A 57671-nucleotide genomic window follows, 5' to 3' on the forward strand; every position below is an offset into this window, starting at 1 on the left:
CCGGCGCCGTCCTCGAACCCGCCGTCAAATACCAGCGCATCGCCCAGACCAAGGGTCTGCCCAGGGATAACCATTAGTCACCAGTACAGAGTTTAGGGAGGCCGGCATGGCCAAGGTTTTCGGACGCGCCATGCTGGCCGCGACCCTCGCGCTGGTCGCGGGGACGGGCTTAGCTCAGGCCCAGGTCTGGCGCTCGGACGCCGGCGACGGGACCTATCGCAACCCGCCGCTCAACGCCGACTATCCCGACCCCGACATCATCCGGGTCGGCGAGGATTTCTACTTCGCCTCGACCACCTTCGTGAACGCGCCGGGGCTCACCATCCTGCATTCGAAGGACCTGGTGAACTGGGACATCGCCAGCCACGTGATGCCCAGGCTGACGGGCAATCCCAAGTACGACCTCGCCGACGGCGGCGACTATCGTCACGGCGTCTACGCGCCGAGCCTGCGCTATCACAAGGGGCGCTTCTACGTCGCGGTCACGCCGGTGGGACGTCCGACGCGCATCTATTCGGCCGCCGACGTGCGCGGGCCGTGGGCGATGCACGAGCTCGACCGCGAAGCGTTCGATCCGGCCCTGTTCATCGACGACGACGGCCAAGCCTATATGGCCACCTCGATCGGTTCCGACGGAACGATCACCCTGCTGACGCTCAACGCCGACCTGACGGCCGTCACCAGCGCCCAGAAGATCCACTACATCAAGGGCGCCGAGGGCTCGAAGCTGATCAAGCGCGAGGGCTGGTATTACATCTTCAATTCCATTCCGCGACGCCTTGGGATGACGGTTTCGCGGGCGCGATCCCTGACGGGCCCGTGGGAGACCCGCGACCAGATCGACGACAAGACCGGCGGCCACCAGGGCGCCCTGGTCGATCTGCCCGGCGGCGGCTGGTACGGCTTCGTCATGCTGGATGCGGGCGCGATCGGCCGGGTGACCAATATCAGCCCGATCTTCTGGCAAGACGATTGGCCGGTCTGGGGAACGCCGGAGGCGCCGGGCCGTGTCCCCGCGACCGCCGCCAAGCCGATCCTGGGCAAGCCGTTCGTCGAGCCGCCCAGTTCCGACGATTTCGGCAAGCCGACGCTGGGCCGCCAATGGCAGTGGAACCATAATCCCGACGACCGCCGCTGGTCGCTCAGGGAGCGTCCCGGCTATCTGCGGCTCAAGACGACCCGGGCGATGGAATTCTGGAGCGCGCGCAACACGCTGGTTCAGAAGGGGCAGGGGCCCAAGAGCCGCGCCGTGGTCAAGGTCGACGCGCGCGGCCTCGCCGCCGGCGACGCCTGCGGCCTGGGCACGTTCGGCAAGTTCTCCAGCCAGATCGTGCTGACTCGAAACGCCGCGGGGCAGGGGGAGCTCACCGCCCGACTGATCGAGAGCACCCAGGCCGGCCCCGTCACGACGCCGCGCGGCGCTTCGGTCAAGGTCCCGCTGAAGGACCTGTGGCTGTCGGTCGAGATGGACTTCACCACCGACAAGTCGGCCCTGGCCTACAGCCTAGACGGCAAGGCCTGGATCGCGTTGCCGGGGGATTTCCCACTGGCCTACGACTGGCGCACCGGCACCTTCCAGGGCGAGCAATACGGCCTGTTCTGCTACAACCCCAAGGGTGGGGAAGGGCGGCTGGACGTGGACAGCTTCACGCTATCGAAGCCGTAAGGCTCACATCGCCGAGCGGGTGTCCTCGAGCGCCAGCTCGACCAGAGTCCGCATCGCCGCGCTGGCGGCTTCGGGGTCGCCGGCGGCGATGGCGTCGCAGACCTTGGCGTGATCGGGCACCGGATCGCGGGGCAGGGCGCGCGAGCGCTGCTTGAACTCCGTGGTCCAGCTGACCGCGGCGCTGATGCTGGCGCTGAGGGCGATCATCGCGTCGTTGTGGGTGGCGCGCAGCAGGGCGTCGTGAAACGCCTTGTCGGCCGCTCGCCCCGCCTCGGTCGCCAGGGTATGACGACGCATGCCCGCCAGGGCGTCCTTCATCGCCTTGATATCGTCCTTGTCGCGGCGCTCGGCGGCGAAGCGCGCGGCGGCGGGCTCGACCACCGACCGCAGCTCGAAGAGATCCCGCACAAAGGTGACGTCCGGCTCGCTGGCCGAGAAGGCCCAGGCCAGGACGGTCGGATCCAGGATGTTCCAGCGGCTGCGCGGCAGCACGCGGGTGCCGGCCTTGGGGCGGCTTTCGACCAGGCCCTTGGCGGTCAGCACCTGAACGGCTTCGCGATAGGCGCTGCGCGACACGTCGAGCGCCTCGGCGTTGGCGATCTCGCCGGTGAGCTTCTCGCCGGGCGCGATCTGGCCCGAGACGATCGCCGTGCCGAGGTAGTGGGCCACCGCGCCGCGCAGACGCCGACCGGAGCCTCTCGTCGACTTGGGGATCGACTTGGTCTCAGGCTCTTCGGTCGGCATGCGTCAGACTCCTGGCGGCGTTCGGGTTCTATAAGCGCAACCGTGTTACCCTTGGCAAGTTACGAGCCCTTTACGGCTGGAGCTGGACGACGACCACCGACTTGGCGGGGATGTCTAGATCGAGACCCTTGGCGCCGGCCTTGGCGGAGTACGGCTTGGGAACGACCACGCCCGGGGCGTCGAAGGTGTTGACCGCATCCACGCGGGCCGCAGTCAGGACCTGACCTTTCGCAGAGCCGCTTTTGCTTCCAGCCACATTCGCGGAAATCTTCGCGGGCCGCGAAGGATCGAGATTGGTGACCGCCAGCCACAGCTTGCCCTGGGTGTCGCGGGCGGCGATGGCGTCGACGCGGGGCAGGGTGATATCGCCCTGCGTATAGACGCCCTTGTCCAGGCTGACCGGCACGAAGGTCGCGTCCTGGAAGGGCAGGTACATCTTGTAGACGTGATAGGTCGGGGTCAGGACCATCTTGTCCTTGTCCGTCAGGATCATGGCCTGCAGGACATTGACCATCTGGGCGATGTTGGTCATCCGCACGCGATCGGCGTGGCGGGCGAAGATATTCAGGTTCAGGGCTGCGACGATCGCATCGCGCAGCGAGTTCTGCTGGACCAGGAAGCCGGGATTGGTGCCTTCCAGCGGCGCCAGCCAGACGCCCCACTCGTCGACGACCAGCGGCACCTTCTTCTCGGGATCGTACTTGTCCATGATCGCCGAGTGCTTGGCGACTAGATCGTCCATGCCCAGCGTCTCCTTCAGGAGCTTGGCGTAGGCGGTCTCGTCGAACTTGGTGCTCGAATACGACGGCGGCCAGCCGCCGGTCGTGTAGGAGTGCAGGGACAGGCCCTCGATGTTCCAGGCCCAGTCATGCGATTTCTGGGCCGCCATCACCGCCTCGGTGTAGGCCGGATCGGCCTGGTTTGGACCGACCGCGATGCGCTGCATCGCCTCGGCGCCGGTCTGCTTGGGGTTATAGTTGCGGACGAAACGGGCGTAGCGCTTCATCTCGTCGGCATAGTACTCGGCGCGCATCGCGCCGCCGCAGCTCCAGCTCTCGTTGCCGATGCCGAGGAACTTGACCTTGTAAGGCTCTACGTGACCGTTGGCGGCGCGTTCCTTGCCCGCGGTCGTGGCGGGATCGGCGGTCATGTACTCGACCCATTCGGCCGCCTCCTGGACCGTGCCGGAGCCGACATTGACCGAGACATAGGCCTCGCTGCCGATCTGGCTGACGAAGTCCATGAACTCGTCGGTGCCGAAGGTGTTGGGCTCGACCGCGCCGCCCCAGTTGGAATTGATCGTCTTGCGACGCGCCTCGACGGGACCGATGCCGTGGCGCCAGTGATACTCGTCGGCGAAGCAGCCGCCCGGCCAGCGGACGTTTGGCACCTTGATAGCCCGCAGCGCTTCCACCACGTCCTGGCGGATGCCACGAACATTGGGAATCGAGGAGTCCTTGCCCACCCAGACGCCGCCGTAGATCCCGGTTCCGAGGTGCTCGGCGAATTGCCCGAAGATGTTCCGATCGATCTTGGCGCCGGGCGATCCGGCCTCGATGCGCAGCGGGATCGGCGCGTCGGCCCTAGACTGAGCCAGGGCGGGCGTCGCGGCCAAGGTCAGGGCGATGGCGGAGGCGGCCAGCGGGCCGGCAAATCGGAACATGTCATCTCCCTCTGGCGGCGGCGCTCAAAAGCCACCCCTAACGGCGTCGCCTTGCGTACGGCGCGTGAATGCGCGTCATGGCGCTGCCGCGATAATAGTCAGACAAATAGACGGATCAAGCGAGTCCGGATCCTTCGACAGGCTCGCTGGCGCGGCGCGTCTGGACACGCGCCGCGCCAGCGAGGTCATCAGAACTTGAAGCGCACGCCGGCGCGGTACATCCGGCCGACGATGTCGTAGAGCGCCGGATTGGCGTAGTTCGGAGACTTGGCCGGATCGCGATCGAACAGGTTGTCGACCTTGAAGTAGGCGGTCACGTCGTCGCGGATCTTATAGGTCCCGCCGACGTCCATGTAGAACGCGCCAGGCATGAAGTTCTTGTCGATCGTCGGCGCGTTCGCCGTCGAGACCGGGCAGGTTCCCGGAGCGCACACGACGTACTGGTTGCCGTAGTTGCCGTCGGTGAACCAACGCTCCTGCAACGTCACGCTGAAGCGGTCGGTCTCGTAGCTCTGGATCGCTAGCCACTTCCAGTGAGGGGTGTTGCCCTGGTTCACGCCCGCGGAATCGACCGGAACGGTGCCGGGCAGGCCCGAGTCGGTCCAGAACTCGCGGATATGGGTGGCCAGGGCGCGCAGGGTGAAGTTGCCCGGCAGGCCCAGCGGTTGGCGCCAGCGATAGCTGGCCTCGATGTCGAACCCGCTGGTCTTGATCGACGCCAGATTGAAGGACTGGACGTTGATGTAGTTGCGGGCGTTAGGCTCGAGATTGAGGTTATAGGCGCCGCAGGTCTGCGGCAGGATCTTGCGGAAGCAGTAGTCGACGATCTGGGCCGCTCCCAGGCTGGAAATGACGTCGTCGACCTTGATCTTGTAGTAGTCGAATGACGCGCTGAAGCCTGGCAGCCAGGACGGGTTGGCCAGCACGACGCCGATCTGGGTGTTGCGGGCGATTTCCGGCGTCAGGTTTGGATTGCCGATGGCGTTCTGGATCGCCACCACGTTCCGGTTTCTCTCCGGGTCGAAGAAGTTCGGCAGGGTGGTGGTGACCGGGGCGGCGAACAGCTCCGACAGGTTCGGGGCGCGGACGTCCCGCGAGGTCACGCCACGGAAGCGCAGGCCGTCGAAGGGCGTGTCCCAGGTCCCGCCGGCCTTCCAGGTCCAGATCGTGCCCGACGTGCTGTAGTCGGTGACCCGCGCGGCGGCGTTGAAGTTGGCGCGACCGGCCTTGTCGTTGTCGAACAGGGGCAGGTCAATTTCCAGGAAGGCTTCCTTGACGTTGTAGACGCCGTCGCCGTTCTTGTAGTTGCCGGCGTGCCAGTTGTTGCCCAGCGACGACATCAGCGGATCGGCCGGATAGGCGCCGCCATTGGGGCTGCGATCGGCGATCCCGGCGCCGTAGGGGTCGGCCCGGACAGTATAGAACTCCCGGCGATACTCGGCGCCGAACGCCACCGACAACGGACCGGCCCACAAGTCGACCGGCGCGCCCGAGAAGCTCAGGCTGGCGACATCCTGGGTCATGCGCAGCCGCTGGAACGGCCCGGCGGCGGGCTGGACATACTCAAGCGCCGCGGCCGAGGGCGGCTTTCCGCCGAAGATGTTCAGCGGCTGGCAGCCATTGGCGCGCGCCACAGGATCGGCGCAGACGATCGCGCCGTTCAAGGTGATGGCCTGGATCGCCTGGTTGAAGTGCGGCGTCAGCAGGATGTGGTCGACGTCGACGGCGGCCTTGTTGACGCCATGCTCGTAATAGGCGTCATACGACCAGTCGGAGCCCATCGCGGCGAACTTGCCCTTCAGGCCGGCGACGACGCGGTACATGCGGCGATCGGTGTGGACCTTGGTGTTAGGCAGCAGCGCGTTGCTGGTGCCGAACTGGAAGCTGGTGATCCCGGCGGTCGCGCAGGCGTCGCGCACCGAGGCCGGCAGATACGGGTTGGCGCACTGCAGCGTCAGGCCGGTCCGGTTCATGCCGTTGACCGGCTGGTTGCTGGTCTTGACCTGGCCCAGGTTGAACGAGACGTAGGCCTCGTTGTTCTCGGCGAAGTCGTAGCCGATGCGGCCGTAGCCGACCTTGCGTTCGATCGCCGACTGCAGCGTGCGGCCGCTATCGACATTGCCCGACAGATCGCCGCCGACACAGAAGCCCGGCAGACAGCCCAGAACGGCGCCGCCGGCGGTCTTGGACGGCACGCCGCCCGAACCGTACTGGAACTGGAACGGTTGGCCGCTCTGGTCGAAAGCGATGCCCTGCAGGGGCCCGGCCGTGATCAGGCCGTACTTGGTGTAGGCGTACGGCTGGGCGTTGTCGCGCATCAGATACTGCGGCGACTTATCGTCGACGACGTTGCGATTGATCATCGTCGTCTGGGTGAACCAGTGGCGGTCACCGGCCAAGTCGAGGCCGAAATCGCCCGGGCCGACGCCGTCTTCCTTGGCCCACTCGACGCTCCCGACGACGTGCACACGGTCGCCGGCGAAGCTGCGGCCGCCCGCCAACTGCACCATGCCCTGCTCGTTGTCGTCGTACTTCGAGATGCCGGCCTGGATATTGCCCTTCAGGCCTTCGAAGCGGGTGTCGGTGATGAAGTTGACGACGCCGCCCACGGCGTCGGAGCCGTACGAGGCCGAGGCGCCGCCGTTCACCACGTCCACGCGCTGAATCAGCAGTTGTGGGAACAGGCTGACGTCCGTGACGCCGGTGTAGTAGGCGCCGACCACGCGCTGGCCGTCCAGCAGGGTCAGGGTGCGGATGGTGCCCAGGCCGCGCAGCGAGAACGAGCTCAGGCCCTGCTGGCCGCTGGACGTGCTGAAGGTGTTGGTAGCCGAGCCGCTGGACCCCTGCAGCGACGGCAGCTGCACGATCGTCGCGAAGACGTTGGGTTGGGCGTTGTTCTGAATCTGGTCTTCGCCGATCACCGAGGTCGGGGTCGGGGCGGTAAAGCCAGTGGTTTGGATCCGCGTGCCGGTGACCACGATTTCGCTGACCACGGAGTCGTCGCTGGCGGAGGAGGGGGGCTTGGGCGTCGGCGCCGATTGCGCCAGGGTCGGTCCGACGACCAGCATCGACATCAGCGCGGCCGCGCCCGCGGACATCAGCGCCTGTCCCCGCAGCCTACCTGGCGCGCCTCCAACGGCGAATTCGTCTGCGCCGGTTCGCGCCGACGGCAGCGGCGCGCGTGAATGGTTCATGCCCGTGGCACGCATTTTCGATTTCCCTCCCAATGCGCGCGACGTCGTTGCGTTCGCGCGTTTCTTTTTCACGTCGTCGCCCCCTTCTTGGTGGGAACGGTAACGTTACCATACCGGTGGTATGCTGATGCGGGGAGGGAGTCAATACTCCGACATAATAGTCATTGCGGACGGGGCTGGAGGCTCCGGGGCGTCGGTTTCAGGCAAGCGACGGCGGCGCCGTGGACTGGCGCGCGACGATCTCGTGTTCGAGAACGTGCTCGCGCGGGGCTTGGCGGTCTTGTGCGGTCCTGGCGATCTCGGCTGTCAGTAGGCCCAGCGCTTCGGCGGCCAGCTTGCGGACCGGCTGATGGACGGTGGTCAACGGCGGCCACAGAGTCACTGCGGCGGGCGTATCGTCGAAACCGACCACAGTCAGTTCGCGCGGCACGTCCAGATGGCGGCGATGCGCTACGGAGACGGCCGCGGCCGCCATGTCATCATTGCTGGCGAAGATCGCCGTCGGCGGCGGCGTCGCTTCCAGCAGCTGTTCGGCGGCGGCCAGCCCGGAAGCAAAGCTGAAATCGCCGCGGGCGACCACCGTCGTGACGCCCGGAGCCTCGCGCACGGCGTCCTGGAAGCCCGCCAGGCGTTGGCCGCTGGCGGCCTGATCGGGGTTGCCGAGGATAAAGCCTAGATGGCTATGCCCAAGGCCGATCAGTTCGCGGGTCATCTCATAGGCGGCGCGACGGTCGTCGATCCGCACGCTGATCGCATCCTCGACGCCATAAGCGCCGACGGCGGCCATCGGCAGGCCGGCCTTGCTGAGCGCGCGCAGGACGACGGGCGACTCGCCCAGCGGCGGAGCCAGGATCACGCCGCGGATGCCAGACGCCACCAGCGCCTTCAGGTCCGCTGCGCCAGGGGGACGTCCGCCTTCGCCGCCTTTGAGGAGAATGAGGCGAGCGCCGCGAATGGACGCTTCCTCAAAGACGCCTGTCAGGAAGTCGCTCATGAAGGCGGCGCTGGGATTGGAATAGACCACGCCGATCCGCAGCTCGGTCGAGGTCACCAGGCTGCGCGCGGCGACGTTCGGCGTGTAGCCGAGGGCGCGAATGGCTTCATTGACCGCTTGGCGGGTCTCGGGGCCAACGCCCGGGCGATCGTTGATCACGCGCGACACCGTCATGGGCGACACGCCGGCCTGGGCCGCGACGTCGATGATGGTGGGACCGCGAATGGCTCCAGAATTCTTCGCCAATCTCGCTCGTCTCCCAAAATCGCGCGACGGCTGGCGCGAAACATCGATCGGCCCGTCGAATGCTGTTTTGTAGCTCGCTGGCTTGGCGTCAAGCCTTCGCCATAGCGGAACAATGATTATTTCCGATAATATATCTTAGACGAATAAGCCACGAGAAGCTGCTTCTTGCTGAGCAGCCATTTCCTGCCCTGATCTTCGCGTCCCGAAACTCAGAAGACGCATCCACTAAACGCGCCGACCGCTGTCACTGACTCCTAATTCTGCGAGTCGCAGCTGCGCCGTTACGAGTTGCCACGTCGTTCCGCGTTTTCGCGATTTTCTGACTCCAACCCTGCGACTGGGCGACTCCAATTGTTCGACTGGTGCCCGTCGGCAAATCGCGCCAGCGCTAGCACTGTACCGGCTTGCTCACCAACACCCTTGGCGGATCGTCCATTGCGCTGTTCAAGCGGGCGGAGATGGTCGCCTTCGGGTATTGGTCTCGAATGGCCGTGTGACCGGAGCGTGCGATGTCCCAACCATCCGAACATCGTTTCCACCACCAGAACGACTCCGCTGGCGTTCCCAACGGCGGACCGGCGCTCGATCCGGTCCGCAAGGGCGTGATCTACACTTGTCCCATGCATCCGGAGATCCGCCGTTCCGAACCTGGGGCTTGCCCGATCTGCGGCATGGCGCTGGAGCCGCTGACGGCAAGCCCCGACCTTGGGCCCAACCCTGAGCTGAAGAGCATGACGCTGCGGTTCTGGGTCGGGCTTGGGCTCGCAGCGCCGGTCTTCGCTCTGGAAATGGGCGGCCACGTTGGCTTGATGGGCTCTCACCTCCCGCCTCATCTCTCCAACTGGATCCAGTTCATTCTCGCCACGCCCGTGGTGCTCGGCTGCGGTTGGCCATTCCTGGAGCGCGGCGCCCGCTCGGTGGCCACGCGCCAGCTCAACATGTTCACCCTGATCGCGATGGGCGTCGGCGTGGCCTGGGCATATAGCGTCGTGGCGACCCTGGCTCCGGACATCTTCCCACCCGCGTTCCGCAACCCCGATGGCTCGGCGCCGATCTATTTCGAAGCCGCCGCCGTCATCACGGTCCTGGTTCTTTTGGGCCAGGTGCTCGAGCTTAGGGCGCGCGAAAACACCTCGGGAGCGATCAAGGCCTTGCTGGGCCTCTCGCCCAAGACCGCCCGCCGCGTCGTCAACGGCGATGACGTCGAGGTCGCCGTCGACGCGATCGAGGTCGGGTTCGAACTGCGTGTACGTCCCGGCGAGAAGATTCCGGTCGACGGCCGGCTTGTTTCGGGCGAGGCGTTCGTCGATGAGGCTCTCGTGACCGGAGAGTCGATGCCGGTCCACAAGTCGCCCGGCGACAAGGTGATCGGCGGCGCGCTCAACAAGACCGGCTCGTTCGTGATGCGGGCCGACAAGGTTGGGGCCGATACCCTGCTCGCCCAGATCGTGGCGATGGTCGCAGAGGCGCAGCGCAGCCGCGCGCCGATCCAGCGCATGGCCGACCGGGTCGCCGGCTGGTTCGTTCCGGCGGTGATTCTCGTCGCCCTCCTCGCCTTCGCCGGCTGGGCGGTGTTTGGGCCGCCGCCCCGCATGACCTTCGCCCTGGTGACGGCGGTGTCGGTGCTGATCATCGCCTGCCCGTGCGCGCTGGGTCTCGCCACCCCGCTTTCGATCATGGTCGGCGTCGGCCGGGGCGCCCGCGCGGGTGTTCTGATCAAGAACGCCGAGGCGCTGGAGCGCTTCGAGAACATCGACACCCTGGTCGTCGACAAGACGGGCACCCTCACCGAGGGGCGGCCGACGGTGACCGCCATTCGCGTCTCGCCCGGCTACGCCGAGGACGAGATTCTGCGGCTGGCCGCGAGCCTGGAGCGGGCCAGCGAGCATCCCCTGGCGGAAGCGATCGTGCGGGCGGCCGCCGGCCGAGGTCTGTCCATGCTGCCTGCCCAGGATTTCGACTCCCCTGTCGGCAAGGGCGTGGTGGGCAAGGTCGATGGCCGGTCCCTCGCGATCGGCTCCGCCCGGTTCCTGGCCGAGCTTGGCCTGTCGACAGAGGTCCTCGCCGCCCAGGCCGACGACCTGCGGCGCCAAGGCGCGACGGCTATATTCGTGGCCGTGGACGGAGCGGTGGCGGCGGCGCTGGCCATCGCCGATCCGGTCAAGCCGACCACCAAGGCCGCCGTCGTGGCCTTGCGCGCTCAGGGCGTGCGGATCGTCATGCTCACGGGCGACAACAGGACCACTGCGGAAGCCGTGGCGCGAGGCCTAGGCATTGACGAGGTCGAGGCCGATGTCCTGCCCGCCGAGAAGGCGGCCGTGGTCAAGAAGCTGCGCGGGGACGGCCGCAGGGTCGCCATGGCCGGCGATGGGGTCAATGACGCGCCAGCCCTGGCGGCGGCGGAAGTCGGCGTGGCGATGGGCGCGGGCTCGGACGTCGCGATCGAAAGCGCTGGGGTGACCCTGCTGCGCGGCGACCTCCAAGGCCTGGTGATGGCGCGCCGCCTGTCCCAGGCGGTGATGGACAACATCCGCCAGAACCTATTCTTCGCCTTCGCCTACAACGTCGCCGGCGTTCCAATCGCCGCAGGCGCGCTCTATCCAATGTTCGGCTGGCGACTGTCGCCGGCGATCGCCGCCGGCGCCATGGCGCTATCGTCGGTCAGCGTCGTCGCCAACGCCCTGCGCCTGCGCGGCGTCCGGCTTGAGGGGCGTGACGGAGAAGACACGAGGAAACGCCGAGCCGCGTCTTAAAAGGCGTTATGCAACGCCCCTCGCCAGGCTAGGCCGAAGATTAGTCGCGCATTTTGGAGTCTGATCACTCGATATTGGAGTCAGTCGTGGCTTATCGAGTCAGGCATCACAGCGAACTAGCGCCGCCGCGTCTCTAGGTTGACGACGGAGGGGCCTCCATGGCGTCCATTCGCGGGACGCCCTCCTCTCTCGGGCGCCGGGACCGGGCGACGAAATAGAGGCCGGCGAGAACGGTGCAGGCGGCGCCAAAAAGGCTCGTTGCGTAGATGCTAGCGACGAAGAAGTGCAGCCAGTCGAGGTCGATCATGGCGAAGTTGCGCCAGATCAGCAGCGCGACGCTGCCGAGATAGCCCGACGCATCGGCGACATAGATGAGGAAGCCCGCCGTCCCGACCTGGCCGCTGAAAGCGACCATGCGGTCGAAAAGCATCGCGTTGAAGGGCGTATAGGCCAGATAGACGCCCGCCCCGGTGAGGACCATCCAGGCGAGCGGCGACAGCATGTGCGCCTGGAAGGCCAGGGTCGAGACGCCGAGCAGGACGAAGCCCGTGAAGATCACGCCATGCATCACGAGCAGCGCGCGCAGATTGTCCTTCACCAGCATCACCGCGCCCAGAACGCCCAGGGCGATGACGGCGACAGGCAGCTCGCTTGCGGTGAAGACGTCCGAGGCCTTGCCAAAGCCCAGCGCGGCCCAGATCTCGGCGGCGAAGTTGTCGCGGAAGTCGCGGAGCGCGGTCAGCAGAACATAGGAAAGCACCAGCAGAACGATGCCGGGGGCATAGGTCGCCAGGAACGCCCGGCGCTGGGCGCCGTCCATCGGCTGGCGGCGCACCCGAGCGGCCTCGTCGGCGGCGTTCGGCGGCGGAAGTTGGCTCAGCGCCCAGACCGAGACCGCCAGCAACGGCATGAACACCGCGCCGGTGGCGGCCGGCATCCAGAACGGAGAGACGTGGAAGTCGCTCATCAGCCATTTGCCGACCGACTTCACGACGCCCGAGGAGAGGATGAAGCTGGCGCAGAGGATGGCCCCTAGGACCTCGGAGGTCCGACGCCCTTCCATGTAGCCGAACACCAGCCCCCAGATCATGCCCAGCGGCAGGCCGTTCAGGAACAGGGCCGCGACATTCCAGGGCGCGGGAACCAGGGCGAAGCCCAGGAGAGCCACCCAAGAGGCGCCGATCAAGCCAAGGATGGCCGCGCCTCGACGGGCGGGATCGATCTCCGAGATGACCTTGACGCCGATGAACTTGGACAAGGCGTAGCCCAGCACCTGAGCCAGGACGAGGGCGATCTTGTAGTCGACCACGAAGGTCCAGCCTTCGACAGCGCCGAAGGTCGCCGCGGCGAACGGCTTGCGGAAGGCGTACATCGAGAAATAGGCGCAGAACCCAGCCAATCCCGCGAACAACGCGAAGGCCAGCGGATTGGCGCGCTCAAGCCAGCGCCGAGGACCGAATGTCATGAATACGCCCTTCGATAAACTGACTTGGTCTAGACCACGGACATGTCGGCTCGATGACGGCGATCTCGCTAACGGACCCGAATGTCGACGCTGACGGTCAAGGCGTCATGTCGCCAGTATTCGCGATCGAACTCGACGACATTTCCTTGAGCGTCATAGCAGGTCCGCACGAGACTGAGGCCCGGCAGGCCGGACTTCACGCGCAGCGCTTCGGCCTCGTCGCGCGTCAGGGCGCAGGGTCGCATGTCGACCTTGTTGCGCGCCACGCCGATGCCATAGACTGTCTTCAGGACGCTGGTCAGCGAACCATTCAGGTCGTGTTCGATCAGACCCGGAGCGCGGGCGCCATCGACGATGATGCTCTCGATCAGCACGGCGCGGCCGTCGATCGAACGGCGCCGACGGATCCAGTACATCGGCGCGCCGATCGGACGCGAGAAGATCTGGGCCAGAATGCCATCGCAGGTGATCTCGACCTTGCTCAGCGTTTCGGTTTCGGGGCGCCGTCCCTGCGCCTCGACGTAGGACATGAAGCCCTCCCAGCGCGTCGGATCGTAGACCACGGGCGGTGGTGAAACGTACCAGCCGCTGCGGTCCTTCCGGTAGATGATCCCCTCGGCTTCGAGCTGGAACAAGGCCTCTCGCACGGTGCCCCGCGCCACGCCCCCGCCGATCTGCAGCTGACGCTCGGAAGGCAGCCGCTCGCCGGGCTTGAATTCGCCGGCCGTGATGCGGGCGGCGATGTCGTCACGCACGCCGAGATACTGAAGACTTTCGGGCTGTTGCATCGAACGACCTGGCCAGCGGTCGAATCCCGCCGTCCGTGAGGATGGGAGGGGGGCTTGCCGGGGTCAAGGAACCCGATCGGGTTCGACGCGCCCCGCCCCAAAATGTCACGAAACCTTCGCGTCAATCTGGTCTATACCAAATTGCATTGTGGGAGACAGATCATGGTCACCGATCGACGCTCGCTTCTGCGCGCCGCCGCGGCCGGCGCCGCCGCGGGCATGCTGCCGGCGACCATCGCGCGCGCCTTGGCGATCCCCGCGCGCAATCGAACCGGCACGATCATGGACGTCGAGCACGTCGTGATCTTCATGCAGGAGAACCGGGCGTTCGATCACTACTTCGGGACACTCAACGGGGTCCGAGGTTTCGGCGACCCTCGGCCGCAGCGTCTGCCGGGCGGAGCGTCAGTCTGGCGCCAGCCGAGCCGCGAGCATCCGGACGGCTTTGTCGCGCCCTTCCATGGCGACGCCTCGGCCACCAACGCCTACACGGTGGACGGCTCCGATCAGGGCCATCAGGCGGCCATCACCATCGTCAACGGCGGGCGCTATGACCAATGGGGGCATAGCGGCGAACTGCACAAGCGGATGGTCTATTACAAGGCCTCCGACCTGCCCTTCTACCATGCGCTGGCCAGCGCCTTCACCGTCTGCGACGCCTATCACTGCTCGACCCTGACCCAGACCTATCCCAATCGCCTGCACCTCTGGACGGGCTGTAACGGCGGGGGGAAGGTCGGCGGCGACCCAGAGATGAGCAACTACGGCGAGGACGAGACGCCCAGCGCCGATATGGCCACGGACAAGCCGATGGCCAAGGGCCCGTACGATTGGACGACCTATGCCGAACGGCTGCAGGCGGCCGGGATCAGCTGGAAGGTCTATCAGGAATACGACAACTTCGGCGACAACATCCTGTCGGTGTTCAAGCCGTTCCGCCCGTGCGCCAAGGACTCGCTGCTCTATGAGCGAGGGCGCTCATGGGTGTCGGAGCATAAGACCGGCGCCGACCGCACCCGGTCGGATGGCGAACAGTTGGTCGAGGCCTTCCGCGCCGATGTCGCCGCCGATCGCCTGCCTCAGGTTTCTTGGATCGTCACCGCCGCGGACCTGTCCGAACACCCCCAGGCCGAGCCTTCGAAGGGCGAGCACGTCTGCGCCGAACTGGTCAAGGCGCTGGTCGATCACCCCGAGGTGTTCGCTAAGACCGTCTTCATCATCAACTACGACGAAGCGGGCGGCTTCTACGACCATATGCAGCCGCCGATGCCGCCGTTGACCGCCGACCAAGGGTGGAGCTCGGTCTCGGTCGCCGGCGAGAGCAAGGACTACGGTCAGGCCGACGTCGAGAACAAGGGCGCTCACCCGCTGGGCCTGGGCATTCGTGTGCCGGCCATCATCGTCTCGCCGTGGACGCGCGGCGGCTTCGTCTGCTCCGAGGTGTTTGACCACACCTCGACCCTGCGGTTCCTGGAGCGCCGCTTTGGGGTGCGCGAGGAGAACATCAGCGATTGGCGTCGGACGGTCTGCGGCGACCTGACATCGGCCTTCGACTTCGCCGCGCCGAACAAGGACTGGTCAGCCCTGACCCTGCCGGCGACGACGGACTACATCCAGCGCGTGGCCCGCTCCAAGGCCGCGCCCAGCCTGCGCATCCCGGCGGTGCAGACCGCGTCGGCGCAGGACGGCCCGCAGCGCGGAGCCCGCGCCCTGCCCTACCTGCTGTCGGCCGACTTGCGCGTAAAGAATGGCAAGGTCTGGATCGACCTGGTCAACGCCGGACGCGCGGGCGCGGTGTTCCAGGTGTTCGACAACACTGACCGCGACGGTCCCTGGCGCTTCACCCTGGCGGCGGGGCGAGCCTATGCGGCGGGGCATTGGAACCGCGCGGGCCAGGCGCCTGGGCCCTATGACTTGACCGTCCATGGGCCCAACGGTTTCTACCGCCGCTTCGCGGGCGACGCGTCGAGGACACAGCCCTCCATCAAGGTCCTGCCCGACGCGCGGTCGCGCCTGCTCGTCAAGCTGAAGGCCGAAAAGGCCGGCGTCGTGATCGCCCAGATGGACGAGGCCTATCCCCTGTCCGACGGCGAGGCGCGTCAGAGCATCAGCCTGAGGGCCGGCGAAACCACCCAGGCCGTCTGGGATCTTCGCGGCAGCGACCATTGGTACGATTTGACCCTCACCCACGCGGATGATCCCAGCTTCATTCAGCGGCTGGCCGGGCATCTTGAGACCGGGCGGGCCAGCCGCACCGATCCCGGCATCGGGCGCATGCGCCTGTAAGCCCTCAAAACCTACGGATACAGCATGACTTCGAGTTTCGCGGCCGACACGTTCCTGGCCGAAATCACCGACCTCTTCACCCGGTTGGGCGACCTGCACTACGGCGAGGACGTCACCCAGATGGAGCACGCCCTTCAGGCGGCGCATCACGCCAAGCTGGACGGCGCGTCCCCCAGCCTCGTCGCCGCGGCCCTGCTGCACGACATCGGCCATCTGATGCAGAAGATCGGCGAGGACGCCGCCGACCGCGGCATCGACACCCGCCACGAACAGATCGGCGCCGGCTATCTGGCGCGCGGCTTCGGTCCCGAGGTGAGCGAACCGATCCGGCTGCACGTGGCGGCCAAGCGCTATCGCGTCGCTGTGGACCCGACCTATGCCGGCCGCCTCAGCTACGCCTCACAGCAGAGCCTGGCGCTGCAGGGCGGCCCGATGAATCCCGACGAGATCAAGGTCTTCCTGGCCGATCCCCATGCGGGCGCGGCGCAGAAGCTGCGCGGCTATGACGAGGCGGGAAAGGACATGGAGGCGGAGGTCGCCGGCTTTGAGGCTTACGCCGATCTCCTACGCGACCTGGTCCGCGAGGCCGGCAAGCTCTAGACCGGTCGCTCGCCCCGCACGATCCGCGCCTCGATCTCGGCCAGCGCCGAACCCAAATCGGCGACCGTCTCGACGACATAGTGCGCCCCGGCGTCTCGCAAGGCCTTTGCGGACGCCGCGACGCGCGAGGCGCGCTCTTCGGCCGGCAGTCCAGCTAGCGCCTCCAGGCTCAGGCCCACGCCGTTGCCGGACGCGGAAAGGCCCACCGTCCAGGCGCCGGCCTCGAGCCCTTCGGTGACTCCGACAACGGCGTCGTCGACCTTGACGCAGGCTCTCGCCGGCCATGCGCCGAGCGCCACCAGCGTCTTCCACATCATCAGGGGCGATGGGCGCCCTTCCGCGGTTTCGCCGGCGCACACCACGACGTCTGGCGCGTAGCCTTGCTCGGCGGCCAGGGGAAGGATGTCGCTCATCATCGGGCGCGTGTAGCCGGTCGTCGAACCGATCTTCACGCCCCGCGCGCGCAGGTCCGCGACCAGAGACGCCGCGCCCGAGATCAAGGCCGAGCAGTCCCGCGCGGCCTCACGCATTTTCGGTTCGACGGCGTCGTGCAGACGATCGACATCCCGCTCATCGCTGGCTTGATCGTACCGCGCCCGCCAAGCCTCGGCGACCCTTGGCAGGGCCAGCAGAGCGCGGACGTGATCACGCTTGGCGCGGCCCATGTCCGCTCGCGCCTCGGCTTCCGTGATCTCGACCCCGGCCTCGGCGAATACCTCTCGGAGCGCCAGGACGGGCGCGCGGCAACCGAAATCGATCATCGTGCCGGCCCAGTCGAAGATGATGGCCTGGATAGGACTGTGGCTCACGCGAAGGCTCCTTGGGGCAAGTCCAGCAAATCGGCGATGACGGTCTCGGCCAGGCCGAACGCGGTCGACGCGCCGGTGCCGCCCGTCACCACGGCCAGACGCACTCCCGGCGCGGGCGTCTCGACCAGGCTATGTCCCGAGGCCGATGCGTAGGTGCCGATCCAGCGCTCGATCACGGGGGGCGGCGCCTCGCCGAACACTTGCGCGAACTCGTCCAGGATCAGGGCGTCGACATCGTCGCGGCCGAAAGGATCGGGCGTCGGCGCGTAGTGATGGCTGTCACCGACCACCAGCGATCCATCGGCGCTCTGCACGACGATCAGGTGGACGCCATGCTCCAGATGCGTGGGCTGTTCCGCTTCGAGCCGCGCGCGCAAGGCCTCCGCCTCCGGCAAGGCGGCGTAGCCGAGATAGCGGACCAGGCCGAGGTCGGACATGACCGGCGCCGGCAGCCGCCAGCCCGGATCGGCCAGGCGCAACATCTGTAGTTTGCATCGGGTCACGCCGGCGCGAGCAAAGCTGTCCGGAAACAGCGTCGCGAGATCATCACCCGGGCAGACCACGATGGCGTCGGCCGTGACAATACCCGCGGAGGTCTCCAGCCGCCCGGTCTCGACGCCGCGGACCGACACGCCCCGCAGGAAGGTGACGCCTTGCGCGGCCTCGAGCCAGGCCGCCAGGCGCGGGATGGCGGTGCGCGACTCCACGCGCAGGTCGACGCTGCTGGCTAGCCCGCCCATCACTTGGCCTCGCGTCGGGAGGCGATCGCCCAGCGCGTCGACGTCGCGCCAGGCGCAGCCCTCGGCCATCTCGGTTTCCAGGAAGGCTTTGAGCACAGCCTCTGCCTCGGGGCGGCGGGCGATCATCGTCAGGCCGCGCTGGAGAACATCGACGCCCGCCGCTTCGGCAACCTCGCGCCACACCTCCGCCGAGCGACGCGCATGGCTCCAGACCGCGCCTCGCTCCTGGCCCGTGACGGTGACGAAACCGAAGTTGCGAACCGAGGCGCCGTTGGCCTGGGCGTCGCGGTCGACGACAATGACGCTCTTGCCCAGTCGTGCGGCGGCCAGGGCGTGGGCCAGGCCGACAATGCCCGCGCCCACCACGGCCAGGTCAAAACCCTGCTTCAAAACGAACCTTCCCTCACCGTGCAGCGTCCTCGGCGACGAGATGCTGCAGCACACGCTTCTCCAGCACCAGCAGCGCGGCGGCGCCGTTGGTGCGCATCACCAAACCCTCCGCCAAGGGACGCACAGCCTCGCCAAGCGCTCCGGCGAGATGCCGGAAAGCCGGAGCCGCCTCGCCGCCCACGCCGTGCAGCGCGCACAGTTGACGCCAATCGAACGCGAAGCTTTCCAGAACCTGGATGAACCGCCCTGCCCGCGCACGCGCTTCGGGACTGTCGATCGTCACGGTCAACTCGCTCCGCAGGTCGTCCAGCAGCCACTGGACCTCGGCCGCAGGCATGATCGGCGAGCGCTGGTTCAGCTCGGTCAGCAGCGGATGATCGTCGCTCGGATCCCAGTTCACCGAGCGCCATTGGTCTCGCGACGTCGCCGGCGCATGCACGAACCGCCAGAACGCCGCCGTGCCGGTCGTGTCGGCGACCAGATGGATCCGTTCCCCGGCGGCGTTGTTCTCGACGTGGTGGCGCCGCCAGTTGTCGAACACCCAGGCCTCGCCCGCGCCCATGTGCACGGCTTCGCCATCACAGTGAAAGCGCACCTGCGGCCACGTGAGCACCGGAATGTGCAGCCGCACGCGAGTGTGCCAGTGATAGTTGATGTCGGCGTGCTCGGGCACGCCCGCGCCCGGCGCTAGGCGCATCAACCGCGAGCGGCTCCAGACCACGCCAAATCCGGCGAGGGCCTGTTTCATATACGGCATGGCCTCAAGCCAAGGCGTCGGCGCCATGCGGCCCTGGACGTCGTCATTCTCGCCCCCGCCGGCGGTGATCAGTCTGACCGCGCTGTTTCCGGGCACCTGGTCGGGATGGGACACCCAGGCCTCGGGCGGCAAGACGGCGACCTCCGCCTGGAGCCGGGATACGTCGAACAGCAGCGGCAGCTGGAAGAAGGGTTTCGAAAGACGCATGTCACGCCGTCTCCGTCAGCACGTCGGCCAGCGCCGTGCGTAGCGTCGCAAGCCAGGGCGCGTAGCGCTTCCATTGCTCCAGACCCTCACGCCCGATCGGCTGGCGCACTTGCTCGGAACTCGGCGTCCGGATGCCGCGCCGGGTCTCATGGAAGCGCAGGCACGCCGGCTCGAAGGGCAGACCGATATGGTCCAGCATACGACGCGCGGCGCCTTCCAGATCGTCGACCACGTCCTCGTACTGGACCTTGAGCACCCTCCCGGGCAGCACAGCCTCCCAATGCCGCATCAGGTCGAGATAGATCCGATAGTAGCCGGCGATGTCTTCCAGGCTGTAGGTGAATTCCTGGTTCGTCGTTCCGAACAGCTGCTTGAAGTTGCTGAAGCAGCAGGCCATCGGCTCCCGTCGCACGTCGATGATCGTCGCGCGCGGCAGGATCAGCTGGATCAGGCCGATGTGCCAGAAGTTGTTGGGCATCTTGTCGATGAAGAACGGCCGTCCCAGCCGCCGATAGGCCCGCGTCTCGCTCAGGAAACGCTCTCCCAGCGCGCGGGCTTGCGCGGCCTTCAGGTCGAGAAGCGCGGCGGGGTTTACGGGTAGGCCGCAATCGGGGTCTATCCCGCACAGCTCGCCGACGTATCGGCCGATCTCGGTCAGCTCGTGCGTCCCCTCGACCTGAGAGTGCGACGCCAGGATCTGTTCGATCAGGGTCGAGCCCGAGCGCGGAAGCCCCAGGACGAAGATCGGCGCTGAACTGTCCGCGCCCCACCCTGCCCGCTTCACGAACGCCTCGGTGGTCATCGCCTGCTTCAGACGCTCTGCGCAACGCTCGGCGGCATCCGTTCTATAGCGGCTGGACGTTCGCCTCAGGGCGTTGCCGCGCGCGTAGAATCCCCAGGAGGCGGCATAGTCGGCCTGGTCCTCGAGCGCCTTTCCGAGGGCGAAACGGAGATAGACGCGATCCATGTCCTGCAGATCGGGCCTGGCCTCGGCGGCGCGCATGCGCGCGATGTCGTTGTCGTCGAACCGATGGGTCTTGAGGTTGGCTAGGCTGAACCAGGCCACGCCATGATCCGGACGGGCCGACAGGGCGGCGCGATAGTCGGCGACGGCCTCGACGCCGCGCCCCATGGCCTTCAACGCGTTGGCGCGCCACAGGCGCAGGTCGGCGACCTCCTCGGCGGACTCGCATGGTCCGGCCAGGAGCCGCGCGTAGAGGTCGATCACCGGTTCGAAATCACCAAGGCCAAGACAGGCCGCGCCGTACAGCTTCAGAACGTGGCGAGCGTCTGGCGCGTCTTCCAGCAGGCGCTCGGCCTGCTGGCGCGCCGCTTGATGCTTCTGGGCCTGCAGCAGCGCCATGGCGTAGTCGAAGCGCGCCTCGCGGTAGTCCGGCGCGCGCTCAAGGATCGCGGCCAGCAGGGCCTCGGCCTCGTCCGCCGCCCCGCCTTCCAGCCGGATGCGGGCCAGGAGGCGGAGCGCGCCAACGCTCTCGCCAGCCGTACGGAGATGGTCGCGCAAGACATCTTCGGCGGGCTCGAGATCTCCGTCGGCCAGCAGGCTTTGAGTCGCTACAACGGCGGGCGGAAGCTGCTTGAGGACCGCTAGATGTTGAGCCGCGACGCTGGCTTCGCCAGCTTCTCCGCGCAAGCGATGCAGCTGCTCCAACATGTCCCAGCAGGCTGGGAGCGCGGGATTGAGCGCCACGGCCTCACGCAGGGCGGCGATCGCGGCCGGCCCCTCTCCCAGGGCGATCAGGCACTGCGCACGCTCCTGATGAAGCCGACTGAAGCGCGGATGGTCTTCCCGCAGGCGCTCAAGCGACGTCAGCGCCTCGGTGACGCGTCGCTGTTCACGCAGCGCCCTGGCTTCACGCAACAGCGCTTCTCGATCGTCTCGCGCTTCGGAACCGCTCACGACGTCGCGCTCAGAAGCGGCGCCAGCCACGCGGGGTCAGGCTGGTCCGCGTCGAAATATTCGAAGATCAGATGGATGCGGTCCGTACCGCCGGCGTTGCGCACCCAATGGGGGCCGAGGTTATCGACTTCGACCGCCTCACCCACCGGGAAGTGATGCTCGGCGCCGCCGAAGAACGAGATCACATCGCGATTAGTCGTCAGCGGCACGTGGATCTTGTGCGGCCACTTGGCGGCTGGATTGGCGTCGATATGCGGATGGATCACCCCGCCGGCCGGCATCCGCGCCAGCATCACCCGCGGGAACACGCCGCGCGCATAGCCGTAGTCGCGAACCGCTTGGGCCAGCACCGGCTCCAACCGATCCCGCCAAGCCGCCCAGGCGGGGCGATCGTGCGAACCGCGCCAGTCGCGCGGACTGTCGACGAAGCGGAAGACAATGTGCCGGGTCGTGTCCAGCACCTCGAACTTGTTGGGCTTGGCCGCATTCTCGGCGTCCCAGATCGCCTCGGGGATCGCCAGCACTGCGGCGCGCAGGGCGGCGATATCGACGGGGCCGAGGCGGCGCACCGCCTTCGTCTTGCGCGGATTGGCCGTCAGCTCGAGCCGCGCGCCGCTCATCGCGCGCCCTCGAAGTCGTAGCCGAAGAGCTCGAGGTCCTGGGCGTAACGTTTGGCGACGCCGTCGATCAGCGCGCGGTCGTAATAGGCGCGATAGTCCTGATGCGAGGTGCTGTTGACCCGATCCAGCGGACGCGGCGCGACGCCGATGCGCGCGCAGATCGCGTCGTAGGAGCCTTGCATGTCCTCGACCCGCCCCACCTGATCGGCGAGCAGGGTCTTGCCGTCGTCGTCGACCAGCAGCCAGGCCTGCGGCTGGAACAGGATGTGGCCTTCCGGCGGGTCCACGAACAGGAAATGGCGCATGGCCTCGCGCGGCTGCCGTTGGAACACGTCGCCGCCGCGCAGCATGAAGGCGCAGTACGAGACGAAGCGATCGAACGGATTGCGCACGAAGGCGAACTTGAAATAGGCGGTGAAAGCCTCTTCGCCGAGGTAGGGCCGCACCTGGCGCAGGGACAGGTGCCCATGCTGGATCGCTGCGAGATCGGCCCAGGGGAAGCGCTTGTTCACGAACAGGCCGACCTGCTCGACGTCCTCGTCGCCCATTCGCTCGCGCAAGGCCTGCCGGACGGCGTGCGTGCCTGTCTTGGGAACCGCGGCGAAGATGAAGCGGTGGCGATGAGAGACGATCATTTTGGCCGTGTAAGCGAAAAGTGGCGCCCCGCCCGACGAGCGAGACGCCACTTCCTGGTAGGCTTAGAACTTGTAGCGCAGACCCATCATGTAGGTCGAACCGCTCTGGTTCTGGTTATAGAGGTAGCGGTTCTGCCCCCAGAACTGCGTGTCCTTCTGGTTGGTCAGGTTGACGGCGTCCAGCGAGACCTGCAGCTTCTCGGAGATCTTGTAGAACGCCGCGGCGTCCACGTAGGTCGACCCCTCGAAGCCTCGGGTGCTGGCGCTCATCGGCGACGCGTTGCGGCCCGTGTACCAGCGGGTGCGGTGGCTGAGCGATCCGCGCAGACCCCAGTTGTCGGTCTCATAGTAGAGCGTGGCGTTGTAGCTGGTCTTCGAGATCCCGGTCAGCGCCTCGTCGGCGTCGACATAGGTGTAGTTGGCCATCGCGCCGAACTTGTCGAACGGCGCGGGTAGGAACGTGAAGTCCGCCTGCGCGGCCAGCTCGACACCAGTCAGCTTCTTCTTGCCCGCGACGTTCACGGGCATCGAGAACTCCTTCACGATCGTGTTCGCGGTCGCGCCGGGGATCGTGGTGAAGGGCACGCCGGTCTGGCTGAACGGCACGTTCTCCAGGGTCAGCGAGCCGATAAAGTTCTCGATGTCCTTCTGGAACACGCTGGCGGAGAACATGCCGATCTTGCCGAAGTAGTATTCGACGGCGACGTCCAGGGTCGTGTCCTTGTACGGCTTCAGGTTCGGATTGCCGCGCGACGCGGTGATCACGCCCGAGTCCGGATCTTTGAACGCGGTGCCCTCGGCGGCCATGGAGCCCATCCCGGGACGGTTCAGGTTCTGGGTCGCCGAGAAGCGCACCTGAACCTCAGGCGTCAGCTCCAGCACCGTATTCAGAGCCGGCAGAACACCCGAATAGCTGCCCTTCACGTCGGTGGTGCCAAGGTAGGCGTAGCTGTCGCCCTGGATCCAGCCGGTGCTGTGGGTGTCGGTCTGATAGCCGCGCAGGCCCACATTGCCACGGAGGCGCTTGCCGAACAGCTCGTGATCCCAATCCAGCTGAACGTATTCGGACACGGTCTCTTCCGTGGTCGTGTAGACGTTCTCGATGTCCTGCAGAGCGCCGCCCGTGCCGTCCGTGTTCGGGCCGAGGCGGTGATATTCCTTGTACTTGGCGAAGGCCTTGGCGTAGTCGCCGATCAGCCACGAACCGAAGTTGTTCGAGAACACCGTGGTGATGTCGCCCACCGACGTGCCGCGCGCCTTGGCGCGGGTGCCGTTGACGTTATCGTCGTAGAACAGGTCTTTGCCGTCCTGGCGGAAGCGGTGATAGGCCGCGCCGGCGCGTAGGGTCAGCGTGTCGTTCAGCACGTAGTGCGCGTTCAGAACGCCCTCGCGTAGTTCCGACTGGTTGTAGAAGCTGCGGTAGTAGAACGAGTCCATCGCGTAGTTGGCCGCATTGGTCGGATCCCAGCCCGGATACTGGAACGAAGCGGACTGACCGTCGGCGCCGTAGTTGGCGATCAGGTTACCCTTGGCGCGCATGTAGAGTTTGTCGTCATAGGGCGTCTTGTAGGTCGACTTTTCGTAGCCGACGTGGCCGTCGAACGTCAGTCGCTCGGTAGCGTCCCACTTGCCGGTGAGCGCCAGCTGGCGGAAACGGTTCTTGTTCAGCGAGCGGCGATGCTCGCTGCCGAACGTCGTCCCCGTGACGTCCATCGAGGTGACGTAGCCGTTGCTGTCGTAAGCCAGACTGTTGATCACCGACGGCTTCTGGAACACGGTCGGCCACACGCCGCCCGGCGCCGTGTCGAAAGCGACCGAACCCGTCGAAGAAAGCGGACGGGTGGCCAGGTGCAGCTCGTCGCGGTGCGTCGTGAACTGGCCATAGAGGCCGTCCAGGGTCAGCAGCAGGTTATCGACAGGCTTCCACTGGACGGCGGTCGTGATGCCCAGGCGTTCCATCTTGGCGTCCCAGGATGAAAGCCGGTTGCCGTCGGCGAAATAGAGGTCGCCGGAGACGAACTTGGCTTGCTGGGCGGCGCTCAGCTTCGAGATGTCGAGACCCTTGGTCACCAGCGAGTTCATCGTCGAGGCGGAGGGGTGCGAATAGTTGTAGGTGTTGTGGCCCTGCTCGGTCGTCTGGCGCTTGGCGTAGGCGATCGAAGCCAGCACGCCGAACCGGTTATCCCAGTTCTGGCTGAACAGAGCGGCGATGCGCGGCTGGGTGTCCTTGGTGTACTGGTTGGTGCCCAGTTTCAGCGACAGCGCGCCCTTGGAGCCGGGCTGGTAGTCGAACGGCTTGCCGGTGAAGAGGCCAACGGTGCCGGCCATGCCGCCTTCGTTCTGTGCGGCTTCGAAGGTCTTTTCGACCTCGACGCGCGAGAACAGTTCCGAGGCGAAGATGTTGAAGTCGAAAGCGCGGTCGCGCGAGCGTTGGCCGCGGCTGTCCTGCGCCGAGTCGACGTTACCCAGCACTTCCATGCCGTTCAGTTGCACGCGGGCGAAATCCGGGCCCAGGCCGCGCAGCGAGATGCGACGACCTTCGCCCGCTTCACGGTTGATCTGAACGCCCGGCAGGCGCTGCAGCGACTCGGCCAGGTTCAGTTCCGGGAACTTGGCCATGTCCTCGGCGACGATCGCGTCCTTCTGGATCACCGATTCGCGCTTGATGGCGCGGGCGTCGGCGAGCGATTTGCGGAATCCGGTGACGACGATCGCATCGACGGTGTCGCTGGCGCCCGCGCTCTCCGCGGCCTGCCGCGCGAAAGCCGCGGTGGCGCTGGCGTCGGCCACGAGCACGGCGACCGTGCACAGCAGACAGCTCTTCAAGTTCGGCCGCCAGGCCCGAACGGATTGCAACTTCAGCATGAGAATCCCCTGCCCCAAAACTGGTATGGACCAGAAGCTTTAAGCAGGCTGCCACGACACCTGCGTGACAGTGACGGGCCGTCAGCCAAAATTCGTTGCGCGAGCACCTGCCTTCGGCCGAGGGCCGAGATCATTTACTTTCGGAACGGATCATTCTTCCGGGCCATTCTTGTGGGCGCGGTTCAATAGGTCCAGGACGTGCTGGCGCGGCGTCGCCACGTGAATGGCTTTTGGACTATACCAATAATCGGCCCGTTGACGCTGGGCCGCCTGAACTCGAGGCGTCTTCCCAGCGCGCGCGCTTGTATTGCAGGGGCTTCCTGAGCATCTTCGCCGAACTTTCGGGGGAATATCGCGCTTGACGACCAAGAGGCCCACCATCGACGATGTCGCCCGGCTTTCGGGCGTGGCGCGCGTGACGGTGTCCCGGGTGCTCAACGGCGGTCCGAACGTCCGGGACGAGGTCCGCGCCCGAGTGATGCGCGCGGTCGAGGCGCTGGACTATAAGGTCAATCCCCAGGCGCGCAGTCTCGCCGGGGGCGCCAGCCGGCTGCTGGCCTTCGTCTTCGCTTCGGATCCCGAGAACGAGCCCAACTCCTATTATGAGTCCGCGCTGGAGTTGGGGGCGCTGAGAGCCTGCCTGGCCCTGGGCTATCAGGTGCTGATCCAGAACGTTCCGCATCAGACGCCCGACCGGCAGAAGCGCGTACTGGACCTGGTCACGACCCAGCGATGCGAGGGGCTGATCCTGTCCCCTCCCTACAGCGACGATGTCGCCTTGATCGACGCGGCCTTGGCGCAGGGGTGCAAGGTCGTGACCGTGTCGCCCGGCGGCCCCGGATGCGGCAAGGCCGACGCGGTTGGGGTCGACGACGAGGCAGGCGGCCACGACATCGCGCGCGAGCTGCTGCGCCTTGGCCACCGACGGTTCGGCTTTATCGCCGGGCTGGAAGGGCACCTGTCCGCGGACCGACGGTTCAAGGGCTTTCAGCGCGCCCTTTCCGAACAGGGCCTTGGACAGTCGGATTACGTGGTTTCGCGCGGAGACTTCACCTTTCGGTCGGGAGTCGACCTCGCCCCCGCCCTACTGGATCACCCTTTGCGCCCGACCGCGATCGTTTGCGCCAATGACGACATGGCTGCCGGCGTTCTGTCGGCGGGCCACGCGCGCGGCCTGAACATTCCTCAGGACCTTTCCATCACCGGCTTTGACGACGCGCCCGTCGCCGCCATCGTCTGGCCGCCGCTGACCACCGTGCACCAACCGGTCAAGGTGCTGGGCCAACGGGCCGTCGAACTGATCGTCGCCCGACTGACCGGCGCAAATCCAGAGCCGCGGCCGGTATTTCAGCAGCTCGACCACGCCGTCGTCCTCCGTCAGACGACGGCCACGGCCTAATCTCGCCACGTTTGCGCCTTGACAACGTTGTCGCCTTGGCGGCAATTGGAAGCGCTTCCATTGGAGCATTTCCACGGCCGGATTCGGCCGCATGACAAGCAAGAAGATGGATCGCCTTTTCCGCGGGCGAGTTCAGAGGGGAGAATTCATGCGAAACCGCACGACGAGCGGCGCGCGTCCGTCCACCGAAAAGTTCTACGCTACGGCTTCGGTCGCGGCCATCACCCTGGCCCTCGCCGGGCCTGGCTTCGCGCAGACCGCGCCCCAAGCCGAGGACGATACGGTCGAGGCGATCGTGGTCACCGGCATCCGCGCCGGCATCCAGAACTCGATCAACATCAAGAAGAACGAGACCTCGATCGTCGAGGCCGTGTCGGCCGAAGACATCGGCAAGCTGCCCGACGTCTCGATCGCCGAGTCGATCGCCCGCCTGCCCGGTCTCGCCGCCCAGCGCGTCAACGGCCGCGCTCAGGTCATCTCGATCCGCGGCCTGGCGCCCGACTTCACCACCACGCTGCTGAATGGCCGCCAGCAGGCCAGCTCCGGCGACAACCGCGCCGTCGAGTTCGACCAGTATCCGTCCGAGCTGCTGTCCAGCGTCGTGATCTACAAGACGCCCGACGCCCAGGTGTCGGGCATGGGCCTGTCGGGCACGGCCGATCTGCGCACCGTTCGTCCGCTGGAGTACGGCAAGCGCGCGCTGGCCGTGAACCTGCGGGGCGAGAAGACTTCGGGCAAGAAGCTGAACGACGACTCCCGCAACACCGGCGGCCGCTTCAGCGTCAGCTACATCAACCAGTTCGCCGACGACACGATCGGCGTGGCCCTGGGCTACGCCCACCTGGATTCGCCGTCTCAGGTGAAGCACTACAAGGCCTACGGCTACGAGGCCTTCCCGGCCGACTCCACCTCGCCCGACAGTGCCGACGGCGCCTTGATGCTGAACGGCCAGGAGATTTTCGCCACCTCGCGCAACAACAAGCGCGACGCGGTGATCGGGATCCTCGAGTATCAGCCCAACGAGCGACTGCACTCGACGCTGGATCTCTACTACTCGTCCTTCAAGCAGAAAGAACGCACGCGCGGCGCCCAGTGGTTCTCGAACCCCTACGCCGACGGCGTCACCTATTCGGGCGTGACCACCGAGACGCTGGGCGGCTCGAAGTTCGCGTCCGGCGGCACGCTGAACCATGGCGTTCTGCAGCTGCGCAACGATTACAACAACCGCATGGACCAGCTGTTCTCGGCCGGCCTGAACAACGAGTTCAAGTTCAGCGACAAGACCCGGCTGATCGCCGATCTGTCCTATTCGTCGAACAAGCGGAAAGAACAGATCATGGAGACGTACGCGGGCTATGGCCGCGGCGTCGGCGGAGTCACGCCGGATACGCCGGACGTGGGCCGCACCTATGACACCATCGGCTTCAAGGTCGCCGACGATGGCTTCTCGCAATACGACGAGGGCCTGAGCTACGCCGACGCCAGCAAGGTCACGCTGGGCGACCGCGCGCCCTGGGGCGGCTGGGGTCACGACGGCGCGATCCGCTTCCCGCATGTGAAGGAAGACGTGACCGCCGTCGACGTGCGCCTCGAGCACGATATGGACGGCTTCATCACCCAGGTCTCGGGCGGTGTGAACTACACCAAGCGCGACAAGGGCAAGACGGTCTCGGACAATGACCTGTTCCTGAAGAACGGCCGCCAGCAGGTCTATGTCGATGCGGCGGATCTTGTGGCCCCGACCAACCTGGGCTTCGCCGGCTTCGGCGACGTGTTGGCCGTCAAGATCGGCGATGTCTGGAAGAAGTACTACAACTCCGCGCCGATCCTCGACGCCAACTACTACGACAAGAACTGGGACATCACCGAAGAGGTTGCGACCTTCTTCGCCAAGGCCAACTTCCAGGCTGGCGACCTGCGCGGCAATGTCGGCGTCCAGGTGGTCAAGCAGAAGCAGGAGTCCAGCGGCGTCGTGATCAACGGCCTGGCCTCCGGCCAGCCAATCGTCCCGACCCGGATCAACGCCAAGGACGATTACACCGACGTCCTGCCGAGCATGAACCTGATCTATGACCTGGGCGGCGGGCATCGCATCCGCTTCGCCCTGTCGAAGACCATGGCTCGTCCGCGGATGGACGACATGCGGGCTAATGTGACGCCAGGCTTCAACGGCCTGGTCTGCTCCAGCCAGCCCTGCGGCCCCGGCACGACGGTCAATCCGTGGTCGGCGTCCGGCGGCAACCCTCACCTGAAACCCTGGATGGCGAAGGCCGCCGACCTGGCCTATGAGTGGTACGTCAGCCCCGCGACCTATCTGTCGGTGGCCGGCTTCTACAAGAAGCTGGACACCTACATCTATCAGCAGTCGGGCACGTTCGACTTCGCCGGCATCCCGCTGCCGCCGGGCGCGAATATCCCGTCGGGCACGACGATCAACAACATCGGTCAGATCACCCTGCCCGCCAACGGCAACGGCGGCTCGGTGAAGGGCCTGGAGTTCAGCGGCGCGCTAGACTTTGGCCAGTTCGCGGACATGATGAAGGGCTTCGGCGTCCAGGGCAGCCTGTCGCTGACCAAGTCGAACCTGAACCCGACCACGAGCACCGATCCCAAGCAGAAGGTTCGTATCCCCGGCCTGTCGGGCACGGTCTACAACGTCACCGGCTACTACGAGCGTGGCGGCTTCCAAGCTCGGATCAGCCAGCGCTATCGCTCGGCGTTCAAGGGCGAGGTCGTGCAGCTGTTCGCGACGCGCGGCTACACCGAGATCCTGTCGGACAAGCAGGTCGACGCCCAGATCGGCTACACCTTCCAGGACGGTCCGCTCGAGAACCTAGGGTTCCTGCTGCAAGTCAACAACTTGACTAACTCACCATACCGCACGCGGCTTGGCCTGGACGGCGGCGGGACCAAGACCAGCAACGGCGCCTCGCTGCCGGAAACCTACGAAAAGTACGGCCGCCAGATCCTGTTCGGCGTCAACTATCGGTTCTAAGCAAGATGGCGAGCCCGTCGCAGCCCCCTTAGCGGTCGGGCTCGCCAGCTAGAACCATCGGAGGCGGGGCCGCTCAGCCAGCGGCCCCGACCTTTGACCAAAAACGGGAGGCGAGTGGTTGCAACCGCTCAAGAAGATACTGATCGCCGGCGGCGGATCAGCCGGGTGGATGACCGCGGCGCTGTGCGCGCGCCTATTCCAGGGACTCTACGAGATCGTCCTGGTCGAGTCCGAGCAGATCGGCACGATCGGCGTCGGCGAAGCGACCATCCCCGCCATCAAGAAGTTCAATGAACTGCTCGGCCTCGACGAGGACGACTTCCTGCGCAAGACGCAAGGCTCGTTCAAGCTGGGCATCCAGTTCCGTAACTGGTGGCGGAAGGGCGAGAGCTACCTGCACGGCTTCGGCGTCATCGGTCAGGACCTCGGCTGGCTGCGCGCCCACCAGTACTGGCTGCGCATGCGCGAGCTGGGCTGCGCGCCGCCGTTCGACAATCTGGCGATCAACAACGCCATGGCCTTGAGCGACAAGTTCATGCGGGCGCGGGCCGACATGAGCGAGTCCCCGATCGGCCATATCGCCCACGCCTTTCATTTCGACGCTGGCCTCTACGCCAAGCACCTGTCGACCTACGCCCAGGCGCGGGGCGTCCGGCGGCGCGAAGGCAAGATCGTCGAGGTGACGCTGCGCCCCGAAGACGGCTTCGTGCAGTCGGTTACGCTGGACGATGGCGAGACGATCTCGGCCGATCTCTTCGTGGACTGCTCGGGCTTCCGGGGCCTGATCATCGAGCAGGCCCTGAAGACCGGCTACGAGGACTGGACCCACTGGCTGCCCTGCGACCGGGCGATCGCCGTGCCGTCCGAACGCTCGGAACACTTCACGCCCTATACGCGCTCGACGGCGCACGACGCCGGCTGGCATTGGCGCATCCCGCTGCAACACCGCACCGGCAACGGCCACGTCTATTGCAGCCGCTTCATCGACGACGACGAGGCCGAGCGCGTCCTGCTGTCCAACTTGGACGGCGCCCAGCGCGCCGATCCGCTGCGCATCCGCTTCACGACGGGCAAGCGCAAGAAGATCTGGAACAAGAACTGCGTGGCGGTGGGGCTGGCCGCCGGCTTCATGGAGCCGCTGGAGTCGACCAGCCTGCACCTGATCCAGTCTTCGGTGATCCGCATGGTCCGGCTGTTGCCGGACGCCGGCTTCGATCAGGCGACGATCGACGAGTTCAATCGCCAGACCGACTTCGAATACGAGCGCGTGCGCGACTTCATCATCCTGCACTACAAGGCCACCGAGCGCGACGACACCGCCTTCTGGCGCCACTGCCGGGACATGGAGGTCCCCGCGACCCTGCAGCGGAAGATGGACCTGTTCCGCGCCAACGGGCGTGTGTTCCGCGAGGACGACGAGCTCTTCACCGAGGAGAGCTGGATCCAGGTGTTCCTGGGCCAGGGCGTCATTCCGCGCGGCTACGATCCGCTGGTCCGCGTGCACTCGGACGAGGCCATCGCCCAGTACCTGCGCAACATTGAGACGGTGATCGGCAAGTGCCTCGCCGTCATGCCCAGCCACGCCGAGTTCGTGGCCCGCACCTGCGAGGCGCCGCCCCCGGCCGCGCTGCAGGCGGCCACGCCGCTCGTTCCCACACCCTGATGGCACGGAGTAACGCCATGACGACCGCCCAGCCTTCTTCCGCCTTGCGGATCCTGTGCCGGACTACCGCCGCCGTGGCGTTGCTATCGCTCGCCCCCGTCGCGGGGGCCGTCGCCGAGGTCATGCCGACAAAAGACAGCGCTCCGCTGGCGCCGCGCGCCAACGACCCGGCCTGGGCCCGCGCCGACGCCTTGGTCAAACAGATGACCCTGGACGAGAAGATCACCTACCTGCACGGCCTCTTCCCGCCCAACACCAAGCCCGCTCCAGCCGACATGATCCCATCGGCCGGCTATGTCCCCGGCGTTCCGCGCCTGAAGATCCCAACCCTGCGCGAAAGCGACGCCAGCCTCGGCGTCGCCAACCAGGTCGAGCAGCGCAAGGGCGACGTCGCCACCGCCCTGCCCTCTGGCCTGGCGCTCGCCTCGACCTTCGAACCCAAGCTCGCCTATGCCGGCGGCGCCATGATCGGCGCCGAGGCCCGGGCCAAGACCTTCAACGTCCTGCTGGCCGGCGGCGTCAACCTGACCCGCGACCCGTGGGCCGGCCGCAATTTCGAGTATCTTGGCGAGGATCCGCTGCTGGCGGGCGAAATGGTCGCCGAGCAGATCAAGGGCGTGCAGTCCAACCACATCGTCTCGACGATCAAGCACTTCGCCCTGAACGCCCAGGAGACCGGCCGCCACGTGATGGACGCCCAGATCGACGAGGCGGATCTGCGGGAGAGCGACCTGCTGGCCTTCCAGCTCGCGATCGAGAAGAGCAATCCCGCCTCGGTCATGTGCGCCTACAACAAGGTCAACGGCGACTGGGCGTGCCAGAACGACTTCCTGCTGAACAAGGTCCTCAAGCGCGACTGGAACTATCCGGGCTTTGTCATGTCCGACTGGGGCGCGGTGCACAGCACGGTCAAGGCCGCGCTGGCCGGTCTCGACCAGCAGTCAGGTCAGGAGCTGGACACCCAGATCTTCTTCGGCGACGACCTGAAGGCCGCGGTGGCCAAGGGCGAGGTCAGCCAAGCCCGCCTGGATGACATGGTTCGCCGCATCCTGCATGGGGTGATCTCCTCGGGCCTAATGGACAATCCGACCCCGACGACGGCCCAGCCCATCGACTACGACGCCCACGCCAAGGTCGCCCAGGCGGTCGCCGAGCGCGGTTCGGTGCTGCTGAAGAACGACCGCAGCCTCCTGCCGCTGGCTAAGACGGCCAGGAAGATCGTGCTAATCGGCGCGCACGCCGATGTCGGCGTGATCTCGGGCGGCGGCTCGTCCCAGGTCCGCTCGGTGGGCGGCGCGCCGGTCGAGATCCCGCTGAACGGCGGCGAAGCCGCCTCGTTTGTTCGCGTCACCTGGCACGCTTCCTCGCCGTTGGAGGCGATCAAGGCCGCGGCGCCGGGCGCTCAGGTGGTCTATGTCGACGGCAAGGACCCGGCGGCGGCAGCCGCCGCGGCCAAGGACGCCGATGTCGCCATCGTTTTCGCCTGGCACTGGCAGACCGAGGCCCAGGACGCGCCCTCGATCGCCCTGCCCGACAACCAGGACGCGCTGATCGACGCGGTCGCGGCCGCCAACAAGAACGCCGTCGTGGTGCTGGAGACCGGCGGGCCGGTGCTGATGCCGTGGCTCGACCGCGTCGGCGCGGTGCTGCAGGCCTGGTATCCGGGCCAGCGGGGCGGCCAGGCCATCGCTCGCCTGCTGTTCGGCGAGGTCAATCCGTCTGGCCGTCTGGCCATGACCTTCCCCAAGACCGCCGACCAGGCGCCGCGCGCCAGCGCGCCAGGCTTCGCCGAACAGGCCGCGATCGACGACGCCCGTCGCGCTGGCCAGAACGTCCCTGGCATCAAGAGCTTCCCGGTGAAGTATGTCGAAGGCGCCGCCGTCGGCTATCGTTGGTACGCCCAGCAGAAGCTGACGCCGCTCTACCCGTTCGGTTACGGCCTCTCCTACGCCTCGTTCGCCTACAAGAACCTCAAGGTCGAGGATGCGGCGGGCCTGAAGGTCAGCTTCGACGTGACCAACACCGGCAAGGTCGCCGGCGCCGACACGCCGCAGCTCTACGTCACGACCGGCAAGCGCAAGGCCATGGTCCGCCTGGCGGGCTTCCAGAAGGTCGACCTCGCGCCCGGCGAGACCCAGCGTGTCACCCTGACGGTCGAGCCGCGCATCCTGGCCGACTACGACGTCGCCAAGCCTGGCTGGTCGATCGCGGCGGGCAGCTATCCGCTCTATGTCGGCCGCAGCGCCGGCGAGCCCGTCCTGACGGGCAAGGCTAATCTGAAGACCTGGTCGAGGAAGCCCTGATGCGCACGCTCTGCACCGCCCTCGCGGCGCTCTCGGTGGCCTTTCCGGCCGCCGCCGCGCCCAAGCTTCAGGCCTGGGTGACGACCGGCGACAAGAGCCAGCTGCTGGCCGCCCAGCCGCCGTCGGGCGTCGTCCCGGCGAATGCCGTCGACGGCTTGCCGGTGATCGCGGTCGATCCCAGCGAGCGTCACCAGTCGATCGTCGGCTTCGGCGCGGCGATCACCGACGCCTCGGCCTGGCTGATCCAGAACAAGCTGTCGCTCGCTCAGCGCGACGCCCTGCTTCGTGAGCTGTTCGGCCGCGCCAACGGCGGACTCGGCTTCAGCTTCACCCGCGTCACGATCGGCGCCTCGGACTTCTCGCTGGACCACTACAGCCTGGACGAGACGCCGAACGGCGCGCCCGACCCGGCGCTGGAGCGCTTTTCGCTGGAGCGGCCCGAGCAGTACGTTTTCCCGACCATCCGCACGGCGCTGAAGATCAATCCGGATCTCAAGGTCATGCACTCGCCCTGGAGCGCGCCGGCCTGGATGAAGACCACGGGCTCCCTGATCCAGGGCGAGCTGAAGCCCGAAGCCTATCCCGTCTATGCCGACTTCTTCGCGCGCTACATCAAGGGCGCGGCCAAGCTGGGCGTGCCGACCGACTATCTGAGCATCCAGAACGAGCCGGATTTCGAACCGGACAGCTATCCCGGAATGCGCTGGAAGCCCGAGGGCCGCGCGCGCTTCTTCGGCGAGAACCTGGCGCCGGTGTTCCAGCGCGAGAAGATCACCACCAAGGTCCTCGACTGGGACCACAACTGGGACCAGCCCCAGCAGCCGATGACCGTGCTGGCCGATCCGAAGGCCAACGCCTTCCTCGCGGGCGTCGCCTGGCACTGCTACGCCGGCGACGTCTCGGCCCAGGGTCCGGTGACGGCGGCGCATCCGGACAAGGAGATCTTCCTGACCGAATGCTCGGGCGGCGAATGGGCGCCAAAGTTCGACGACAGCTTCTCGTGGATGGTCGAGAACCTGATCATCGGCTCGACACGCGGCGGATCGCGCGGCGTCTTGATGTGGAATCTCGCGCTCGACGAGAAGTTCGGCCCGCACAAGGGCGGCTGCAGCGACTGCCGTCCCGTGGTCACGATCGACAGCCAGACCGGCGCGGTCACCCGGACGCAGGAGTACTACGCATTCGGCCACGCCAGCCGGTTCGTGAAGCCGGGCGCGGTTCGGATCGGCTCGCCGGCCAAGCTGGGCGACCTGCGCACCGTGGCCTTCCAGAACCGCGACGGCGGGCGGGTGCTGATCGTGCTGAACGTCGGGCGCGAGCCCGCCAGCTTCGCGATCGGCGACGGCGCCAATCGGTTCAAGGCGTCCCTCCCGGCCAGGGCGGCCGCCACGTTCACATGGTGATCACTCCAACGCGCTGCTGGAACAGGCTCGGCGAGACTTCGCCGGGACCTGTTAGCCGCGTCAGAGAGCGATGATCCCGCGGCGATGGGCGACCGTCACCGCCTGGGTGCGATCCGTGACGTCCAGCTTGCTGAAGATGCTCCGCATATGGCCCTTCACCGTATCCTCGGAAAGCGACAGCGCGCGAGCGATCTCCTTGTTGGCGGCGCCTTGGGCGACACGCCGGAGGACATCGATCTCGCGCTCGCTCAGCGGCTCGGCGATAGCGTTGACGGCGATGTCGTGCGCCACCTCGGGATGAAGATAGCGTTGCCCGCCCACCACGGCGCGGATGGTGTCTATCAACTCACGCCTCAGGCTGCTCTTGAGCAGATAGCCGCTGGCGCCAGCCCGCAACGCGCTTAAGGCGCGGACATCGCCCGCATAGGTCGTCAGCACGATGACCCGCGCATCCGGCGCGATCGCGCGGATCGCGGCGATCGCCTCCACGCCGTCGACGCCCGGCATCTGGAGATCCATTAGGACGACATCCGGCCGGAGGCGTTCGAACTGGGCGATGGCGTCAAGACCGTCCGCCGCCTCGCCCACGACGCGGATGTCAGGCTCCGCCTCGAGAACCGCCGCAACGCCTTCGCGTAGGAGAGGGTGATCATCGACGATCAAGATCGATACGATGTCATTCATTCCGCCCTCCCTTCGCCAAGCCACGGCGTGGACCGACCAGCCAACTCGGCCAGCCGATCCGGCGACGGGCATAGGCCACCGCGCCCGGCGCGACCAGCTCCACGTCCGTTCCGCCTTCCGGACGCCCGCGCACGGTTAGGCTGGCGCGGATCTTTCGGGCCCGCTCGCGCATGCCGGCCAAGCCAAAGTGACCGTCACGTCCGCCGACCTCGAGGACCGCGGGATCGATGCCGACGCCATTGTCGCGAACATTGATGCGCAAGCGCTCGCTCTCGTACGTCACAATCACCTCGATTAGCGAGGCGCGGGCGTGACGATGGGCGTTGAACAGCGCTTCGACCACGATACGTTCGACTTCGTCGGCCACCAGGGGATGGAGGTCGATAGGACGGCCGACCGCCATCGTAACGACCTCGGCCGAGTCTCCGGCGCGCATCGCGTCGGCGACATCCCGCAAGGTCGTCAACAGGTCTCCGCCGACCGAGACGCGCAGGCTACGGACGCGGTCGCGCGCCTCGATCACGACCGCCTCGGCCCGATCCAGCGCGCGCTCTAGTTGGTTGCGGGCTGGCAGGTCGGCGGGCACCTGGCGGGCGGCGGACTGGAAGGTCAGGATCAGCCCCTGGACGCCCTGCAACAACGTGTCGTGCAGCTCGCGAGCGATCCGCTCACGCTCGGCGATGCGCTCGCGCAGGCTGGCCTGGAGGCGCTCGGCGAGCCGCCCCATCCGCCACTGGAAGGCGACGGCCAGCAACGCCAGGCCCAGAACGACACACAACAACTGGAACAGCCGGCTTTGAACGAGGGTGGGAGGAAGATCGAGGGTTACGCTCGCCCCTTCCTCGTTCCAAACGCCGTCGGCGTTCGCGGCGCGGACCCTGAACACATACTTGCCGGGCTTTAGGTTGGTGTAGAACGCCTGCCGACGCCCGCCGGCCTCGACCCAATCGTCATCGACGCCCTCGAGCCGATAGCGGAAGCGCACCCGCTCCGGCGAGGCCAGGCTCAGCCCGACATAGTCAATCTGAACCGACCGCGCGCCCTTGGGAAGTTCGACCAGCGATCCGTCCGTGGCGCGCTTGCCGTCCACCAGAACGCTCTTGATCGATACCGGCGGGGCGACTGTGTTGAATGGCAACCGGGCCGGATCGAGCGAGGCGATCCCGGCCGTAGTCGCCATCCAGACGCGGCCGTCGCCGCCGATCGCCAGATCGGCCCGGTACTTGTACGAGGCCGGCCCCGGCAGACCGTCCTTCAGATCATAGATCCGCGCCGGAAGGTCGACCTTGGGATCCTCGAAAGCCCGTTCGAGGTCGGCGTTCCGCATCCTGACGAGACCCGCGGCGCCCAGCAGCCATGTCTCGGTGGCCGTCTGCGCCAAGCCGTGACTTAGACCTATGAACGGAAAACGGTCGCGAGAGATGAACTGCGATCCCGTCTCGCGAAAGCGGGTTAGGCCGAAGTCGCTGCCGGAGATGACGCCGAGCGGACCATTCGCCATCGGCATGGTCCCGCCCCTTTGTCTGCGCGGCAGGGTCTTGATCAGCTTCACCTCCGCGCCATCAATCAGCACGGCGTTGCGGCCGCCGTCGGCCACGATGCGGCCCCGAGAGTCCGCCAGCAGCGCCGTGACCGCCACTCCTAGCGGCTCGGGCATCGCGTGCGTCCACGTACGCCCATCCCACTTCACCAAGCCGCCCCTGAAGCCCGCGCCCCACAGATGGCCCTGCGCATCCATCGCGCAGGCCGTGACCTGCACATTCGGGAAGGGCGGATCGGGAATTCGGGTGACACGATCACCGTCGACCCGGAGCACTTCCGAACCCAGGCCCATCCAGATGCCGCCGTTCGGCGCGTCGCACATGGCGGTGAACGGACCGAGGCTCCGGATCAGAGGCTTCAGCGGCTGACCAGGGTTGGCCTTGTACAAGGTCTCGGTGTCATAGACGTAGACGGCGCCCTGGGCGTCCGAGAACACGCCATAGCCGTATGGCGAGCTGATCGGCACGACGGTCTCGGGCGCGATCGCCGCGGGGCGAAAGCGATCCAGACCGCGTACGGTCCCCACCCAAATGTTGCCCTCGCGGTCCTCGAACGCCCGATAGGCCATTTCGGAGCTGAGGCCTTGCCCCGCCGAAAAGCGGTCGACAGCGGGCGTGGCGCTGTTGAGGCTCGCCGATGGGCGTATGCGCAAGACGCCGTCCGGATGGCGCGCGCCCCACAGGCTGTCGTCACGATCGAAGAAGATGCGTGTCTGACGGCTGACGGTCGGCAGGGGGTAGACCACCTGCCCGGCGCCTGGGCCTTGGATAATCCGCACGCCCCTGGCGTCGGCCGCCCAGATCGAGCCGCGCCGGTCCTCGGCCAGCGCGACCTCCTCGACAAAGCCAGACTGGATCGTGGTGAACCTGGGCTCTCCGGGACGCATGCGGGCCACGCGCCCTGAACCGGCGATCCACACCGCGCCATCCCGAGCGATGAACACCCAATCGGCCTGGTCCGGCATATCGATCAGCGGGTCGAGGATCTCCCAGGCGCCGTTCGAAAACCTGACCACCTTGGCGTTCGGATTGGACGTGGTCGCCCAGATCGCGCCGTCCTGATCCTCGGCGAGGGAGTGGACCACCGAGCGGAAGATCCTCGGGTCGAAGACGAGCCTGATCTTGCCCTTCTCAATGACAGCCAGGCCGCCTTCTTCGTAGCCGACCCAGAGCGCGCCGTTCCGCGTGACCATCAGCCGAACAACGCGGTCGTTGAGCTTGTAAGTCGTCGGCCGGGGCGGCCGCAGCGGCTCGAAGGTCACGCCGTCGAAGCGATAGAGCCCCAAGGGCGTTCCCAGCCAGAGATAGCCGTCAGGGGTTTGGGCGATGTCCTCGATCGCCGCCGGGACACCATCTTCGACCGTCCAGCGGGTGTGCTTGTACTGCGTGATCGCCCGCTGGGGGTCGAGCGCTAGCGTCGGCGACGTCAGCAAGAAGGCGACCAGAAGAGCCGCCCAGCCAATCCTTGCAGACCCCTTCGCCATGCGCGCCTTCTACCTTGAACCCTCTGCCTAAGCGCTGACGCTCATCGTGTTCAATATCGACCGAGCTATGCCAAGCCCACCCATTTGGCGATGTTCGGCTCCGCCAGAGCCATTCTGGTGAGGATCCGACGCCCATTGGTGTCACCACTGTCCAACCCGCCCGGGATTTACGCGACCGCCGCGTCACGTGACGCTCCGCCTCGATAACGACCGATCCCGACAAGACCGTCGACGCCATCGCGCGTCGTCTGGGCCCTGATCGCCGCGGCTTTTCCATCAGCTCTCAACCTTCTCCGGGGGACACGAAGATGACTGATCACGACCGAGACAACACGCGCGCCACCAGACGCCACGTGCTGGCCGCCGGCGCGGGCGCCGCGGCCATCGCCGCCCTGCCCTCCACCTCCCTGGCGCTGGCCAAGCCCGCGCCTTCAACCCAAGGCAAAGGAACTCACGACATGAGCAGCGGCTACGTCACGACCAAGGACGGCGTGCAGATCTACTACAAGGACTGGGGCCCCAAAACCGCTCAGCCGATCGTGTTCCACCACGGTTGGCCGCTCTCGGCGGACGACTGGGACAACCAGATGATGTTCTTCCTGCTGAAGGGCTATCGCGTCATCGCCCACGACCGCCGGGGTCACGGCCGCTCCACCCAGACCGACACCGGCAACGAGATGGACACCTACGCCGCCGACGTCATCGCTCTGGCCGATCATCTGGACCTCAAGAACGCCTTCCACGTCGGCCACTCGACCGGCGGCGGCGAGGTCGCCCACTATGTGGCGCGCGCCAAGCCCGGCCGCGTTGGCAAGGCGGTATTGGTCGGGGCGGTAACGCCGATCATGCTGAAGACGGCGGCAAACCCTGGCGGCCTGCCCATGGAGGTCTTTGATGGCTTCCGCAATGGCACGGCCTTCAACCGCGCCCAATTCTTCCGCGACGTCGCCGCCGGCCCGTTCTACGGCTTTAACCGGCCGGGCGCGAAGGTCTCCGAGGGGATCATCGACAACTGGTGGCGCCAGGGCATGCAAGCCGGTGTCAAGCCGCTGTACGACTGCGTCAAGGCGTTCTCTGAAACCGACTTCACCGAGGATCTCAAGAAGATCGACGTGCCGGTTCTGGTGCTGCACGGCGAGGACGATCAGGTGGTTCCGATCGACGCGGCGGCCCGCCAGGCCATCAAGCTGCTCAAGCACGGCAAGCTGATCACCTATCCTGGCTTCCCACACGGCATGGCGACCACCCATGCCGACGTCATCAACGCCGACCTGCTGGCCTTCTTCAAGGCGTAGCGAACGTGGAACCGCCGTCATGCGCCCAGCAGGTCCTACCCGGCCGGTAGAACAGGCCTACGCGCGTGACGGCGGTCCTTGGCTCGTGCTGGGGCTCGTCACGGTTCGAACACCGGAGGGCGTCCTCTTCGGACGATTGGAAACCCGCGTTTGGGATACGGGTCTTCGGTCTGAAAAAGGCATAAATGGGAAACGATGAGTTTCATTCATTTCCATTTATGCGCCGAGCTGACACCGGCACAGTCTCCTCATCAGACACCGACACGGCGGCCCGGGGCACGGTCCGCCAATCTTCAAAAGGACCGACATCATGACCCTGCAAGCCAAGGCCGTTCCGGGCGCTCGCCTCCTGAACCCAGCTGATCACACCCTGATCATGATCGACTTCCAGTCGCAGATGGCCTTCGCCACCAAGTCGATCGACGCCAGCCTGCTGCGCACCAACGCCGCCCTGGTCGCAAGCGCCGCTGCGGGCTTCGGCGTCTCGACCATTCTGACCACGGTCGCCGAGAAGAGCTTCTCGGGCCCGATGTTCTCAGAGGTCACCGACCCGTTCCCGGGCAAGCGCCTGCTGGACCGCACCTCGATGAACACCTGGGAGGACGCCCCGGTGATCGCCGAGGTCAACGCCATCGGCAAGTCGCGGATCGTCCTGGCCGGCCTCTGGACCTCGGTCTGCATTGTCGGTCCGGCGCTGTCGGCCTTGGAGCAAGGCTACGAGGTGTTCGTGATCACCGACGCCTGCGGCGACGTCTCCAACGAAGCCCACGAGCGCGCTGTCACCCGCATGGTGCAAGCCGGCGCCCAGCCGATGACCTCGCTGCAATACCTGCTCGAACTGCAGCGCGATTGGGCGCGCTCCGAGACCTATGACATGACGACCGGCGTCGCCAAGAAGTTCGGCGGCGCCTATGGCCTGGGCGTCACCTACGCCAAGGCCATGTTCGGCGCGTCGGAAGGCCACTGACCGCTTCCGGGCGAGGCCTGAGCGCCTCGCCCACCCTTTGCGGAGCGCCGCGATGAAGCCCTATCTCCTGTCCATCGGCGCCGGCCTTTTGGTAGGCGTCCTCTATTCGCTGATGGGCGTGCGTTCCCCCGCCCCGCCCGCCATCGCGCTGCTGGGTCTGCTCGGCATGCTGCTGGGCGAGCAGGCGGTCCCGATCGCCAAGCGCCTGCTGACCAAAGCGCCGGTCGCGGCCTATCTGAAGACGCCCGACTGCGCCGGCCGCGTGCTCGGCCCCCACGCCGGCGCCAAGGCGCCCGAGGACCAAGCATGACGCCGCTTAATCGCCGCCAAGCGCTGGCCCTGGGCGCGGCGCTGCTTCCTAATTCCCTTCTCGCCGATCCTCGGAGGTCCGGTCCCATGTCCGCCCAAGCCGATCTGCTGCTCATCAACGGCAAGTTCACGACCCTCGACCGGAGCAATCCACGCGCTGACGCCGCGCTGGTTCGCGACGGCAAGTTCGCCGCGGTCGGCGAAGAGCGCGAAGTTCGCGCCGCCGCCGGGCAGAACCCGATGGTCATCGACCTGAAGGGCCGCCGGGTGATCCCGGGCCTGATCGACAGCCACATGCACATCATCCGCGGCGGGCTGAACTACAACATGGAACTGCGCTGGGACGGCGTGCCGACCCTGGCGGACGCCATGGCCATGCTGAAGAAGCAGGCCGCCAACACCCCGCCGCCTCAGTGGGTCCGCGTGGTCGGCGGCTTTACCGAGCACCAGTTCGTCGAGAAGCGCCTGCCCACCCTGGACGAGATCAACGCCGCCGCGCCCGAGACGCCGGTGTTCATTCTCCATCTTTATGATCGTGCGTTGCTCAACCGCGCGGCCCTGCGCGCCGTCGGCTACACCAAGGACACGCCCAACCCGCCGGGCGGCGAGATCCAGCGCGACGCCTCGGGCGAACCGACGGGCCTGCTGCTGGCCCAGCCGAATGCGACGATCCTCTACGCCACCCTGGCCAAGGGCCCCAAGCTGCCGCCTGAGTACCAGTTGAACTCGACCCGCCACTTCATGCGCGAGATGAACCGTCTGGGCGTGACCGGGGTGATCGACGCCGGCGGCGGCTTCCAGAACTATCCCGACGACTACGAGATCATCGAGAAGCTGCACGCCGACGACCAGCTGACCCTGCGGATCAGCTACAACCTCTTCACCCAAAAGCCCAAGGCCGAGCTGTCGGACTTCCAGAGCTGGTCCAAGCAGGTCAAGCCCGGCCAGGGCGACGACAAGTACCGCCACAACGGCGCGGGCGAGATGCTGGTCTACAGCGCCGCCGACTTCGAGGACTTCCGGGTCGAGCGTCCCGAGATGCCGGCCAACATGGAAAGCGACCTCGAGCCGGTGATCCGCCACCTGGTCGAGAACCGCTGGCCCTGGCGGCTGCACGCCACCTATGACGAGACCATCTCGCGGGCGCTCGACGTCTACGAGAAGGTCAACCGCGACATGCCGTTCGACGGCCTGCACTGGTTCTTCGACCACGCCGAGACGATCAGCGACCGCAACATCGACCGGATCGCGGCCCTGGGCGGCGGCATCGCCGTACAGCATCGCATGGCCTATCAGGGCGAGTACTTCATGGAGCGCTACGGGGCCAAGGCCGCCGAGGCCACGCCCCCGATCGGCAAGATGCTGAAGGCCGGGATCCCGGTCGGCGCCGGCACCGACGCCACCCGCGTCGCCAGCTACAACCCGTGGGTCTCGCTGAACTGGCTGGTGACCGGCAAGACGGTCGGCGGCACGCGCCTCTATCCGCCGGCCAACCGCGTCGACCGCGAGGAGGCCTTGCGCCTTTGGACGACCGCCAACACCTGGTTCTCCAACGAGGAAGGCAAGAAAGGCCAGATCGCCGTCGGCCAGCTGGCCGACCTGGCCGTGCTCAGCGACGACTACCTGACGGTCCCCGAGGATGAGATCCCGCACTTGTCGTCGGTCCTGACCCTGCTGGGCGGCAAGGTCGTCCATGGCGAAGGCGATTTCGGCAAGCTGGCGCCGGTGCTGCCGCCGCCAATGCCCGACTGGTCGCCGGTGCGAACCTTCGGCGGCTACCAAGACCGTTCGCGCGGCCATGCTCGGGCCCTGGCCTCGGCCTGCGGCTGCGCCAGCAGCTGCAACGTCCACGGACACGACCACGCGGCGGCCTACGCCCGCGAAGCCCCCACATCCGATGCGCGCTCCTTCTGGGGCGTCATGGGGTGCGGCTGCTGGGCGGTGTGACGTGACCCGCTCGCGAGACATTCCACGCTGGGTGGCGGCCGTCCTCGACTGGCCGCAGACCGCCCCCCTGGCCCGCCTCGCCTTGGTCAGCGCCTACCTGCTGGGCGCGGTCGTCAAGACGGCCGACTTCCCCGGCGCGGTGGCTGAGCAGGCCCACTTCGGCATGGCCCCGCCGACCTTCTGGGCGGTTGCGACCATCGCCGTCGAGATCGTCGGCCCCTTGCTGATCCTGACCCGTCGCTGGCTGTGGCTGGGCGCGGGCATGCTGGGCGTCTTCACCTTGTTGGCGGCGATCAAGGCCAACGCCTTCTGGGCGATGCCGGCCGGTCAGGACCGTTTCATGGCCATGAACGCCTTCGTCGAGCACATCGGCCTGATCGGCGGCTTCGTCCTGGTCGCGTTGCTCGATCGTCGGGAGCGTGCCGCGTGAGCCCCCAGCGTCCCGTTCGTCTGGCCGGCGTGACTGGCATGAGCATGGCCTTTGTCGGCGGCTATGTGGATGTGATCGGCTTCGTGCTGCTGTTTGGCCTGTTCGTCGCCCACGCCACCGGCAACATCGTCATGCTCGGTGTCGGCCTGGCCGGCGACGCCAGCGGCCTTGCGACCAAGCTGTTGGCCCTGCCGGTGTTCATCGCGACCGCCGCCGCCGCCTACGCCCTGATCCGCTGGCGCCACGCCAAGGGACAGCCGTGCGAGGTGCTGGTGCTGGGGCTGCAGGCTGTCCTGCTGCTGGCCTTCATGCTGCTGACCGCCCGCGCCCTGCCCGCCGCCGGCGCCAACGCGCCGGGAGTCATGTTGGCCGGTTTGGTCGGCGTGGTCGCCATGGCGGTCCAGAACGTCGCCGCTCGCGTCGTCTTCGCCCATCTGGCGCCCACGACCATGATGACAGGGAACGTCACCCAGATCGCGATCGACATCGTCGACCTCGCCGTCGCGCGCGGCCGGCCGGACGAGGCGCTGAAGGCTCGGATTCGCAAGACCTGGCCGCCGGTGCTGGCCTTCGCCCTCGGCGCCATGGGCGGCGCGCTCGGCGTGCTGTTCGCCGGCCCCTGGAGTCTCGGTCTTGGGGGCGTCGTGGTCGCCATCCTGGCGGCGCTGCACGCGCTGCGCGGAGAGCGGTCGTGAAGCGGGCCGCGCCGGTTCTGCTGGCCGCGCTTGCGAGCGCTGGCGCTGCTCAAGCGTCCGAGCCGTCCGCCTTCAAGCTCGTGCGGTCCGACGAGGACTATGGCTATCTGCGCAAAGCGACCAACCGCACCGGACTCGATCCGCTGCGTTACGTCCCCGTGGGCGACGACGCCTATCTCAGCTTCGGTGGCGAAGCCCGCCTGCGGTTGGACGGCGTCGACACGCCGCGTTTCGGCTTGGGCGGCGCGCAGACCGACACCTTCGCACTGGGCCGACTGTTGCTGAGCAGCGACCTGCGCCTGGGCCAGGCCGTTAGGGTCTATGGCGAGCTTGGCCTTCACCGGGACTACGCCAAGAAAGACAAGCCCGCCGCGACCGATCGCGACGGTGTCGACGCCCAGGTGCTGTTCGTCGACGTCACGCCCGCTTCTGGCTGGCGTTTCAGGCTAGGGCGCCAGGAACTCCAGCTGAACCCGACCCAGCGGTTCGTCGCCGTGCGCGAAGCGCCGAACATCCGCCAGAGTTTCGACGGCGCGCGGATCACGCGGACAGCCGGCAAGCTGAAGCTAGACGCCTTCTATCTGCAGCCCGTCGTCATCTCGACCGGCGCCTTCGACGATACCCGCAGCCGCACGCAGCGCTTCTACGGCCTCTATGCGTCAACGCGCCTGTCTCCACGCCAGACACTGGATGTCTACGCCCTGGGGCTCGAGCGCGACGCCGTTCGCTTTGGGACGATCACCGGCGACGAGCGCCGGACCAATCTTGGCGCGCGGCTGTCGGGCGCCGAGGGCCAGGTCGATTACGAGGTCGAAGGCGTCGTTCAGGGCGGCCGTTTCGCCGGGCGCCGCATCCGCGCCTTCGCGGCCTCGGCCGGCGGCGGTTACACGCTGGATCAACCCTGGAAGCCGCGCCTGGGTCTGCGGCTGGATGTCGGCTCGGGCGACCGCGATGCGACGGACGGAAAGCTCGGGACTTTCAACCCGATGTTCCCGAAGGGCGCCTATTTCAACGAGACGGGTCTTTTCAGTTGGGGAAACCTGGCGGCCGCCCGCGCCAGCCTTGGCGTGACGCCGATAAAGGCCGTCAGCGTCGAGGCCAGCTATACGGTCCACCGCTTGTGGACCGGCGCCGACGCGATCTACCTTCAGCCGCTCGTTCCACTGGCCGCCGCGCGCAGCGGCCAACCCAAGGACGTCGGCGACGCCGTGCAGTTGGATGCGACCTGGCAGGTGAACCGCAACCTGAAACTTCAGGGGCAGCTTGCGCGGCAGGACGCCGGCCCGGCGGTGCGAGCGCTGGGCGGCAAGCCGACCAAGCTTGCGGTGCTGTTCGCCCAGTTCCGGTTCTGACCGGCCGGCTAGCGCGTCGCCCAGGCGCGCCCGACCTCGGCCAGCGGGATGCAGCCGTGATAGGCGCCCGGCACAGGATCATATTTCAAGGCGATCGTGGCGCCGGGTTCGGACGTGAAGTAGCCCACCGTCACCCAGTCCTCCAGGGCCGCGAAGAAATGCGGCTGGCTGGGGTTCTGGCCCTTGGCGACCGCGGCTTCCTGGTCGTACGCGGTCAGCATCGCGACCTGCTGCTCGGGCTTCAGCGCCGCGAAGACGTCGCCGTGCGATGCGCGGGCGTCGGCGTCCATACGCGTGAGACCGCCGATCAGCAGGTCCTTCTGGGTCTTGTCGCAATAGTTGGCCAGGGCGCGGTCGATGAACTGCGGCACGCCGGCCTGGCGCGCCCCTGGCGTATCCGTCGTCGGGATGATCAGTTCGGCCACCACGTCGACCAGACGCGCCTGGTCGCTGGTCAGCGCCGTGGGCGTCCAGCCGAGCGTCGGCGCGGCCGCGGCCGCGCGGCTGGCCCAACCGGTCGCCGCCGCGCCGACCGTGAGCGCCAGACCCTTGAGAGCGTCTCGTCGGTGCAGCATCACAGATCTCCCCGCTTGCGAGCCTTCACCGCGTGGTCGGCCGCCCGCGCCGTCAGCGCCATGTAGGTCAGGGACGGATTCACGCACGAGGCCGAGGTCATGGCCGCGCCGTCCGTCACATAGACGTTCTTGCACTCATGGACTTGGTTGTGGGCGTTCAGGACCGAGGTCTTGGGATCGCGGCCCATCCGGGCGGTGCCCATCTCATGGATGCCCAGGCCCGGCGCGAAGCCGCTGTCATAGCCGCGCACGTTCTTGAAGCCCGCCGCCTCGAGCATCTCGGCCGCGGCGTTCTGCATGTCCTTCCGCATCGCCAGCTCGTTCTCGCGCATGGTCACGTTCATGGTCAGGGTCGGCAGGCCGAACTCGTCCTTCAGATCACGGTTCAGGGTGACGCGATTGTCCTCGTAGGGCAGGATTTCGCCGAAGCCGCCCAAACCCATGCTCCATGGGCCTGGCTGGCTGAGCGCGGCCTTGCGCTCCGCGCCGAAACCGCGCCCGGCTTTCCGGAGGTCGCGCTCCCAGCCCGGACGAGACGCGCCGCCCTGGTAGCCGAAGCCGCGCAGGTAGTCGGACCTCTTGGTCGCGGCGTCGCCGAGGTTGCGGAAACGCGGCACATAGATGCCGTTGGGCCGCCGGCCGGAATAGTACATGTCGGCGAATTCGGGGGCCTCGCCGCTGGCCCCGACGCCCAGATGGTGATCCATCACGTTGCGGCCCAGCTGGTCGCTGCCGTTTCCGAAACCATTCGGAAAGCGCGAGCTGGTCGAGTTCATCATGATCCACGCCGAGTTCAGCGCGGAGGCGCAGAGGAACACGACGTCTGCGTAGAACTCCTCGTCCTTGCGCGTGGTCGCATCCAGGATCCGCACGCCGGTGGCCTTGCCGGCCTTCTCGTCATAGATCAGCTCGGTGACGATAGAGTTCGGGCGGATGACGAGATTGCCCGTGCGCTCGGCCGCGACCAGACCGCCGGAATTCGAGCTGTAGTAGCCGCCGAACGGACACCCGCGGATGCACATGTTGCGGTACTGACATTTGGTGCGGCCCAGGCTGAGCTGCTCCTCGGTCGGCGCGGTCAGGTGGGCGGTGCGGCCCATGGTTATCCGCCGTTCGGGGAAGCGCGCTTCGGACTTCGCCTTGAAGGCCTTCTCGACGCAGTTCATCTCCATCGGCGGCTGGTAGACGCCGTCGGGGAGCTGCGGCAGGCCCTCGGCTTGCCCCGAGACGCCGATGAAGCGCTCGACGTGGTCGTACCACGGCGCGAGGTCCTCGTAGCGGATCGGCCAATCGACCGCGATGCCTTCGCGGGCGTTGGCCTCGAAGTCGATCGGGCTGTGGCGATAGCTCTGCCGCCCCCAGGTCAGCGAGCGGCCGCCGACATGATAGCCGCGAATCCAGTCGAACCGGTTGGTCTCGGTATAGGGATTGGTGTCGTCCCGGACGAAGAAGTGCTGGGTGTACTCCGTCATGGTGTAGCCCGTGCGCCGCTGCACCTTGTAGCGCTCGGCCAGCTCATCTGGCGGCAACTGCCCTTGCGGGTACTTGGTCTGCCAGGGATCGAGGGTGGCGGTCGGATAGTCCTCGAGGTGACGCACCATGCGTCCGCGCTCCAGCACGAGAACCTTGAGGCCTTTTTCCGTCAGTTCCTTGGCGGCGATGCCGCCGGTGATTCCGCTGCCCACCACGATGGCGTCGTAGGTGTTCTTACGACGCGCGCGACCGTTCAGGTTGGCCATGTTCGCTCCCTTTGCGGTCCGCTCGCCAGACCGCGCCGGCATGCTTTACGCAACGCGACGCCAACCCTGGATGGAACCCATCATTCTTGCCTGGAGGCTTCCATGAAATGGGTTACATTGCAAGAAAGCTCGACATTCGATCGCGAAAAGTGGGCGTCCGGGAGGAAGAAAGCACTATGACCATCTTGTCCGCCAAGGCGCGGGGCGTCCGCCTGGTCGCGCTCGCGCTCGGTCTGGTTGCGGCCGCCAGCCCGGCGCTCTCTCAGGACCTCAAGGCCGGCCCCTGGAGGCCGCTGTTCGACGGCAAGAGCCTGAACGGGTGGATCCCCAAGATCGCCAAGCATCCGCTGGGCGAGAACTACCAGCAGACCTTCGTCGTCGATCACGGCGCGATCCGGGTTTCCTACGCCGGCTACAAGACCATGGATGGGCAATTCGGCCACCTCTTCTACAAGGCGCCGTTCAAAGCCTACCGCCTCCGCCTGACTTACCGATTCCTGGCCGACGGCGCCCTGCCGGACACGCCCGCCTGGGCGCGCAGCAACAGCGGGATCATGTTCCAAAGCCAGAGCCCCGAGAGCATGACGGTCAACCAGTCGTTCCCGGTCTCGGTGGAGTTCCAGCTGTTGGGCAAGGATGGCGATGGGCGCCGTGCGACCGCCGCGGTCTGCACGCCGGGCGTCACCATCACCATCGACGGCCAGAAGGTGAAGGAGCACTGCACCCCGTCCGCCAACGCGCCGACGATTCCGAACGGAACCTGGGTCAAGGCCGAGCTGGAGGTACGGCCGAACGGCGAGGTGTTCGAGAAGATCGACGGCGTCGTGGTCCACCACTACGCCGACATCACCCTGGATCCCGACGACACGGTGGCCGACGGCGCCAAGCCATACATCCTCGCCCGCGGCGCACAGCGGGTGACCGAAGGCTACATCGCCCTGCAGAGCGAAGGCCATCCGATCGAGTTCAAGGACATCGAGATCCAGGAGCTGACGGCGGGCTAAGGCGCCGTCAGAATCCTCACTTCTTCACAGTCCCCAGGTACTGGATCACCGCCGCGCGCTCTTCGGGGTTCGGCGCGCCCAGCAGCATTTTGGTGCCTGGCACCAGCTTGTTTGGCGCCTTGACGAAGGCGTCCAGCTTGTCAGGCGTCCAAGTGAGCCCCGAGGCCTTCATGGCGCTGCTGTAGGCATAGCCCGGCGCGGTCCCGGCTTTTCTACCGACCACGCCGGCCAGCGGCGGCCCCATTTTGCCGGGAGCGGGCTGCAGCGAGTGGCAGACCGTGCAGCGCTGCTGGAACACCTGCTCGCCCGTGGGGGGCGCGGCGACCGCGCTGGTGGCCAGGCCTGCGGCAATGGCGAAGGTAAGCTGGAACTTCATCGAGTACTCCGTCGGATCGGGCGCATTAGAGGCCAAGGAGGCGGCGGTTACGACCAGGATCCGAAGCGCCGCCGGCGAAATCGTCGAACGCCTTGTCGGTCACCTGGATGATGTGGTCGCGGATAAAGGGCGCGCCTTCGCGAGCGCCCTGCTCGGGATGCTTCAACGCGCACTCCCACTCCAGCACCGCCCAGCCGTCGTAATCGTACTGGGCCAGCTTCGAGAAAATGGCTCGGAAGTCCACCTGACCGTCACCCAGCGAGCGGAACCGTCCCGGTCGGTCGATCCAGCCCAGATAGCCGCCGTAGACGCCCGATTGGGCCGAAGGCCTGAACTCAGCGTCCTTGACGTGGAACGCCTTGATGCGCTCGTGGTAGCGGTCGATGTAGCCCAGATAGTCCAGCTGCTGCAGGACGAGATGGCTGGGATCGTAGAGGATGTTGGCGCGCGGATGGCCGCCGACCTCGTCCAGGAACCGCTCAAAGGTCGCGCCGTCGTGCAGGTCTTCGCCCGGATGGATCTCGTAGCAGGCGTCGACGCCGTTTTCCTCGAAGACGTCCAGGATCGGCTTCCAGCGACGACCGAGCTCGGCGAAGGCTTCCTCGACCAAGCCCGCGGGCCGTTGCGGCCAGGGATAGAAATACGGCCAAGCCAACGCGCCCGAGAACGTGGCGTGGGCTTTCAAGCCGAGGCGTCGACTGGCGACGGCGGCGGCCTTGACCTGACCGACCGCCCATTCCTGGCGCTCCTTCGGCTTGCCGCGCAGCTCCGGCGGGGCAAAGCCGTCGAACAGCTCGTCATAGGCCGGATGCACCGCGACCAGCTGACCCTGCAGGTGGGTCGAGAGTTCGGTGATCTGCAGACCATGGTCGGCCAGCAGGCCGGCGATGTCGTCGCAATAGGCTTGGCTCTCGGCGGCGCGCGCCAGATCGAAGAACGAGTCCGCCCCGCCCGTCGGCATCTGCACGCCGACATAGCCGAGATCCGCGACCCATTTTGCCATGGTCTCCAGCTTGTCGAACGGCGGCTTGTCGCCGATGAACTGGGCCAGGAAGATGCCGGGTCCCTTGAGCGTCTTCATCACGCGTCTCCTTCCAGGCTCACCCAGCCGGCGTCCTCGCGGCTGGCGGCGACGGCCCGCTCGACGAAGGCCATGCCGCGCACGCCCTCGGCGATGTCGGGAACCAGCGCGCCCCCCCCGCCCTCAATGGCGTCGGCGAAGTCGCGGTAGATATTGGCGAAGGCCTCGATGAAGCCCTCCGGATGGCCGGTGGGCAGGCGGGTCACCGCGCGAGCCGCTGCGCTGAGGTAGCCGGAACCCGCATGCAACACCTGGCTGGGGCCTTCCAACCAGTCCAGGGTCAAGACGTTCGGATCCTCGTGAGACCAGGTCACGCCGCCTTTCTCGCCATAGACGCTGAGTGTCAGGCCGTTGCGGGCGCCGGCGCTGATCTGCGAGGCGATCAGCACGCCCCGTGCGCCGTTGCCGAAGCGCAGCAGGACATTGCAATCGTCATCCAGGGCGCGTCCCGGCACCACCGTGGCGACATCGGCGCACAACCGCTCGACCCGCTGGCCGGTCACGAACTCGGCGATGTTGAAGGCGTGGACGCCGATGTCGCCGATGCAGCCGCCGACGCCCGACTGGGTGGGATCGACCCGCCAGCTGGCTTGCTTGTTGTCGGCGTCGCGCTCCAGCGGCTTGGACAGCCAACCTTGCGAGTACTCGACCACCACCTTGCGGACCGCGCCGAGGTCGCCCCGCGCCACGATCTCGCGCGCCTCGCGCACCATCGGATAGCCGGTGTAGGTGTAGGTCAGCCCGTAGTGCTTGCCCGAGGCCGCGACGATGGCGGCCAGCTCCCGCGCTTCTGCGAGGTTCAGAGTGGCCGGCTTGTCGCTGATCACGTTCAAGCCTCCGCGCAGGGCGGCGGCGGAGACGTCGAAGTGCAGATGGTTGGGCGTCACCACCGACACCAATTGGACGCCGTCCGCGCGAGCCCGCTCGGCGGCGATCATCGCGTGGTGGTCGGCATAGACCCGGTCGGGAGCGACGCCCCAGGCCGCGGCGGCCTGGGCGTTCTTGGCCGGGTCTCGGCTGAACACCCCGGCGACGAGGCGGATGCGTCCGTCGAGCTCGGCGGCCATGCGGTGCACCGGACCGATGAACGAGCCGGGGCCGCCCCCGACCATGGCCATCCGCAGGCTCATCAGGCGACCACCTTGGCCAGATAGTCGAAGCTGATCTTGGCTGATTCCAGGCGGGGCCCGGGGAACGGCGGCTCCTGCTCGTAGAAAAAGCCGCGCACGCCAGCGTCATAAGCGGCCGGCAACAGTTTCGGCCAGTTGATCATGCCAGAGCCGACTTCGGTCGGATCCTGGCGCAGTTCGAAATTGAACTTGGTCGTCGGCTTGATGTCCTTGACGTGCATGTGGGTGAAGCGGCCCGGATGCGCTTTCAGCATGGCGAACGGATCATGGCCTGCGGCCGTCACCCAGCCCGCGTCCATCTCGAAGGAGACCAGGCTCGGGTCCGTGCCCTTTAGCAGGATGTCCATGCCCGTCGTGTCGCCCAGCGGCACGAACTCGAAATTGTGGTTGTGGTAGGCGACGCCGATGCCGGCCTTCTTCAGGACGGTCGCCTTCTGGTTCATGAAGTCGGCGTTCCACTTCCAGTCGTCGGCGGTCATCTGCATCCCAGCTTGACGGAGATCCGCGCCGGTGAAGCGGTCCGGGATGTAGAGGATCGGCATGATCGCCGTCTTCACGCCGATCACGCGCAGGTCATCGGCCAGCTTGGCGAGATCGCCGCTAAACGCGGCGCCGGCGCCCTTGGGCTGGACGTGGGCGCTGGTGCAGGAAAGGCCCGCGCGATCGAAAGCGGCGCGCAGCTCGGCCGGCGTGCGGCCGAGATAGCCGGCCAGCTCGACCGTCTTGAAGCCGATCTTGGACACCGTCGCCAGCTGCGTATCGAGCTCCTTGGCCAGATCCGGACCCAGACTGTAGAGCTGGATGCCCAGCGGCAGCTTGCGGCGCTGGAAGAAGTTGGCCTGAGCCGCGCTGGCGGCGCTCGTCCAGGCTGAGGTCATGGCGGCCGCGCCGGCGGCGAGGAGCCCACGTCGAGAAAGGGCGGCGGCTCGGGTTTCGTTGGAAATCGTGCGCACGAGGCTTTCCTTTCGGGCTTAAGGCTGCGCCGGGCTGGCGGCGCCCACGGGGTCTTCGGCTTGGGTTTCGGAGACTGGGCCGCGCGAGGGCGGGCGGAAGAAGATCGCCATCAGCAACACGGCGACTAGCGCCATTCCGGTGGGGACCATGAACAGTCTCGTGTAGTCGACCGTCCCGTTGGCGCTAAGGCGGCTGATCAGCTCGGGGAACAGGAAGCTGGCCGCGACATTGCCGACGCCCAGAATCAAGAGGTTGAACAGACCCTGAGCGCTGGAGCGAACGTCCTTGGGAAACACCGCGTCGACGAAGATGTAGACCGTCGCGAAGAAGAACGCGTAGCAGATCCCGTGCAGCAGCTGGACGGCGACGATCACTGGAATGCTGTCGGCGAAGAACGCGAACACGGCGAACCGAGCGGCGTGACCCAGCACGCCGATGATCATGGTGATCTTCCAGCCCAGCCGCGCCAGGACGCGCCCCAGGAAGAACATCGTCAGAATCTCGGCCACCTGCCCCAGGCTCAGCACGACCATCGACAGGTTGCCGGCGATGCCGACCCGATTGGTCAGGAAGGCGTCGGCCATCACGAAGTAGCCGTTGTGGATCACGGAATCGATGAAGGTGACGATGAACAGCACCAGCACGAACGGCGCGCCCAGCAGCTTGAAGGCCCGTCGCCAGGCCAGCTTGTCGACGCCCGCTTCTTCCTTGCGCGGCGGCGTGTGCGGCAGGGTCAGCGAATAGGCGGCGAAGGCGAAGGACAGGATAGCCGCGACCAGGAAGATCCAGCGAGTCTGCTCGGCGGTGGCGTGCGCCCCCAGCAGGAAGACGAAGGGCCAGCTGACCAGCACCCAGCCCACCGTGCCGCCCATCCGCACCGCGCCGAACTCGCCGGCCGGGTCTTTCAGATTGGCGAAGGCGATCGAGTTGGTGACCGACAGGGTCGGCACATAGACCAAGCTGAAGATCAGGTAGCAGCCAAAGAACGGCCAGAAGCTTGTCGAAAACGCCGTGCCGACCAGGGCTAGGCCGCCGATCAGGTGGCTAGCGGCCAGGAACCGCTCGGCCGAAAAGTTGCGATCGGCGAACTGGTTGGAGAAAAAGATGCCGACCAGGGCCGCGACGCCCCAGGCGCTGCCGACCAGCGATTGCTGCCAGGGCGCGAAGCCCAGCATGCCCATGTAAGGAAAGATCTTCGGCGCCCAGGCGCCCCAGATCGCCAGCTGCAGCACCATCATCAGGAAGAGCCGGAAGCTCGTCTTCATGGTCCTGGTCCTCCCCGACCAGCTTGGGCGCCTTTTGACCATTCCGGCCACGCGCGCTCCGATGTAATCGAAATCATCGATAACAGGGGTCGGGCGAACCGGCAACCGGCTCCCAAGCTCCAGCTTCGCCTTGCCAAGGCTGGGAGCAGTCGCCAGTGTCGCCGCGATGGCGACCATTCAAGATGTTGCGCGGGCCGCGGGCGTGTCGACGGCGACGGTCTCGCGAGTGTTCAGCGCCCCCGAGCTGGTGATCGAGCCGACGCGCCAGAGGGTCATGGCCGCGGTGGCCCAGCTCGGCTACGAGCCCAACTTCGCCGCCAAGAGCCTGCGCACCCTGCGGACCGAGAAGATCCTGGTCACGGTGCCCGACATCTCCAACCCGTTCTTCTCGCAGGTCATTCGCGGCGTCGAGGAAGCCGCCCTCGCCGCCGGCTACTCCGTGCTTCTGGGCGACACGCGCCATGAAGAGGCGCGAGAGGAGCAATACGCGGCCATGTTCCGCCGCAAGGAAGCCGATGGCCTGATCTTCCTCGGTCACCGCCTGCCCGACGCCCTGGCCGAGATGGTCGCCGCCAAGGGCGTGAAGACTCCGATCGTCAACGGCTGCGAATTCCGCCCTGGCCTCGCCGTCTCCAGCGCGCACATCGACAATGAAGGCGCCGCCGCCGAAGTCATGGAGCATCTCTATGGCCTTGGTCACATCCGGATCGGCGTCGTGACCGGACCTCTGGCCAGCCCGATCAGTAGCGATCGCTTGTCCGGCGTCCTGGCGGCCGCTCAGCGCCACGGCCGGGCCAGCGCCCTGCGCATCTCGATCGGCGACTTCTCGATCGAGTCGGGCGTGCGCCAAGCCGGAGAGCTGCTGGATGAGCCGGGCCGCCCGACGGCGATCTTCTGTTTCAGCGACGAGATGGCGATGGGCGCGCTGGAGGCGATCCGTCAGCGCGGCCTTTCCTGCCCGCGCGACGTTTCGCTGGTGGGCTTCGACGACATCCGCTTCTCGCGCCATCTCGACCCGCAGTTGACCACCGTTAGCCAGCCGATGGAGCAGATCGGGCACGAGGTCGTGCGGCTCCTGCTCGACATCCTGGCCGGCCGGGCGACAACGCTGCAAAACGTAACCCTGCCGCACGAACTGGTCGTGCGCGCCAGCACCGCGCCGCCGGCGGCCTAGGGCCGGGGCGGCAGCTCCCGCACCCAGATGTTGCGGAAGCTGATCGGCTTGCTGGGATCGCCGTGGGCCTGCAGCTTGATCGGCGCGGGCCCGTGCGGCTTGTAGGACGGCTTGCCGATATAGACGGTCTCGCCAGCAAGGATCGCGTTGTCCTGCACGAGCACGCCGTTGTGCAGCACCGTGACCGTGGCTGGCGATGCGAGCGTTCCGGCGTCGGTGAAGCGCGGCGCGCGCCAGACGATGTCGTAGGTCTGCCACTCGCCCGGCTTGCGGCTGGCGTTGGCCAGCGGCGGATGCTGCTTGTAGACGCTGGCGGCCTGGCCATTCACGTAGGTCTGGTTCTCGAAGGAGTCGAGAATCTGGACCTCATAGCCCGCGTCGCGCGGCCCCGTGGACGCCAGGAAGACGCCGCTGTTGCCTCGCCCCTGGCCGCTTCCGTCGATGTCGGCGGGAATGCGCCATTCCAGGTGCAACTGGTAGTCCTGAAAGGCGCGTCTGGTCTCGATATTGCCCTTGGCCTTATCGACCGTGATAACGCCGTCGACCACGGTCCAGGCCGCCGGTGACTTGTCCTGGCTCGAGACCCATTGGTCGAGCCCCTTGCCGTCGAACAGGACGATCGCGTCGGACGGCGCGCCTCCGGCGACGGAGGCCGGCGTGACGATCGCCGGCTTCGGGCTCCAGACCTCGGTGTCCTCGGGACGGGACTGGGCCTGCGCCGAAGACGCGGCGAGGATCGTCAGGCAGACTGCGCTCTGGAGAATTCGGGTCATGGCGCGCGTACTCCAACCGTCCCACCAAGGCGATGGATGCGGCCGCCCGCGACTCCACCGCGCGTAGCGGATATGATCCCGATCAATCTGTCGACCCTCTCCGCGTGGCATGAGGCGAAAGTCGCCGTAGGCGGCGTTTCACGGTTCTTCGGTGATGATGGACGCGTCCGCACCCCGCTCAGCTAGACGCTTCTGGGCGTTGCTCCTTGGCGGCCTTGTGCTTTTGGCGGCCGTGGCGGCTGCGGCCTTGCTGCTGCGACCTCCCGCCGTGGAGATCGCCAAGACGAGGACGGGCAAAGCCGTGGACGTCATCTACGCTTCGGGCGTCGTTGATTACGTCCGCCAGGCGCATGTCGCGCCGATCGTCACCGCGCCCATTCGCCACGTCGATGTGGCGGAGGGGGATTGGGTCAAGCCCGGCCAGTCGCTGGCGCAGCTTGAGGACGGGCCGGCGCAGGGCACGGCGTTGCAGCTGGCGGCTCAGGCCTCACAGGCGCGGATCTCGGCGGGCCGTGTGCGACGGCTCTACGCGGCCGGCTTCGCGGCGAAGGCGGCCGACGACGACGCCCAGGCCCAAGCGCGCGCCGCGACCGCGGCCGCCGACAGCGCAGCAGCGCGCCTCCGGGACTATCGACTGACGGCGCCGTTCGCCGGCCAGGTGCTGCGACGCGAGGCCGAGCCCGGCGATCTCGGAACCGTCGGGACGGCGCTGTTCGTGATCGCTGATCCCCGGACACTGCGGATCACCGCTGACGTCGACGAGCGCGACATCGCCCGGCTGAAGCCAGGCGTCCAGGCGTTGATCCGCTCGGACGCCTTCCCCGGCCGCACCTTCGAAGGCCGCGTCTCGCAGATCACGCCGGCCGGCGACGCCAAGGGACGGGTGTTCCGCGTTCGCATCGCGCTTCCGGCCGACAGCGGACTTCCGCCCGGCATGACCGTGGAGACGAACCTGGTGACCGATCGCCGCCCGAAGGCCGTGCTGGCCCCGTCCAGCGCGGTGCGTGACGGCGCGGTCTGGACGATAAGGGATGGCCGCGCTCGACGTGTACAGGTCCGCATCGGCGCGGTCGGCGGCGACCTCACGGAGATCCGGACAGGCGTCGCGGCCGGTGAACGCGTGATCGTCAAGCCGCCCGAGGGCCTCAAGGACGGGCAACGCGTGCGGGTCGCGAGCGATCCATGAGCCTGCCGTCAGTCCTGGCGAACATCGCCTTGGCGCATCTGAGAGTCCGCGCCCGCCAGACCCTCGTGGCGACCCTGGGCGTCGCGATCGGCGTCGGCTTTTTCCTCGCCGTCTCCGGCATGATGGTCGGCTCGCAGAAGGACTTCATCCGCACGCTCGTGGACTCCGCGCCGCACATCATCGTCCGCGACGAGCAGCGTCGCCCCGTCCGCCAACCCGCCCTGGACGCCTTCCCGAACGCGGCGGTCGCTATTCGCGGCCTGCGTCCGCAGGAGGAGGTGCGTGGCCTGAAGGACTGGCCGGCCATGCTGGCGGACGCTCGCGCCATTCCGGGCAGCCTCGCCGCCCCCTCCCTGACCGGCGCGGTGACGATCGCCTATGCCGGCCGCAACGCGGCGGTCGCCTTGAACGGCGTCGATCCTCGCCTCGAAGGGCGGCTCGCCAAGATCAACGAAAGTCTGACGGGGGGCGCCTTGACCGATCTGGAGGCGCGGCCGGACGGCATCATCATCAGCCGCCCGCTCGCGGACCGGCTTGGAGCGAAGCTAGGCGACACCCTGGTGGTCACCGCGCCGACCGGTGCGCTGCAGCGGATGCGGATCCTGGC

The 57671-nt window shown here is 66.9% G+C and carries 43 protein-coding genes (1 of these 43 running past the window's edge); 20 read left to right on the forward strand and 23 right to left on the reverse strand.

Annotated features, from left to right (window positions below):
- The first annotated feature begins 106 nt into the window (after nucleotides 1–106).
- Nucleotides 107–1666, forward strand: coding sequence for a glycoside hydrolase 43 family protein (locus tag Q0379_RS22325; protein WP_299016911.1), 1560 nt, complete (start codon nucleotides 107–109; stop codon nucleotides 1664–1666).
- Nucleotides 1667–1669: 3 nt separating this feature from the next.
- Here the strand turns inward: Q0379_RS22325 and Q0379_RS22330 are convergent, their stop codons facing one another.
- The 4 genes from Q0379_RS22330 to Q0379_RS22345 all read right to left on the reverse strand — a co-directional run bounded on the left by Q0379_RS22330 (nucleotide 1670) and on the right by Q0379_RS22345 (nucleotide 8507).
- Nucleotides 1670–2410, reverse strand: coding sequence for a FadR/GntR family transcriptional regulator (locus Q0379_RS22330; protein WP_299016915.1), 741 nt, complete (start codon nucleotides 2408–2410; stop codon nucleotides 1670–1672).
- Nucleotides 2411–2480: 70 nt separating this feature from the next.
- A complete protein-coding gene (locus Q0379_RS22335; protein ID WP_299016918.1) occupies nucleotides 2481–4073 on the reverse strand; it encodes an alpha-L-arabinofuranosidase C-terminal domain-containing protein in 1593 nt (530 codons plus the stop codon).
- Nucleotides 4074–4261: 188 nt separating this feature from the next.
- Entirely contained in the window at nucleotides 4262–7171 is a 2910-nt protein-coding gene (locus Q0379_RS22340; protein ID WP_299016921.1) for a TonB-dependent receptor, read from the reverse strand.
- Nucleotides 7172–7466: 295 nt separating this feature from the next.
- Complete coding sequence (locus tag Q0379_RS22345; protein WP_299016924.1) at nucleotides 7467–8507, reverse strand: LacI family DNA-binding transcriptional regulator; 1041 nt, start codon at nucleotides 8505–8507, stop codon at nucleotides 7467–7469.
- A gap of 620 nt (nucleotides 8508–9127) precedes the next feature.
- Between Q0379_RS22345 and Q0379_RS22350 the strand changes: the two genes are divergently transcribed.
- A complete protein-coding gene (locus Q0379_RS22350; RefSeq protein ID WP_366519345.1) occupies nucleotides 9128–11260 on the forward strand; it encodes a copper-translocating P-type ATPase in 2133 nt (710 codons plus the stop codon).
- Between the two features lie 133 nt (nucleotides 11261–11393).
- Here the strand turns inward: Q0379_RS22350 and Q0379_RS22355 are convergent, their stop codons facing one another.
- On the reverse strand, nucleotides 11394–12725 hold the full coding sequence (locus Q0379_RS22355) for a DUF5690 family protein (RefSeq protein ID WP_299016929.1): 1332 nt from the start codon (nucleotides 12723–12725) through the stop codon (nucleotides 11394–11396).
- Nucleotides 12726–12793: 68 nt separating this feature from the next.
- Nucleotides 12794–13513 carry a UTRA domain-containing protein gene (locus Q0379_RS22360; protein WP_066681072.1) on the reverse strand — a complete coding sequence of 240 codons (720 nt, stop codon included), beginning with the start codon at nucleotides 13511–13513 and terminating at the stop codon, nucleotides 12794–12796.
- Between the two features lie 162 nt (nucleotides 13514–13675).
- Between Q0379_RS22360 and Q0379_RS22365 the strand changes: the two genes are divergently transcribed.
- Together Q0379_RS22365 and Q0379_RS22370 are read left to right on the forward strand one after the other, a co-directional pair.
- On the forward strand, nucleotides 13676–15799 hold the full coding sequence (locus Q0379_RS22365; RefSeq protein ID WP_299016932.1) for a phosphocholine-specific phospholipase C: 2124 nt from the start codon (nucleotides 13676–13678) through the stop codon (nucleotides 15797–15799).
- A 24-nt stretch (nucleotides 15800–15823) separates the two neighbouring features.
- Nucleotides 15824–16399: an HD domain-containing protein gene (locus Q0379_RS22370; RefSeq protein WP_299016935.1), complete on the forward strand. Its 576-nt coding sequence runs from the start codon at nucleotides 15824–15826 to the stop codon at nucleotides 16397–16399.
- On the opposite strand, the gene phnX is transcribed toward Q0379_RS22370, so the two are convergent.
- From phnX to Q0379_RS22405, 7 genes are all read right to left on the reverse strand, one after another.
- Nucleotides 16396–17208, reverse strand: coding sequence for a phosphonoacetaldehyde hydrolase (gene phnX, locus Q0379_RS22375; RefSeq protein WP_299016940.1), 813 nt, complete (start codon nucleotides 17206–17208; stop codon nucleotides 16396–16398). The genes Q0379_RS22370 and phnX overlap by 4 nt on opposite strands.
- Nucleotides 17205–18338 (reverse strand): TIGR03364 family FAD-dependent oxidoreductase, encoded by a 1134-nt coding sequence (locus Q0379_RS22380; RefSeq protein WP_299016943.1) that lies wholly within the window; start codon nucleotides 18336–18338, stop codon nucleotides 17205–17207. The genes phnX and Q0379_RS22380 overlap by 4 nt, the downstream gene beginning before the upstream one ends.
- A gap of 13 nt (nucleotides 18339–18351) precedes the next feature.
- Nucleotides 18352–19302 (reverse strand): aspartyl/asparaginyl beta-hydroxylase domain-containing protein, encoded by a 951-nt coding sequence (locus Q0379_RS22385; protein WP_299016946.1) that lies wholly within the window; start codon nucleotides 19300–19302, stop codon nucleotides 18352–18354.
- A gap of 1 nt (nucleotide 19303) precedes the next feature.
- Nucleotides 19304–21181 carry a sulfotransferase gene (locus Q0379_RS22390; RefSeq protein WP_299016949.1) on the reverse strand — a complete coding sequence of 626 codons (1878 nt, stop codon included), beginning with the start codon at nucleotides 21179–21181 and terminating at the stop codon, nucleotides 19304–19306.
- Nucleotides 21182–21216: 35 nt separating this feature from the next.
- Complete coding sequence (locus Q0379_RS22395) at nucleotides 21217–21840, reverse strand: aspartyl/asparaginyl beta-hydroxylase domain-containing protein (RefSeq protein ID WP_299016952.1); 624 nt, start codon at nucleotides 21838–21840, stop codon at nucleotides 21217–21219.
- Nucleotides 21837–22475, reverse strand: coding sequence for a sulfotransferase family 2 domain-containing protein (locus Q0379_RS22400; protein WP_299016955.1), 639 nt, complete (start codon nucleotides 22473–22475; stop codon nucleotides 21837–21839). The genes Q0379_RS22395 and Q0379_RS22400 overlap by 4 nt, the downstream gene beginning before the upstream one ends.
- A 63-nt stretch (nucleotides 22476–22538) precedes the next feature.
- The gene (locus tag Q0379_RS22405) at nucleotides 22539–25340 is read right to left on the reverse strand and encodes a TonB-dependent receptor (protein WP_299016958.1); all 2802 of its coding nucleotides are present in this window, start codon (nucleotides 25338–25340) and stop codon (nucleotides 22539–22541) included.
- A 358-nt stretch (nucleotides 25341–25698) separates the two neighbouring features.
- On the opposite strand from Q0379_RS22405, the gene Q0379_RS22410 reads away from it, so the two are divergent.
- The 5 genes from Q0379_RS22410 to Q0379_RS22430 all read left to right on the forward strand — a co-directional run bounded on the left by Q0379_RS22410 (nucleotide 25699) and on the right by Q0379_RS22430 (nucleotide 35103).
- Nucleotides 25699–26739 (forward strand): LacI family DNA-binding transcriptional regulator, encoded by a 1041-nt coding sequence (locus tag Q0379_RS22410; protein ID WP_299016961.1) that lies wholly within the window; start codon nucleotides 25699–25701, stop codon nucleotides 26737–26739.
- A 148-nt stretch (nucleotides 26740–26887) separates the two neighbouring features.
- A complete protein-coding gene (locus Q0379_RS22415) occupies nucleotides 26888–29734 on the forward strand; it encodes a TonB-dependent receptor (RefSeq protein ID WP_299016964.1) in 2847 nt (948 codons plus the stop codon).
- 118 nt (nucleotides 29735–29852) lie between these two features.
- The gene (locus tag Q0379_RS22420; protein ID WP_299016967.1) at nucleotides 29853–31397 is read left to right on the forward strand and encodes a tryptophan halogenase family protein; all 1545 of its coding nucleotides are present in this window, start codon (nucleotides 29853–29855) and stop codon (nucleotides 31395–31397) included.
- Between the two features lie 17 nt (nucleotides 31398–31414).
- Nucleotides 31415–33700 (forward strand): beta-glucosidase, encoded by a 2286-nt coding sequence (locus Q0379_RS22425; protein ID WP_299016970.1) that lies wholly within the window; start codon nucleotides 31415–31417, stop codon nucleotides 33698–33700.
- Nucleotides 33700–35103, forward strand: coding sequence for a glycoside hydrolase family 30 beta sandwich domain-containing protein (locus Q0379_RS22430; RefSeq protein ID WP_299016973.1), 1404 nt, complete (start codon nucleotides 33700–33702; stop codon nucleotides 35101–35103). The genes Q0379_RS22425 and Q0379_RS22430 overlap by 1 nt, the downstream gene beginning before the upstream one ends.
- Before the next feature lie 60 nt (nucleotides 35104–35163).
- Here Q0379_RS22430 and Q0379_RS22435 read toward each other — a convergent pair whose 3' ends face one another.
- Together Q0379_RS22435 and Q0379_RS22440 are read right to left on the reverse strand one after the other, a co-directional pair.
- The gene (locus Q0379_RS22435) at nucleotides 35164–35787 is read right to left on the reverse strand and encodes a response regulator transcription factor (protein ID WP_299016976.1); all 624 of its coding nucleotides are present in this window, start codon (nucleotides 35785–35787) and stop codon (nucleotides 35164–35166) included.
- Complete coding sequence (locus Q0379_RS22440; RefSeq protein WP_299016979.1) at nucleotides 35780–38812, reverse strand: sensor histidine kinase; 3033 nt, start codon at nucleotides 38810–38812, stop codon at nucleotides 35780–35782. Before Q0379_RS22440 ends, Q0379_RS22435 begins: the two co-directional genes overlap by 8 nt.
- A gap of 458 nt (nucleotides 38813–39270) precedes the next feature.
- Between Q0379_RS22440 and Q0379_RS22445 the strand changes: the two genes are divergently transcribed.
- From Q0379_RS22445 to Q0379_RS22475, 7 genes are all read left to right on the forward strand, one after another.
- Nucleotides 39271–40107 (forward strand): alpha/beta hydrolase, encoded by an 837-nt coding sequence (locus Q0379_RS22445; protein ID WP_299017068.1) that lies wholly within the window; start codon nucleotides 39271–39273, stop codon nucleotides 40105–40107.
- A 310-nt stretch (nucleotides 40108–40417) separates the two neighbouring features.
- Nucleotides 40418–41074: a hydrolase gene (locus tag Q0379_RS22450; protein WP_299016982.1), complete on the forward strand. Its 657-nt coding sequence runs from the start codon at nucleotides 40418–40420 to the stop codon at nucleotides 41072–41074.
- 52 nt (nucleotides 41075–41126) lie between these two features.
- Nucleotides 41127–41384, forward strand: a complete 258-nt coding sequence (locus tag Q0379_RS22455) for a DUF1427 family protein (RefSeq protein ID WP_299016984.1) — start codon at nucleotides 41127–41129, stop codon at nucleotides 41382–41384.
- Between the two features lie 86 nt (nucleotides 41385–41470).
- Nucleotides 41471–43330, forward strand: coding sequence for an amidohydrolase (locus tag Q0379_RS22460; protein ID WP_299016987.1), 1860 nt, complete (start codon nucleotides 41471–41473; stop codon nucleotides 43328–43330).
- A 1-nt stretch (nucleotide 43331) separates the two neighbouring features.
- On the forward strand, nucleotides 43332–43760 hold the full coding sequence (locus Q0379_RS22465; RefSeq protein WP_299016990.1) for a DoxX family protein: 429 nt from the start codon (nucleotides 43332–43334) through the stop codon (nucleotides 43758–43760).
- Nucleotides 43757–44455 (forward strand): YoaK family protein, encoded by a 699-nt coding sequence (locus Q0379_RS22470; protein ID WP_299016993.1) that lies wholly within the window; start codon nucleotides 43757–43759, stop codon nucleotides 44453–44455. Before Q0379_RS22465 ends, Q0379_RS22470 begins: the two co-directional genes overlap by 4 nt.
- Complete coding sequence (locus Q0379_RS22475) at nucleotides 44452–45807, forward strand: alginate export family protein (protein ID WP_299016995.1); 1356 nt, start codon at nucleotides 44452–44454, stop codon at nucleotides 45805–45807. The genes Q0379_RS22470 and Q0379_RS22475 overlap by 4 nt, the downstream gene beginning before the upstream one ends.
- 8 nt (nucleotides 45808–45815) lie before the next feature.
- Here Q0379_RS22475 and Q0379_RS22480 read toward each other — a convergent pair whose 3' ends face one another.
- Nucleotides 45816–46382: a gluconate 2-dehydrogenase subunit 3 family protein gene (locus Q0379_RS22480; protein ID WP_299016998.1), complete on the reverse strand. Its 567-nt coding sequence runs from the start codon at nucleotides 46380–46382 to the stop codon at nucleotides 45816–45818.
- Complete coding sequence (locus Q0379_RS22485) at nucleotides 46382–48121, reverse strand: GMC family oxidoreductase (RefSeq protein WP_299017001.1); 1740 nt, start codon at nucleotides 48119–48121, stop codon at nucleotides 46382–46384. Before Q0379_RS22485 ends, Q0379_RS22480 begins: the two co-directional genes overlap by 1 nt.
- A 176-nt stretch (nucleotides 48122–48297) precedes the next feature.
- Between Q0379_RS22485 and Q0379_RS22490 the strand changes: the two genes are divergently transcribed.
- A complete protein-coding gene (locus Q0379_RS22490) occupies nucleotides 48298–49125 on the forward strand; it encodes a DUF1080 domain-containing protein (RefSeq protein ID WP_299017004.1) in 828 nt (275 codons plus the stop codon).
- 16 nt (nucleotides 49126–49141) lie between these two features.
- Here the strand turns inward: Q0379_RS22490 and Q0379_RS22495 are convergent, their stop codons facing one another.
- From Q0379_RS22495 to Q0379_RS22515, 5 genes are read right to left on the reverse strand one after another with little or no spacing between them, the layout of a single operon-like run.
- A complete protein-coding gene (locus Q0379_RS22495) occupies nucleotides 49142–49501 on the reverse strand; it encodes a c-type cytochrome (RefSeq protein ID WP_299017007.1) in 360 nt (119 codons plus the stop codon).
- A 25-nt stretch (nucleotides 49502–49526) separates the two neighbouring features.
- Nucleotides 49527–50582, reverse strand: coding sequence for a sugar phosphate isomerase/epimerase (locus Q0379_RS22500; RefSeq protein ID WP_299017010.1), 1056 nt, complete (start codon nucleotides 50580–50582; stop codon nucleotides 49527–49529).
- Entirely contained in the window at nucleotides 50582–51712 is a 1131-nt protein-coding gene (locus Q0379_RS22505) for a Gfo/Idh/MocA family oxidoreductase (RefSeq protein WP_299017013.1), read from the reverse strand. The genes Q0379_RS22500 and Q0379_RS22505 overlap by 1 nt, the downstream gene beginning before the upstream one ends.
- Nucleotides 51712–52665 carry a sugar phosphate isomerase/epimerase gene (locus tag Q0379_RS22510; RefSeq protein WP_299017018.1) on the reverse strand — a complete coding sequence of 318 codons (954 nt, stop codon included), beginning with the start codon at nucleotides 52663–52665 and terminating at the stop codon, nucleotides 51712–51714. Before Q0379_RS22510 ends, Q0379_RS22505 begins: the two co-directional genes overlap by 1 nt.
- 18 nt (nucleotides 52666–52683) lie before the next feature.
- Nucleotides 52684–53931 carry an MFS transporter gene (locus Q0379_RS22515; protein WP_299017021.1) on the reverse strand — a complete coding sequence of 416 codons (1248 nt, stop codon included), beginning with the start codon at nucleotides 53929–53931 and terminating at the stop codon, nucleotides 52684–52686.
- Between the two features lie 166 nt (nucleotides 53932–54097).
- Between Q0379_RS22515 and Q0379_RS22520 the strand changes: the two genes are divergently transcribed.
- Complete coding sequence (locus Q0379_RS22520; RefSeq protein ID WP_299017029.1) at nucleotides 54098–55105, forward strand: LacI family DNA-binding transcriptional regulator; 1008 nt, start codon at nucleotides 54098–54100, stop codon at nucleotides 55103–55105.
- On the opposite strand, the gene Q0379_RS22525 is transcribed toward Q0379_RS22520, so the two are convergent.
- Nucleotides 55102–55878, reverse strand: a complete 777-nt coding sequence (locus tag Q0379_RS22525; protein WP_299017032.1) for a DUF1080 domain-containing protein — start codon at nucleotides 55876–55878, stop codon at nucleotides 55102–55104. The two genes, Q0379_RS22520 and Q0379_RS22525, sit on opposite strands and share 4 nt — an antisense overlap.
- Before the next feature lie 247 nt (nucleotides 55879–56125).
- On the opposite strand from Q0379_RS22525, the gene Q0379_RS22530 reads away from it, so the two are divergent.
- Both Q0379_RS22530 and Q0379_RS22535 read left to right on the forward strand, forming a co-directional pair.
- Nucleotides 56126–57064 (forward strand): efflux RND transporter periplasmic adaptor subunit, encoded by a 939-nt coding sequence (locus Q0379_RS22530; RefSeq protein WP_299017035.1) that lies wholly within the window; start codon nucleotides 56126–56128, stop codon nucleotides 57062–57064.
- On the forward strand, nucleotides 57061–57671 hold the 5' portion of the coding sequence (locus Q0379_RS22535; protein WP_299017038.1) for an FtsX-like permease family protein. The gene runs 646 nt beyond the window's last position; only the first 611 of its 1257 coding nucleotides appear in the window; the start codon lies at nucleotides 57061–57063; its stop codon lies beyond the right edge, outside the window. The genes Q0379_RS22530 and Q0379_RS22535 overlap by 4 nt, the downstream gene beginning before the upstream one ends.

Source organism: uncultured Caulobacter sp. (assembly GCF_937900395.1).
Classification (GTDB): domain Bacteria; phylum Pseudomonadota; class Alphaproteobacteria; order Caulobacterales; family Caulobacteraceae; genus Caulobacter.

Bases quoted from the DNA above. Each gene is read 5' to 3' on its own strand.
- Q0379_RS22515 (WP_299017021.1), bottom strand. From the start codon at position 53,931: ATGAAGACGAGCTTCCGGCTCTTCCTGATGATGGTGCTGCAGCTGGCG.
- Q0379_RS22335 (WP_299016918.1), bottom strand. From the start codon at position 4,073: ATGTTCCGATTTGCCGGCCCGCTGGCCGCCTCCGCCATCGCCCTGACC.
- Q0379_RS22405 (WP_299016958.1), bottom strand. From the start codon at position 25,340: ATGCTGAAGTTGCAATCCGTTCGGGCCTGGCGGCCGAACTTGAAGAGC.
- Q0379_RS22525 (WP_299017032.1), bottom strand. From the start codon at position 55,878: ATGACCCGAATTCTCCAGAGCGCAGTCTGCCTGACGATCCTCGCCGCG.
- Q0379_RS22455 (WP_299016984.1), top strand. From the start codon at position 41,127: ATGAAGCCCTATCTCCTGTCCATCGGCGCCGGCCTTTTGGTAGGCGTC.
- Q0379_RS22495 (WP_299017007.1), bottom strand. From the start codon at position 49,501: ATGAAGTTCCAGCTTACCTTCGCCATTGCCGCAGGCCTGGCCACCAGC.
- Q0379_RS22385 (WP_299016946.1), bottom strand. From the start codon at position 19,302: ATGCGTCTTTCGAAACCCTTCTTCCAGCTGCCGCTGCTGTTCGACGTA.
- Q0379_RS22480 (WP_299016998.1), bottom strand. From the start codon at position 46,382: ATGCTGCACCGACGAGACGCTCTCAAGGGTCTGGCGCTCACGGTCGGC.
- Q0379_RS22365 (WP_299016932.1), top strand. From the start codon at position 13,676: ATGGTCACCGATCGACGCTCGCTTCTGCGCGCCGCCGCGGCCGGCGCC.
- Q0379_RS22435 (WP_299016976.1), bottom strand. From the start codon at position 35,787: ATGAATGACATCGTATCGATCTTGATCGTCGATGATCACCCTCTCCTA.
- Q0379_RS22450 (WP_299016982.1), top strand. From the start codon at position 40,418: ATGACCCTGCAAGCCAAGGCCGTTCCGGGCGCTCGCCTCCTGAACCCA.
- Q0379_RS22355 (WP_299016929.1), bottom strand. From the start codon at position 12,725: ATGACATTCGGTCCTCGGCGCTGGCTTGAGCGCGCCAATCCGCTGGCC.
- Q0379_RS22415 (WP_299016964.1), top strand. From the start codon at position 26,888: ATGCGAAACCGCACGACGAGCGGCGCGCGTCCGTCCACCGAAAAGTTC.
- Q0379_RS22440 (WP_299016979.1), bottom strand. From the start codon at position 38,812: ATGGCGAAGGGGTCTGCAAGGATTGGCTGGGCGGCTCTTCTGGTCGCC.
- Q0379_RS22340 (WP_299016921.1), bottom strand. From the start codon at position 7,171: ATGTCCGCGGGCGCGGCCGCGCTGATGTCGATGCTGGTCGTCGGACCG.
- Q0379_RS22520 (WP_299017029.1), top strand. From the start codon at position 54,098: ATGGCGACCATTCAAGATGTTGCGCGGGCCGCGGGCGTGTCGACGGCG.
- Q0379_RS22360 (WP_066681072.1), bottom strand. From the start codon at position 13,513: ATGCAACAGCCCGAAAGTCTTCAGTATCTCGGCGTGCGTGACGACATC.
- Q0379_RS22505 (WP_299017013.1), bottom strand. From the start codon at position 51,712: ATGAGCCTGCGGATGGCCATGGTCGGGGGCGGCCCCGGCTCGTTCATC.
- Q0379_RS22370 (WP_299016935.1), top strand. From the start codon at position 15,824: ATGACTTCGAGTTTCGCGGCCGACACGTTCCTGGCCGAAATCACCGAC.
- Q0379_RS22400 (WP_299016955.1), bottom strand. From the start codon at position 22,475: ATGATCGTCTCTCATCGCCACCGCTTCATCTTCGCCGCGGTTCCCAAG.
- Q0379_RS22325 (WP_299016911.1), top strand. From the start codon at position 107: ATGGCCAAGGTTTTCGGACGCGCCATGCTGGCCGCGACCCTCGCGCTG.
- Q0379_RS22430 (WP_299016973.1), top strand. From the start codon at position 33,700: ATGCGCACGCTCTGCACCGCCCTCGCGGCGCTCTCGGTGGCCTTTCCG.
- Q0379_RS22485 (WP_299017001.1), bottom strand. From the start codon at position 48,121: ATGGCCAACCTGAACGGTCGCGCGCGTCGTAAGAACACCTACGACGCC.
- Q0379_RS22395 (WP_299016952.1), bottom strand. From the start codon at position 21,840: ATGAGCGGCGCGCGGCTCGAGCTGACGGCCAATCCGCGCAAGACGAAG.
- Q0379_RS22500 (WP_299017010.1), bottom strand. From the start codon at position 50,582: ATGAAGACGCTCAAGGGACCCGGCATCTTCCTGGCCCAGTTCATCGGC.
- Q0379_RS22460 (WP_299016987.1), top strand. From the start codon at position 41,471: ATGTCCGCCCAAGCCGATCTGCTGCTCATCAACGGCAAGTTCACGACC.
- Q0379_RS22445 (WP_299017068.1), top strand. From the start codon at position 39,271: ATGAGCAGCGGCTACGTCACGACCAAGGACGGCGTGCAGATCTACTAC.
- Q0379_RS22490 (WP_299017004.1), top strand. From the start codon at position 48,298: ATGACCATCTTGTCCGCCAAGGCGCGGGGCGTCCGCCTGGTCGCGCTC.
- Q0379_RS22350 (WP_366519345.1), top strand. From the start codon at position 9,128: ATGCATCCGGAGATCCGCCGTTCCGAACCTGGGGCTTGCCCGATCTGC.
- Q0379_RS22330 (WP_299016915.1), bottom strand. From the start codon at position 2,410: ATGCCGACCGAAGAGCCTGAGACCAAGTCGATCCCCAAGTCGACGAGA.
- Q0379_RS22425 (WP_299016970.1), top strand. From the start codon at position 31,415: ATGACGACCGCCCAGCCTTCTTCCGCCTTGCGGATCCTGTGCCGGACT.